This is a genomic window from Salinicola corii (assembly GCF_008298015.1).
In the GTDB taxonomy this organism is placed as follows: domain Bacteria; phylum Pseudomonadota; class Gammaproteobacteria; order Pseudomonadales; family Halomonadaceae; genus Salinicola; species Salinicola corii.
The window spans coordinates 284413-339642 of record NZ_VTPX01000001.1 but is presented as its reverse complement, the minus strand read 5'-3'; the positions used below and the strand labels follow the sequence as shown (position 1 = coordinate 339642).

The window sequence follows — 55230 nt, the reverse complement described above, 5'->3', positions numbered from 1 at the left end:
GGCATCGACGAACGCCTCCCAGGCGCCCGCGAACCCGGTCACGGGTGCCTCGATGGCGTCGTAACACAGGTTCTGGCCAGTCTGCTCGGCGAAGGCGGTGTGAATGCGTGGCGATTTCGAGTGGCCAATGGGATTGCCGAAAACGGCATAGCGGTCGGTCATTTGGGTAACGGTTCCTCGGTGGTATTCAGCCAGTCGCGGGGTTGGAGATAGGCGAGCAGGCGCGCTTCCTCGGAGCCCGGCTGCGGCGCCCACTGGTACTGCCAACGCGCCAGCGGCGGCATCGACATCAGGATCGATTCGGTCCGCCCGCCGCTCTGCAACCCGAACAGAGTGCCCCGGTCCCATACCAGATTGAACTCGACGTAACGGCCCCGACGATAGGACTGGAACTCCCGTTCCCGCTCCCCGAAGGGTGTCTCGCGACGGCGTTCGGCAATGGGCACGAACGCTTCCAGGAAGCTGTCTCCCACTGAACGCTGGAAGGCGAAGCAGGTCTCGAACGGCCACTCGTTGAGGTCATCGAAGAACAGGCCGCCGACCCCCCGGGTCTCGTCGCGATGCTTGAGCGTGAAGTACTCGTCGCACCACGCCTTGAAGCGGGGATACACCGCTTCGCCGAACGGTTCGCAGGCCCTGGCGGCAACCCGGTGCCAATGTTTCGTGTCCTCGAGACTGGGGTAGTAAGGCGTCAGGTCGTAACCGCCGCCGAACCACCATACCGGTTCTTCGCCCGCCTTGTCGGCAATGAAGAACCGCACGTTGCCATGCACGGTCGGCACGTGCGGATTCCGCGGGTGCAGCACCCACGAGACACCCACCGCGTGAAAGCTGCGCCCCGCCAGCTCGGGGCGCGCCGCGGTTGCCGAGGGTGGCAGTTTCTCGCCGTGGACGTGGGAAAAATTGACGCCGCCTTTCTCGAACAGCGCCCCCTCCTCGATCACCCGCGAACGACCGCCTCCCCCTTCGGCGCGCTCCCAGGTCTCCTCGCGAAACCGCCCGCCGCCGTCGAGCGACGTCAGCGAGTCGCAAAGTGAATCCTGCAGCGTGAGCAGATAGTCCTTGACGCTTTCGAGATGGGGATGTGCCACGATCGTCTTTCCTTCGGGTCCGGAGAATATGAGTTCAGGGCGGGAATCGGCACTGCGGCTGCGCACGATCCGGCACCATCAGGCGCGCAGTAGCCGGCCGGTCATCAAGTCACGGATGGTGCTTGGCCGGTCGCGTCCACCGAGCGGTCCATCGACGATCGCACCCAGCGCATCGCCGAATGTCCGGCGCACTTCGTCGGCGCTCATCGCCGGCGCTTCGCCCGCACGATTGGCCGAGGTCGACACCACGGGTCCCCCCCAGGCGGCGCACAGCCCCTGCACCAGCGGATGGTCACTGACACGAACCGCCAGCGTGGGATGACTCCCTCTCAGCAGCGGTCTGGCCCGGCCATTGTCGGGTATCAGCCAGGTGTGAGGTCCCGGCCAGGTCTCGAGGAGGCGTTGCCGGGCTCGTTCGTCGATGCCCTCGAGCCAGTCCGAGAGCTGCCGGATGTCGCCGGCGATCAGGATCAGGCCCTTTTCGCTGGCGCGCCCCTTGAGCGCGATCAGCGACGCCAACGCCCGTTCGTCGTCCGGGTCGCAGCCGAGCCCCCACACCCCTTCGGTCGGATAGGCGATGATCCCTCCCTGCCGCAGGGAAGAGACGGCCGCCGAGAAATCTTGACGCATCTGGGTCTCTCTATCTGGGAAAACCTGGATCTCTCTTCTGGGAAAACCTGGGTCTCTCTTCCACCAACACCTGGGCCTTCCTTCCACGAAAACCTGGGCTTCTAGTTTACGCAGACAGAGCCGCTGAACATGGGCCGAATTCTAACACGCCGACAAGCCGCCGGGCCGTGCTCCAACGTCGCACCCCAGGCGCGCTCGAGGTGGCGAAGGCGCGCGGCGGCGGCCATATTGAGGGATCGGATATTCATCAACCGAACAGGACAATCAAGGAAACGCCCATGCCCCGCTCCTCGCTGCCCCCGATACTCCTCTCGCTGGCGCTGACCGGCGGTCTCGCCGCCTGCGCCCAGCAGCCGGCGCAACCGCCAGCCCCGCGCGCCTCCCTCGCCGACGAACTGGTGATGGCAACGGTCTGGATGCAGTCATCCGGCGAGTACGCCGCGCTCAGCCATCAGGCCTTCAACCTGGCCCGCATGAACCTGGACCGCGCGCTCGCCGCGCCCGACAGTCAGACCCAGCGCCCACCGGCGATCATCGTCGATGTCGACGAGACGGTACTCGACAACAGCCCCTACGAGGCGTGGCTGATCGCCAGCGACGAGAACTACGCCAGCGACAGCTGGCACCAGTGGGTGGAGAAGGCCAGCGCGGCACCGATGCCGGGGGCGAAGCCATTTCTCGATTACGCCGCATCGCGGGGCGTGGAGATCTTCTATGTCACCAACCGCCGCGACAATGAAACGGAGGCGACGCTGCGCAACCTGCGCCAGGTCGGCTTCCCCGATGCCGACGGCGAGCACTTCCTGCCGCGTACCGACTCGAGCGACAAGACGGCCAGGCGCTTGCGCGTCGCGCAGTCGCACTGGATCGTGCTGCTGATGGGCGACAACCTAGGCGATTTCTCCCAGGGATTCGACCGCGAAAGTGCCGCGGCGCGGCGTGCCGCCGTCAACGCCCAGGCCGACGCTTTCGGCAGCCGCTACATCATGCTGCCCAATCCCGCCTACGGCGCGTGGGAGGAGGCGATCTACGGCGGGGACTGGGGTGTGAGCGACGAGGAGAAGTCACGCGCCCGCCGCAATCATCTCGAGGCATGGGGCGGGCCGACACACTGAAACCTGGCCCGGGGCGGCGAGCATGGAGGGCGTCAACGCCCTCTCCTGACCCAGCCGCCCGTGACCTGGACGACCCAGCCATCAAGTTCGAGTTCGAGCAGCCCCAACTGGATGTCGGCGACGGACAGCCCGGTCAGATCGACCAGCAGATCCACCGGCGTCGGTGCGTCGCTGAGAGCAGCCAGTAGCGGCGACTCCGGTCTCTCGATCGCCGCCGCTTCGGTTGACGGCGCCGGGCTGGAGACCTCGCCTCCCATCGGCCCGGGCGCAGCCGAACGTCGTCGCGACGGCCGGCCCGGCGGGTCGGACGGATGCGTGACGGCGGACTCGGGGTTAGATATCGGCACCTGCCAGGGAGAGAGATCGCCCACGATGTCCTCGACATGACGCACCAGCGCGGCCTCGCCCTGCCGGATCAGACGCAGGCAGCCCTCGGACTGGGGATTGTGAATCGACCCCGGTATCGCGAACACCTCCCGGTTCTGCTCCAGCGCCAGGCGCGCGCTCACCAGCGAGCCGCTCTTCTCCGCGGCCTCCACCACCAGTACGCCTTGGGAGAGCCCCGTGATCAGCCGGTTGCGTCGAGGAAAGAAGCGCGGATGGGCCCGCGTCTCCGGCGGATGTTCGGAGATCAGCAGCCCGGTCCCCTCCAATAGCTCCCTGAAGAGCGTGGCATGACGCGGCGGATAGACCACATCCACCCCGCAGCCGAGCACGCCGATGGTCGCGCCGCCAGCCTGCAACGCCGCCCGCTGTGCGGCGCCGTCGATACCCAGCGCCATGCCACTAGCAATGCAAAAGCCTCTATCGACGAGGTCTCTGGCGAAACGCATCGCGTTATCCTGCCCCTCCCGAGTGGGGCGTCGCGTACCGACGATCGCCATGGCGGGCCGTTCGAACACGGCCAGATCCCCCTTGGCCCATAGCACGACAGGCGGGTCCGGCAGTTGCGTCAAGAGTGTCGGCCACGCCGAATGGTCGGGATGAAGAAGGTGGTGCCGCGCGTCGGCACACTCCCATTCGAGCGCCGTGTCGACTGCTGGCGTGATCGGGCTACGCGAGGGGTGTTCCAGCCATAGCCGCAGCGGTTGGGCCAGGCTGGTGGGTAGCGCTGCCAACCAGCCCTGCGGCCACGTCAGATCGCCCCCTTCGCGCCATCGACGCATCAGCGGCGCCAGGCGGACCGGACCCAGGCCGGGAAGCGCGTTCAACGCCAGCCAGTCGCGCAGCGTCGGGCTCATCGCTGACACTCGCCGGCCTGGCGGCACGGCGCCGTCGCCGATGCCACGCTCAAGGCGCCCCTCTCACGGCCACCGCCTCGCGAAGATCGCGGGGCACGACGAGGCGATCTCCCACCGCCAGCGGCTGGGACGCCCGCATGACCAGGGCGTAGCTCAGGTGATCGAAGACGCGGAAAACCATCACGGCACCCGCCTCGGTATCCGGCAGCGTCACCCAGGTATCGCGACTGTCGTCATGCACGCGTTCGCCCTGACGCATGGCCTGCAGCACGTGTCCGGTCTCGAGTCCGTCGGCGCGGCCACGGTCGATCGCCACCACATCGTAGCGACCGATGAAACGCACCCCGGCCGGGACGGAGAGAATCGTTGCGACCACCGGTGTCTCGGGCACCCTCGGCTGGAACCGAATCGCGATGCCGCCTTCGGCCAGCGCCAACAGATAGTCGCCGCCGCGGATCTCCTGGACCGCGTCCTGCACTTCCAGCTCGCCGACATCGTTCACGCTTCGAACCACTTTGACGTGTCCGAGCCGCCGTAGCTCCAGTCCCCGCCCCGTCTGGCCGAGCGCCTCCTGACCAGGCATCGTCCTGGCCTCCGGCTGTTGCGCCGCCTGACGCGAGGTAGCGGTCGGCAAGGGAATCCGATAATCGGTCCCTGGACGATAGACGCCCAGCGTCGTGCCCGCGGGCGGCAGGGCTCCATGCGCGTAGAGTGTGTCGCCGGCCCCGCTCAGCAGGTGCTGCGACTGCCCGGCAACGACCGTCGGCGCGTCATCGAGAATGGCGGGATCGACGATCTGATAGGCGTCGAGGAACACCTTGATGCGATCCAGCGGCAGACCCGGCACGGCATCCCGCGCCGGCGCCCGGCGCACGCCGGGCGAGAGCCGCACCGTCTGGCCGCGCCCACGCTCCAGCGAGAGCCGGGGTGCGCCAGCGTCGAGTCTGAGCAGGTCGCCGGGATAGAGTTTCTGCGGCGAGGATAGCTGCGGGTTCTGCCGCCACAGCGCCTGCCACTGCCACGGCGAATCGAGAAAGCGCGAGGCGATTCCCCACAGCGTGTCGCCCTCGCGCACGGTGTACTGGGCAGGCGCGTCCGCCTTGAGCGACAGCGCCCATGCCGGAGTCGGCAGCGCCGCCATCACGCTCACCCCGCCGGCCAGCAGCCAGCGCCACATCATGGCGCGCCCCCGGCGCGGCCGCGCCCTCTCCAGACTGATCATTGGCGTCGTCCCACCGGTGATTCCCTCGAGGTATTGCTGCATAGATCGGCGCCGCAGCGCCGGACTTGAGGGTCCGGCGCCCCGGGATCTTCGCTCGCGAGCCTCGAACCGGCGCGGCGGTTTCCCCGCCGACGCTGTCGATCTACAATAGTGAGTTAACGCCACTCATGCCGATAGGCACGCAAAACGACTATGGCCATCAGAACCATTCTCCAATACCCCGATCCGCGCCTGCGCACCAAGGCCGCGCCGGTCGATCAGGTCGACGACGGCATCCGCACCCTGGTCGACGACATGCTGGCGACGATGTACGACGCCTCCGGCATCGGCCTGGCAGCGACGCAGGTCGATGTTCATCAGCGCGTGATCGTTATGGACGTCAGTGACAACCGCAACGATCCGCTGGTGCTGATCAACCCGAGCTACGTGCCGCTGGACGACGAGCGCGAGCCGCTGCAGGAAGGCTGTCTGTCGATCCCCGACTACTACGCCGAGGTGCCGCGGGCGCTGCGCGTTCACCTCAAGGCGACCGATCGCGACGGCAACGGCTACGAACTGGACGCCGACGGTCTGCTGGCACACTGCATCCAGCACGAGTGCGATCATCTCGAAGGCGTGCTGTTCGTCGACTATCTTTCGCCGCTCAAGCGCGACCGCATTCTCAAGAAGATGCAGAAGCGCCAGAAGCAGGAAGCCTGATCGCCTGCCTCGTCGCTCCCCGGGCTTTCCAAGGCCGGCCGTCCCCGCGACGCCGGCCTTTCGTCATTCCCGGGCATCGTTCATCTTCAAGCATCAGGAACCTATCGAATGCCTCATCGTGAAGGGCAGTCGCTGCGGATCGTCTTCGCCGGTACGCCCGACTTCGCCGCCGAGAGCCTTAAGGCGCTGCTCGCTTCCCGTCATCGGGTCGTCGGCGTCTATACCCAGCCGGACCGCCCCGCCGGACGGGGGCGCAAGCTCACGCCCAGTCCGGTCAAACGTCTCGCTCAGGAACATGACCTGCCGGTGGAGCAGCCTCTCAGCCTCAAGGATGCGGACGCCCAGCAGCGGCTGGCCGAGTTCGATGCCGACGTCATGATCGTGGTCGCCTATGGCCTGCTGCTGCCGCAGGCGGTACTCGACATTCCCCGGCTGGGCTGCCTCAACGTGCACGCCTCGCTGTTGCCGCGCTGGCGCGGCGCGGCGCCGATCCAGCGTGCCATCGAGGCAGGCGACAGCGAGAGCGGCATCACCCTGATGCAGATGGACGCCGGTCTCGACACCGGCGACATGCTGCTGATCGAACGTACGCCCATCGACGACGCCACCACCGGCGGTGACCTCCATGACCGCCTTGCCGAGCTCGGCGGCCGGACGCTGGTCGAGGGTATCGATGCGCTGGCCGCGAACGGCTTGAGCGCAACGCCACAACCGGACGAGGGCGTCACCTACGCCAGCAAGCTCTCCAAGCCCGAGGCGAAGCTCGATTTTCGCCAGTCGGCGGCGGCGCTCTCACGACGTATTCGCGCTTTCAATCCCTGGCCAGTGGCCTGGACTCACCTTGACAGCGACACGCTGCGGCTGTGGTTCGCGACACCCGAGGTCGATCCGGTCGTCGAACGAGACACACCACCGGGAACACTGCTCGAGCCCGCCAGCGACGCCCTGCGGATCGCCTGTGGCGAGCACGGCCGCGACGTCCTGCGCGTGACGCAGTTGCAGATGCCGGGCGGCAAGCCGCTCGCGGCCCGCGACCTGCTCAACGCCAACCATCCCCGTCTCAGCCCCGGCCAGCGCCTGGGCCAGCCCAAGGAAGCCGACCGATGAATCCTGGCGATACCCGCGCCTTTGCCGCGCGACTGCTGGTACCGGTGCTCGACGGCAAGGGGTCGCTCTCCGGTCTCGATGCCGACCTGGCCGCGAGCGTGATCAAGGAGCGCGATCGCGGCTTCGTCAAGGCGCTCTGCTTCGGCGTCTGCCGCGCGCACCCGCGCCTGGAGGCGCTTGCCGCCCAGTTGCTGCGCGAACCGTTGAAGCAGCGCGATACCGATATTCAGGCTCTGCTGCTGATCGGGCTGTATCAGATTCTTCACATGCGCGTGCCGCCGCATGCCGCCGTCAGCGAGACCGCCGGCGCCGCCCGCGCCTTCGGCAAGGCCTGGGCGACGAAGGTCCTCAACGGCTGTCTGCGCCGCTTTCAGCGTGAGTCGGCGGCCCTGCAGGCCAAGGTGGACAAGGGTGTGCCGGTGGCGCTGTGGCATCCGAACTGGCTGCTGCTCGAGTTTCGCCAGGCCTGGCCGGATGACTGGCGGGCGATCTGCGAGGCCAACAACGAGCCGGGGCCGATGACACTGCGGGTCAACCGCCGTCATGTTTCGAGAGACGACTACCTCCAGCGTCTCGAGACCGCGGGGTTGAGCGCAAGCGCCTGTGATTTCGCCGAGGACGGCATTCAACTGGAAAGCCCCTGCGACGTGGCTCAACTGCCGGGGTTCGCCGAGGGCGACGTCAGCGTGCAGGACGAATCGGCACAGCTCTGCGCCGATCTGCTGGCGCCGACGCTGAGCGACAGCAAAGGCAAGCGCGTGCTCGACGCCTGCAGCGCGCCCGGCGGCAAGACCGCCCACCTGCTGGAGCGTTTCACGCCTGAGATGACCGCGCTGGACGTCGATTCGACGCGGCTGAAACGCGTCGCCACGACCCTGCAACGGCTGGATCTCGACGCCAGGCTTCAGGCCGCCGATGCCAGCGACTCGAAAGCCGACAGCGAATGGTGGGATGGCCAAGCCTTCGATGTCATCCTGCTCGACGCGCCCTGCTCCGGGACCGGCGTCATCCGGCGTCACCCGGACATCAAGCTCGCCCGCCGCCACAGCGACGTCGCCGAGCTGGCCGCGTTGCAGTCACGCCTGCTGGACACGCTCTGGGCCAAGCTCGCGCCGGGCGGCACGCTGCTCTACGCCACCTGTTCGGTACTCCCAGCGGAAAACGCCATCCAGGTTGAGGCGTTCCTCGCTCGCACGCCAGATGCCAACGCCGACATGCCGGACGATCTCGACTGGGGCCGTGCCGCCGGTCATGGTCGGCAGTTGCTGCCCACCCCGGCCGGGCAAGACGGCTTCTTCTATGCAAGACTGACAAAAATGACGCGAGGCCAGCAAAAAACGGCCGTCTAGAACGGCCGCATTTTCACCTCTTCCCCGAGCCCCCTTCCAGACGGCGCAGGACCGATCGGCGACGAGGCGATTCGCGGATACCATCCGCCGGGCGTGTCTTCAGCGCTCTTCGCAGGGCGCCAATCGCCCACCAGCGGTCGCTCCGACACCCCGCTCGCGAGTCGCCAACAGAACACCTGCCAGTGCCAACACGGACATCACCGCGCCGGCCACCGGCACCGCCGGATAGCCCAGCCCAGCCGCAATGACCGCACCGCCCAGTGCCGCGCCCACGGCATTGCCGAGATTGAAGGCGCCGATATTGACCGCCGAAGCCAAATTGGGTGCTTCCCCGGCAGCGGCGATCACCCGCACCTGCAACGGCGGCACGATCGCGAAGCTGGCCACCCCCCACAGAAATACCAGCACGCCCGTCGCCAGACCAAACGGCATCAATAACGCAAAGGCGACCAACACCAGACTCAAGCTCGCCAGCGCCACGACCAGCGTGCGGTCCACCGACCGATCCGCCGCGCGTCCTCCCAGCCAGTTGCCGGCCGTCAACCCCAGGCCATAGACCATCAGCAATGTCGTCACGAAGCCAATCGAGGCACCGGTTTCGACCTGCAGGATCGGCACGATATAGGTGTAGACCGTGAACATCGCGCTGGCTCCGAGCACGGTGAGTGCCAGCGCCACCAGCACCGGCACGCGCCCAAGCACCTTGAGTTCCGCCAGTGCCCCGCCACCGTCCGAAGACGGACGGTCGGGCAGCGTCAGCCGCAGTGCCACCATGGTGACAAGCCCCAGCGCGGTGATGGCCCAAAAGGGCTCGCGCCAGCCCAACTGCTCGCCAGCCCAGGTCGCAAGCGGCACGCCCACCACAGTGGCCACGGTCAATCCGGTGAACATCGCCGCCACCGCGCTCGCCCCGCGCCCGGGCGGCACCAGGCTAGCGGCAACCACTGCCCCAACGCCGAAGAAGGCGCCATGATTGAGCGAAGTGACGAGACGTGCGACGAGCAGCATGCCGTAGTTCGGCGACAGCGCCGCGAGCAGATTGCCCAGGGTGAAAATGGCGGCGAGGCCGATCAGCAATGTGCGCCGCCGCATCCGGCCGGTGGTCAGCGTCATCAGCGGCGCGCCCAGCATCACGCCAATGGCATAGGCGCTAATCAACAACCCCGCGGTTGGAATCGAGACACCAAAGTCGGTGGCGATCAATGGTAGCAGGCCCATCGGCGAGAATTCGGAGACGCCAATGGCAAAGGCGCCCGTGGCCAGCGCCAGCAGGGGCGGATTGAGTTTCATGCCGTGGTCCTCTCGTCCGGTAGACGTGGCATATCGATCGACGAGCGCCCGGGTCCAGCCATGGTGGGCCAGTGCGTCGACGAGACGCGCAAGCGAGAATGTTGCATGGCAGCTTTCCTTGATTGATGTTTGGCGCAAAGATAAAAGCCACTGCCACGCGTGTGTAGCCGTCCACGAGGCCATGGAGTTTTGATATGAATGCAAAGATGCTCTCGCCGAGTGACCGTACCCGGGCACTGGAGGTATTCGTCGCGGTAGCGTCGGCAGGCAGTTTCTCGGCGGCGGGAAGATGCCTCGGCCTGACCCCCTCCGCGGTGAGCCGTACCGTCGACCGGCTCGAAGCACGACTCGGCGTGCGTCTGCTGCTGCGTTCCACCCGGGCGCTCGCCATCACGGCCGAAGGCCACGCCTATCTGCAAGCGGCTCGACGAATCCTCACCGATCTCGATGAGGCCGAGCAGGCGATCGCCGATCTCGGGGCGCCGCGGGGACGACTGCGAGTCAGCGCCTCGCTCTCTCACGGGCGGCTCTGCGTGGTGCCGCTACTGGGCGAGTTCAGCGGGCTCTATCCGGAGATCCTGGTGGACATCAATCTGACCGACACCGTTGTCGACATCGCCGCCGGCGAGGCCGACGTCGGCATCCGCTTCGGCCTGCTGCCGGACAGCTTGCTCAATGCCCGCCGTCTGGGCGAGAACCGCCGCGTGATCGTCGCCTCGCCCGCCTATCTGGCGCGGCACGGCACGCCACGAGTGCCGGGAGACCTGCACGCCCACAACTGTCTCAATTTCAATTTCCGCCGCAACGAGCCCACCTGGCCCTTCCGCGACGCCGAAGGTAACCACGCCATGAGCGTGCACGGCACGATCGAGGCCAACAACGGCGAAACGCTGGGCCAGCTCGCCCGTTCCGGAGCCGGCATCGCCCGAGTCGGCGCCTTCAGCGTGACAGCGGAGATCGCGGCCGGAACATTGGTGCCGCTGCTCGAGGCCTACAATCCGGACGATGTGGAAGAGATCCACGCAGTCTTCGTCGGCGGCGCCCACATGCCTTTGCGGGTACGCGCCTTCGTCGACTTCCTGGTCGCACGCCTGACGTAGCGTCAGCCGCGTCACTTGCACCCGGACGGTGGGGCTTCGATACTGAGGACGAATCCGCCATCCGGGAAGCGCCCGTCGTGCCTGACAACGAGGTCATCGATACTACGCAGACTACCGAGACGCAGACCACCGAGAGGCCGATCACCGAGACGCAGCCCGCCGGGCTGGCGCTCGGTGGCGTCGCCCCGCACAGCGCGCTGATCATCGTCGACGTCCAGCCGGACTTCATGCCCGGTGGCGCGCTGGCCTGTACCGAGGGCGACGAGATCCTGCTGGGACTGGAGTGGCTGCTGGCCCAGCACGCCTTCGAACACGTGGTCGCCACCCAGGACTGGCACCCGACGAGACATGTCTCGTTCGCGTCCAGCCATCCGCCGCACCAACCTTTCGAGGCGATCGACCTCTACGGTCACTCCCAGACCCTGTGGCCGGATCACTGCATCCAGCGCACCGAGGGCGCGGCCCTGCATCCGGCCATCGACTGGTCTTGGTGCGATGCGATCATTCGCAAGGGCACCGATCCCGGCATCGACTCCTACAGCGCGTTTCGCAACAACGTCGGCCCCGACGGTCATCGCCCCGCCACCGGCCTCGCCGGCTGGCTCCGCGACCGGCGCGTCACCGACGTCTACCTCTGCGGCCTGGCACGGGACGTCTGCGTGCTGTGGACCGCCGAGGATGCGATAGCGGCGGGCTTCAACACCCATTTCCTCTGGCCGTTGACACGCCCGGTCACGTTCGAGACGGACGACGATACCCGCCAGCGGCTCGCGGACCTGGGCATCGCTATCGTCGATGCCTGAGTCTTCGGCGCACCCAAACCGTCTATCTTTTCCAAGCCCCAGGGAACCCAGGGGCTTTCAGTCGTCGGCAACGGCCGGCGCTTTCAACCCAGGAGCGTTACCATGAGCGATCATGTCTACAAGCAGATCGAACTGACCGGTTCTTCCCCTACCAGCATCGAGGACGCCGTCCAGAACGCATTGCAGAAAGCCGGCAAGACCCTTCACGGCATGCGCTGGTTCGAGGTCACCGAGACCCGCGGCCATCTCGAGGACGACAAGCTGGCCCACTGGCAGGTGACCATCAAGGTCGGTGTCTCGCTGGATTGACTGGCGCGACCGGCGGTTGCGGGCGGGATGTCGTCCGCGGTCCTGTCATTCGGAGGCCCGGCTCGTTATGCTACGCGCTGATTTCGGTGCCGGGCGGGTTTCGTTCCGATCCTCCGGGGCCGGGTAAACTGGCAGGCGGTACGCTGTATTTCCGTGATGGTTTGGCATGAAAATTATTATTCTGGGTGCCGGTCAGGTCGGCGGTACGTTGGCAGAACATCTGGCCAATGAAGAGAACGACATCACGGTGGTGGATATCAACGAGGAGCGGCTGCGCGAGCTGCAGAATCGTCTCGATATCCGCACGGTGATCGGTACCGCGTCCTACCCCAACATTCTGCGTCAGGCCGGCGGCGAAGACGCTGACATGCTGATCGCGGTGACCAGTTCCGACGAGATCAACATGGTTGCCTGTCAGGTGGCGCACACGCTGTTCCGAACGCCGACCAAGATAGGTCGCGTGCGCTCGACCGCCTATCTGACGCGCAAGAGTCTGTTCTCCAACGACGCCATCCCGGTGGACGTGCTGATCAGCCCCGAGCAGGTGGTCACCGACCACATCCGCCGCCTGATCGAATATCCCGGCGCGCTGCAGGTGCTCGATTTCGCCGGCGGCCTGGCCCAGCTGGTGGCGGTCAAGGCCTACTACGGCGGCCCGCTGGTGGGTCAGGAGCTCGGCTTCCTACGTCGCCACATGCCGAACATCGACACTCGCGTGGCCGCGATCTATCGTCGCGATCGCCCGATCATCCCCACCGGCGACACCGTCATCGAGGCCGACGACGAAGTCTTCTTCATCGCCGCGCGCCGCGACATCCGCACGGTCATGGGCGAGTTGCGCAAGGTCGACCGCGACTTCCGGCGGGTGCTGATCGCCGGCGGCGGCAACATCGGCGAACGCCTGGCGGAGACGCTGGAGCACAAACATCAGGTCAAGATCATCGAGCACGATCTCGGCCGCTGCGGCGCGCTCTCCGAGAAGCTCGACCGCACCGTCGTGCTGCACGGCAGCGCCACCAGCAAGCGCCTGATGCTCGAGGAGAACATCGAGGACTGCGACATCTACTGCGCGCTCACCAACGACGACGAGGTCAACATCATGTCGTCGATGCTGGCCAAGCGTCTCGGCGCCAAGAAGGTGCTGACCCTGATCAACAACGCCGCCTACGTGGACCTGGTCCAGGGCGGCGAGATCGATATCGCCATCTCGCCGCAGCAGACCACCATCGGCAGCCTGCTCACCCACGTGCGCCGGGGCGATATCGTCAACGTCCACTCGCTGCGCCGCGGCGCCGCCGAAGCGATCGAGGCGATCGCCCACGGCGACAAGCGCTCCTCCCGGGTGGTCGGCCGTACCATCGGCGAGGTCGACCTGCCCAGCGGCACCAGCATCGGCGCCATCGTCCGGGGCAAGGAAGTGCTGATCGCCCACGACGACGTCATGATCGAGAGCGGCGATCACCTGATCCTGTTCGTGGTCGACAAGCGACGTATTCGTGACGTCGAGCGGCTGTTCCAGGTCGGCCTGACCTTCTTCTGATGGTCCATTCATCCGACACCGCCTGCCCGTCCCGACCGGTGGGGGACGCCGCGTGAGCCTACTGGTGATTCTCCGCATCGTCGGGCTGCTGCTGATGGTTTTCAGCCTGACCATGGTGCCGCCGATGGTCATCGCGCGGATCTTCCACGACGGCAACTGGCACGCCTTCGGCGCCGGCATGGCAATCTCGATCGTCACCGGCGCGCTGCTCTACTGGCCCAACCGCCGCGCCAAGCGCGAACTGCGTACTCGTGACGGCTTCATCATCACGGTGCTGTTCTGGAGCGTTCTCGGGCTGTTCGGCACGATCCCGTTCATGGTCTCCGATGCCCCCTCGATGTCGTTCACCGACGCCGCCTTCGAATCCTTCTCCGGACTCACGACCACCGGTGCCACGGTACTCAGCGGTATCGATCATCTGCCGGCATCGATCCGCTTCTACCGCCAGCAGCTGCAGTGGCTGGGCGGCATGGGGATCGTGGTGCTCGCGGTGGCGATCCTGCCAACGCTGGGCATCGGCGGCATGCAGCTCTATCGGACCGAGATCCCCGGCCCGCTGAAGGACTCCAAGCTGACGCCGCGGATCACCGAGACGGCCAAGGCGCTGTGGTACATCTACGTGATCCTCACCGTCGTCTGCGCGTTGGCCTACTGGGGAGCGGGCATGAACTGGTTCGACGCCATCGGCCACAGCTTCGCCACCGTGGCCGTCGGTGGGTTCTCCACCTACGACGCCAGCATCGCGCACTTCAACAGTGCCACGATCGAGATGATCTGCGTCTTCTTCATGGTCGTATCTTCGGTCAGTTTCGGCCTGCACTTCGCGGTATGGCGGGAACGGCGCCTACTGCAGTACATCCGCGATCCGGAGTTTCGCTTCTTCGTCACCTTTTTGGGCCTGCTGATCGCGATCACCATAATCACCCTATTCGCCACCGGCACCTATCACGACGCCACCGGCATTCGACATGGGCTGTTCGAAGCGGTCTCGGTGGCGACCACCTCTGGCTTCAGCGTGGCCGACTTCACCCTGTGGCCCGGCGTGCTGCCGACCATGCTGTTCATGGCGGCCTTTGTCGGCGCCTGCTCGGGCTCGGCCGGCGGCGGCATGAAGGTGATCCGCATCCTGCTGATCCTGAAGCAGGGCATCCGCGAGATTCATCGGCTGATCCATCCCAACGCCGTGTTTGCCGTCAAGGTCGGCAAGATGCGTATCTCCGAGGGCGTCGCCGAAGCCGTGTGGGGCTTCTTCTCCGTCTACATGATGCTGTTCGTGGTGATGCTGCTGGCCCTGCTGGCCACCGGCCTCGATCAGGTGACGGCGTGGTCGGCGATCGGCTCGGCACTCAACAACCTGGGTCCGGGACTGGGCGATGTCTCGACCGACTACGGCGACATTCCCAGCGCCGCCAAGTGGATCCTGGTGCTGGCGATGATGCTCGGAAGACTGGAGATCTTCACCATCCTGGTGCTGTTCACGCCGGCGTTCTGGCGGCGCTGAGCGTTCGCGGGCAACCACCCTCGTCTGCCCAAAGTTCATCGTTTTTCACCACCCGCTCCGCCAAACGTCGGTGAATGACACTAAAGATTGAGCCAAAGACAGGCTTTTCGACGAGTTCGGTGGAGACAGCGGTGATAGAATGCCGCCCTTCGCGGCCACGCTGCCGCCTCGGCAACCCGAAGAGAGAGTCATGTCCGCCAGCTCCGACACCCGCACCGCTTCCTCGCTTCTGCCCCGTATCGGGCTCATCCCCCAGATCCTGATCGGGATCGCGGCCGGCCTGCTCCTCGCCACCCTGGCGCCGTCGATCGCGCCATCGGTCGCCATCCTCGGCGATCTCTTCATCGGCGCACTCAAGGCGGTCGCCCCGATTCTGGTCTTCGTGCTGGTGATGGCCGCCATCGCCAGCCACCAGCGTGGCCAACCGACCCAGGTGCGCGGCGTGCTGATGCTCTACCTGATCGGCACGCTGGTGGCCGCGCTGATCGCGGTGGCGGCGAGCTTCCTGTTCCCGACCTCGCTGATCATCGACGCCCCACGGGCCGATGGCACGCCGCCGACCGGCGTCGCCGAGATCCTGCGCAACCTGGCCATGAGCGCGGTGGACAATCCCATTCACGCCCTGACCGATGCCAACTTCATCGGCATCCTGGCCTGGGCCGTGGGGCTCGGCCTGCTGCTGCGCCGCGCCAGCGACATCACGCGCCGCTCGCTGGCCGATCTGTCGGATGCGGTCTCCGGCCTGGTCCGTTGGGTGATTCGCCTGGCCCCGCTGGGCATCTTCGGACTGGTCGCCAACACCTTTGCCTCCACCGGCATGAGCGCCCTGGCCGACTACGCCCAACTGCTCGCGGTACTGCTGGGCTGCATGCTCTTCGTGGCACTGGTGACCAATCCACTGATCGTGTTCCTCTACACGCGCCGCAATCCTTACCCGCTGGTCTTCACCTGCCTTCGCGGCAGCGCCATCACTGCCTTCTTCACCCGCAGCAGCGCGGCCAACATCCCGGTCAACATGGAGTTGTGCAAGCGCCTCGACCTGCATGCCGACACCTACTCCGTCTCGATTCCGCTGGGCGCCACGATCAACATGTCCGGCGCCGCGGTCACCATCACGGTGATGACCCTGGCGGCCGCCAATACGCTGGGGATCGACGTGGATTTCGCCACCGCGCTGCTGCTCTGCATCGTCTCGGCGCTGGCGGCATGCGGGGTTTCCGGCGTGGCCGGCGGCTCTCTGCTGCTGATTCCGATGGCGGCCAGCCTGTTCGGCATCTCGGCGGACGTCGCCATGCAGGTGGTGGCGATCGGGTTCGTCATCAGTGTGATTCAGGATTCCACCGAGACCGCGCTCAACTCCTCCACCGACGTGCTGTTCACCGCTGCCGCCTGCCGTTCGCCGCGCGTCCGGGACCGTCTCTCTAAGGAGTGATCATTGGTCGAACGGGGCCAGCGTCGACGTCGACTGGCGTTTTTCGCTGTCAACGGCTTGGAATCGGCGGCGTGACGTGCAATATGGGGCGACTCTCTTTCTCAGCCTTGGAACGCTCCCTTGATGCCTGACAATGCCGCCGGACCTCGCGAGACCGTGGACCTCGCCGCCCACCACCTGACGCTTCTGGGCACCGCCCACGTTTCCCAGGCCAGCGCCGACGAAGTTCGCGAACTGATCCGCTCCGGCGAGTTCGACGCCGTCGCGATCGAACTCTGCACCTCGCGCCATCAGAGCCTGGTCCAGCCCAACGCCATGGCCAAGCTCGATCTGTTTCAGGTTCTCAAGCAGGGCAAGGCCGGCATGGTCGCCGCCAGCCTCGCGCTCGGCGCCTTCCAGCAACGCGTGGCGGAGCAGTCGGGGATCGAACCCGGTGCGGAGATGCGCACGGCGGTCAAGGAGACCCAGCGGGCCGGCCTGCCGCTCTACCTGATCGATCGCGAGATCGGCGTCACCCTCAAGCGCATCTACCAGAACGTGCCGTGGTACAAGCGCTTCAGCCTGATATCCGGCCTGCTCGGCAGCGTGCTGTCGCGCCAGAAGGTCTCCAGCGAGGAGATCGAGAAGCTCAAGCAGGGGGATGTACTCGAGTCCACCTTCGCCGAATTCGCCGAGCAGTCCCAGGCCCTGTACGAGCCGCTGATCACCGAGCGCGATCGCTACATGGCGCTCAGACTGGTCGAGGAACTGCCGGACGGCGGTACCCAGCGGGTGCTGGTGGTGATCGGTGCCGGCCACCTCAAGGGCATGAAGGCGCACCTCGAAACCTTGGGCCAGCATCCGCCCGAGCTGGACGCCGTGATCCAGGAGCGCGCCAACCTGGAATCGACCGCGCCCCGCGCCCGCTGGTGGAAAGCGATCCCATGGGTGATCGTCGCCCTGGTGCTGACCGGCTTCGCCATCGGCTTCAGCCGCGACACGGCGTTCGGCTGGTCGCTGGTGGGCGAATGGGTGCTGATCAACGGCAGCTTCTCGGCGCTGGGCGCCCTGATCGCGCTGGGTCACCCGTTGACCATCGCCGCCGCCTTCGTCGGCGCCCCGCTCACCTCGCTGAACCCGACCATCGGCGTCGGCTTCGTCACCGCCGGCGTGGAACTCTACCTGCGCCGTCCCACTGTCGGCGACTTCTCGCGCCTACGCAGCGATGTCAGCCACTGGCGCGGCTGGTGGCGCAATCGCGTCGCCCGTACCTTGCTGGTCTTTCTGCTGTCGAGCCTGGGCTCCGCCATCGCGACCTGGGTCGCCGGGCTGAGAATCGCCGGGCAACTGTTCGGCTGAACGCCTTCCCCTCTCGCCGGCACCAAACACTTGAATCCCGCGCCGGCGTCGCCATATAGCGCCCGAGGCCGGCAACCACGCCGGTCTGGGGCGCAGCGAAAAATTTTCAGGGTCCTTCGCATCGATCGCTTGAAAACGTATTCGGCGCCCCTATTTAACATAATGTCGAGAGCGCAACCCGGGACGACACCCCCGATGCGCCGCTTCTCTCGACGGCAGATGCCGCCAAGCGGGTCTGCGACCCGGCACGTCGGGATGGACCCGAATGCCGCTGAAACTTCGCTGTCAATCAGGAGGTTACCCATGAACACACTGTCACTCTCACCGCTGTTCCGTCGCTCCGTCGGCTTCGACCGTCTCAACGACCTGTTCGAATCCGCGATGCAGAACGACATGCCCAGCTATCCGCCCTACAACGTCGAGAAGTATGGCGAGAACGACTACCGCATCGCCGTGGCCACGGCAGGATTCGCCGAGCAGGAACTCGACGTCAATGTCGAGAAACGCGTGCTCACCATCACTGCCGGCAAAGGCGAGCGCCAGGAAGACGACAAGGTGCAATACCTGCACCAGGGCATCGCCCAGCGCGCCTTCAAGCTGTCGTTCCGCCTCGACGAGAACATCGAGGTTCAGGGCGCCCGGCTCGAGAATGGGCTGCTGATCGTCGACCTGCTGCGCGTCGTGCCGGAAGAGCAGCGTCCGCGTCAGATCCCGATCAACGGTAGCCAGGGCCGTCTGGAGACCCAGCCGGCGGATGAAGCCGTGACCGTCTGAGCCGATGACGACGTGAAGATGCCGCGGTTGTCACAGCCATGGCAAAGCACCGCGGTAGAACGGCAACGCCCCCGACGGATGGCTCCGTCGGGGGCGTTGCCGTTGAGGGAGTCGACCTGGATTCAGCACTGCGGCCGAGTCGCTGGCGAGTCGTCCAGCACGCCCTGCGCTCTGGCCATCGCATAGGCCGCCTTGGGCCCGTGCCACAATGTCGGCACCAGCAGCAGTGCCACCGGCACGGCGGGGATCACCAGGAACTGCTGGAGCACGCTGACCTGCCCTTCGCCCATTCCCAGCAGGATCGCCGCCATCAGTGCGAAGACGATACCCCAGAACGCCCGCAGCGCCGATCCGGGATCATCGTTACCGGCACAGACCACGGACACGGCATAGCTCATCGAGTCCCCGGTGGTGGCCACGAACACCGTGGTCAGCACCAGCACGGCCAGCGCCATCCAGACGCCTCCCGGCAACGCCTGGGCCACGGTCAACGTCGCCACGTCGAACTGGAAGTTCTGCAGCGGCTGGCTGAGATCGATCGCGCCCTGGAGCTCATAGAAGATGCCGGAGCCGCCCAGCAAGGTGAACCAGACCGTGGTGACCACCGGCGCCATGACCGCCGTGGCGATGATCATCTCGCGCACCGTGCGCCCGCGGGAGATCCGGGTAACGAAGATCGCCATGGGCGGCGCGAAGCCGACGAACCAGGCGAAGAAGAACACGGTCCACCACTTCATCCAGCTCGGCGACGCCGTCACCGTAGTCATGGTCGACATCTCGAAGAAATGGCCAAGATAGGTGCCGAAGCCCTGGAACCAGCTATCGACCAGAAACTGCGTCGGCCCGAGCAGCAGAATGATACCACCGATCACCATGGCCAGAATGACGTTCAGGCGACTCAGGACCTGGATGCCGCGATCGATGCCGGTCACCGCCGACGTCACGTAGATCGCCCCCAGCGCCACCAGAATCCCCAACTGCACTTCATAGCCGCGCGGAAAGCCGAACAGGTCGTGGAGACCGAAGCTGACCTGGGTCGCCAGAAAACCCAGCGGCCCGACCGTGCCGGCGGTGACGGCGATCGCGCAGATGGCGTCGACCACACCGCCGAGAAAACCGCTCACCAGGCGGTCACCGAGCACCGGTGCCAGCAGCGTTCTCGGTTGCAACGGCATGCCGCGCTGATAATGCTGATGCGAGAGGATCGCGACCGGCAAGGTGCCGAGAATCGCCCACCCGGTGAATCCCCAATGGAAGAAGGCCTGGGCCAAGGCATTCGGCACGGCGCCGGCGGTGCCGGGCTGGGAGTCGAACGCCGGTGGCGTGACCACGAAGTGATAGATCGGCTCGCCGGCGGCGAAGAATACGCCACCGCCTGCCAGCAGCGTGCACAGGATGATCGAGACCCACCGGAAGGTGCTCATGTCGGGCCGGTCCTGGGACCCGATTCGCGCCCGCCCGGCCGGGGACAGCGCCACGCCGATGGCGATGAAGAAGGTCAACAGCATCAGCAACTGGAACAGGCTGCCAAAGGTTCTGGCGGACCAGGTGAAGCCGATATCGATCACCCGTGCGACGGTATCCGGCGCGATCGCCGATGCCGCCAGAAAGATCAGGATGAAACCGATGGTCAGCACAAGCACGACGGGATCGCCAAAACGGCCACCCTGCGTCGATGGCACGTTGGTGTCGGAGGTCATATCAGAGGGAGGGTTCTTTAGGCATGAAGCGCGCCACCCTACCGACCTTGGTCTAATAGCGCAAACTCGATGTCGCAAACTGCTCGCATTGAAGATCCGCGGGAATATCTGCTTTTTCCGGCCTCGCCTGGGCATCTCACCGATCGGTAGCAATGCCCCAGTAGCGGGCCATCCGCTTGCGAACCGGCTTTCCCGGCTCGGCGAACAACCGCCGTCCCAGCGGCAGCGCCTCGGACCGCAGCTTCACCCGGCGACGCTCGATCCAGGTCGCAAGCTGCGCTCGCCGGGACGCATCGACGCTGGACATCTCCCCCGCATTCAGACGCTCGGCCAACATGGCCAGATCATGGTCGTCACCGAGAATGTCCGACAGCCGATGGCCCTCCTCGGCGCGCGTCTCCAAGGCGCGAGGCCATGCTTCACGCAGCAGGCTGCAGTGGTGACGGTGATACTTCACGCGCTTGCGCCAGTCGTGAAGCGCCACCGTCGTCGGTTCGTCACGCACCCGAGCCAGCGCATCGCGCCCCTGTTCATAGCTCTGCTGCCAGCCACCGGCGATAGCGGCGAAGCCGGAACGATCGAGACGCCATAGGGCGATCGCCTCGCGTGCCTCGAGCAGGCGTGCATCGAGGGCGCCCAGATCGGGCGATGTCTCCCGGCCGAAGGAGTGCTGGCGACGCAGATCGAGCTTGCGCCGGATCGCCGCGTAGTGACGACGATCGATGCGCGCGTCGACCTGCATGAGCAGCGCATCGAACGTCGTCACCAGCACCTGATCGTCGCGATCGCCGGCCACTTCGCGAGCCAGGTCGCGAAAGCGACGGTTCTCGAGTGCATAGCGCTTTCCCAGCGCCGGCCTGACCAACCTCAGCAGGGCACGAATCTTTTTGCAGCGCTGTCGCAACTCGTGTATCGCGTCGGCCGGATGCTTGTCGTCCAGCGCCTTCCTGGCACGATCAACCTGTTCCGTGGCAATACGCCGAACGCCGGACCCGATATCTTTTTCACGCGCTTGAAGTCGGTATGGCATGACGCCTCCCCTATGCCCCGAAACCGATGGACTATGAAATCAGTCTAGCCAAATCCGGCGGAAGAGTGTGCCAGGAGGATCTACACCAAAATGCCAATGGTGACAGCCTTCGAATCGGTTCTAATCTCAAGAGAACTTCACCGCCGATAGGGTAAGGTCCATGAAAAGCACACCGTTCATCACCGAGAGTCTGCTGCAGCGCTGTCGCAGGGAACAAGCCAACCAGTTTCAACGTGCGCGACAGAGCTACGACCCCGCCTCGCTTGATGATCGCAAGGAGCTTTCACTACTGGTCGAAGAGGCGATTCGGGAGGGGGAAAACTACACCTCGATCGCTCGAGGTCATCAGCATATCGGCCTGACCGAATCGGACCTGCTGGATCTCATCGGCCCCGAGAACGCCATCCGGGAACGCATCGAGCGCTTTCAGCAGATTTGAATCTGCCGTTCAGTTGCCGCAGTGGCGCCGATACCGCTCGGATTCGGCGCCCAGCGTCACGCGCTCGTTGACCTTGCTGTAGTAGAACGGCGAGAAGGCGTGGTCCGGGCCGGCCACACGATACTCGCCGCACACGCCGTACCCCTTCTGAATCTCTCTCATCGCCTGCAGCTCGATCTCGTCGTCTCCGCCCAGTTGCCGAGCGATCAGGGACTTGATGTCGTCGTCGACCTGGCTATCCGACAAGGCCTGCCCACCAAAGATGACGGCGAACGCCAGCAGGATGGCGGCGACGGGGATGTAGAGATTATGCATGGAGAGAGGCTATCTGGCCGACTGGGAAAACGCGATGATAGCGGATCCCGCCACGGTTCGCACAGGCGTGGCGGGCGATGCGTCCCCATGACGCGGACGATTGCCCCACAAACAAGAAATGTAATAACATTACAAAATCAACCGAACGGAGAATTCCATGAAAGCCGGCATCCACCCCGAATATCGTCAGGTGATCTTCCACGACACCAGCGTCAACCAGTATTTCAAGATTGGCTCGACCATGACCTCCGACGAGACCATCGAGTGGGAGGATGGCAACACCTACCCCCTCGTACACCTCGATATCTCCTCGGCATCCCACCCATTCTACACCGGCAAGCAGCGCGAGGTCGGCACCGAAGGCCGTGCCGCCCAGTTCAAGCGCCGCTTCGGCAGCGTGACATCGCGTCGCCAGAGCTGAATCGGAAAACCGCCCCACCGAGCAGAGCACGTCTCGGCCGCACCAGCGACCGAGACGCCCAGCCGGAGCTGGCTCACGCTCCCTTCAACGCGTCGCGTTATCGACGTGGCGCGTCGTCACGCCTTGGGGCAGCGTTTCCGCCATGCGGAAATTGACCGCCACGATGGGGTCAGGGTCGCCCGCCAGCGTCTGGTAATGCGTCACACAACCGCACGCGGCGCACCGCAGGAACTCGATCTCCCGGTCACCACGCTGATACGACTCCCTGCCCGCCGTCCCAGTGATGATCTCTACCTCACCAGGGCGAAAATAGCCCCAAAGCGCCATGTAACGTCGGCAGATTCCGCAATTGCAGCAAGTCACCTGCGCCGGCTCGGGGGCGGAGAGCCTGACGTTACCGCAGTCGCACTGTAGCTTCATCACTCGGCGAATTCTCTTGGTGGCTGCATCAACTCGACGACGCAACCATCCGGCCCGACGATATACATCACCTTCGTTCCTTTCTTCTCGCCTGCCGGTATGGTCTGAACCTCGCCCTGCGCCTGCCAGCCGTGAAGACTGACACTGCCGAGAGTGGCCTCGATGTCGTCGACATCGAACGCGAGATGAGCGACTCCCTGGCTGTAACCGCCGCCGCGCGGAGCCTCGGCTTCGAGCGCATACTCCAGCAGCTCGACAGGAAAACCATCGATTTCGACGATGGCCATTTTCACGGTTGTATCTGGCGCACCGGTCACATGGGAGAGAAACGGGCCGGACATCTCGCCTTGGCGAACCAGCGTGGCACCGAAACACTCGCACCAGAACCGTATCGTCGATTCCAGGCAACGTACGCTGAAACCAACATGATTGACTCGGGGGCCCGCTGGGTAGCTGGGATTGGGCACGAAGACCTCCTGAGCAGTCCGGAGCAATGGTATCTACGAGACGTTTCGGTCCCACATTCACTTTTCTGCAAACACAAAAACACCAAGGCCCGCGCTAGCGGGCCTTGGTGCTGGAATCTCTATCGCGCTAAGGCGATGGATCTACCGAAAGTCTTAGAGCGGCTTGATGTTAGCAGCCTGAAGACCTTTCTTGCCCTGAGTGACGTCGAAAGAAACTTCCTGACCGTCCTGCAGAGACTTGAAGCCGTCGGCCTGGATCTCGGAGAAGTGTGCGAACAGATCGTCGCCACCGTCTGCCGGAGAAATGAAGCCAAAGCCTTTGGTGTCGTTGAACCACTTAACTGTGCCAGTTGCCATGTTCCGAATTCCTTATGCGCTTAGCGCGTAATTGCGATTGCCGGGTGCTACCCGATGTAGTGGGTAAAACAAGGGGATATAACCAGGCTACCGAATGATTCGAGTGCAACTGACAATATGCGACTTGCTAACCAACTGGACGCAGTCTGCGCCGTCGTCGCCCGATAGTCAACAGGTGCGTTGGTCGTAAGACGAAAATCTTGTCATCTCGGCCTAACGTCCTCATTTTCCTGCGGATCGCGACACACCGCCAGACGTCGGCCATCGCCAGCGATGACGATCTCACGCCGGCATCGGGGGCGTTTCCACCTCCTCGGTTATCGCGCCGACCAGACCGCGAACCGCACTGGAATGACGCTGTCGCCCGGTCCGGAGGAGATAGACGATCGGCGGCGGCTCGGGAAACGGCGCCTGCATCACCTCCATCTCCGGCGTCACATGGCGGCGATTCAATAGCGTCACGCCCAGCCCCGAGAGTACCGCCGACTTCACGCCGGCGACGCTCGCACAGGTCATGACGGTATTCAGGCCCGGGGAGAGCGACTGCCCCGCCTCCATCGCCCACTGACGGTAGAAGCAGTCGTCGTCGAAGGCGACGAACGGTATCGAACGGCTCATGTCCAGATCGAAGTCCCGTGATTTCACCCAATGCAGCGGCTCCCTGGCGACGACGGTATCGGACACTCGCTGACGATGCTCGAACACCTGCATGAAGCCGACGTCGATCTCGCCACGGTCGAGCTGCCCCTCGAGGGAGAGGCTCTGGCCAACGTGGGTCCGCACCGAGACGTCCGGATGCCGACGGGCGAACCGCCCGAGGATACGGGCCACGCCGCCGCTGGTCGTATCCTCGGTCACGCCGAGCCGAATCCTTCCGCGCAGCGGCTCGGTCCCCAGGCAGGAGACCGCCTCGTCGTGAAGATCCAGAATGCGCCGCGCATAGCCCAGTAGTTTCTCGCCCTCCGACGTCAACAACCTCGCCCCGCTGCGCCGGGTCAGCAGCTCACAGCCGAGCGCCGTTTCCAGCCGGCGAATCTTGTGCGAGATCGCCGACTGAGACAGTGCCAATGACTGCGCAGCCCGAGTGATTCCACCAGTCTCCACGATCGCTGCCAGCGCCTGTAGCGCTCCGAGCTCCAGCCTCGCACTCACTCGTTTGCTCCTCGACCTTCGGGCTGCGTCAACGGGGACACGACCCATTTCATGACAAAATTAGATTGAATCCATCATAAACCTCATTTGTGTCATGCGGGAAACTTTCGCAAGCTCATCGACATCCACTCAACGCGGAACCGAACCATGAATCCGATCGCGACCGACAATGTATTGATCGATGGCAAGCGTATCGCCCACGGCGTCTACGGTCAGGGCGAGCCCATCGTGTTGCTGCACGGCACGCCCTCCTCCTCTCTCATCTGGCGCAACGTGGTGCCCAGGCTGGTCGGGGCCGGCTATCGCGTCCATCTCTTCGACCTGCTGGGTTACGGCCACTCCGAGCGGCCTCGGGATCCATCGGTCGACACCTCGATCTCGGCCCAGGTCCCGGTACTGGAAGCCTTGATGGACCACTGGGGGCTGGAGACGGCACACATCGTGGCCCACGATTTCGGCGGGGGCATCGCCCAACGCCTCGGCGTGTTTCACCCACGCCGGTTGCAGTCGCTGACGCTGATCGATGTCGTCAGCTACGACAGCTATCCGTCGCCCAGAACCCGCCAGCAGATGGCCTCGGGGCTGGAGCGACTGATCAAGGTTCCCGACAGCGAACATCGCGCGCATTTCAGGGAATGGCTACTGACGGCGGTCCATGACCCGCAGCGTCTCGAGTCGTCCGCGCTCGAGACCTACCTCGACTTCATCAGCGGGCCCATCGGCCAGGCCAGCTTGTTCCAGCATCAGATACGCCACTACGACCCGAAGCACACCATGGAGGTTGCCGCCCGTCTGCCGGAGCTCGGGCGAATTCCGGTCAAGCTGATCTGGGGCGCGCACGATGCCTGGCAGAGCGTCGATTACGCCCATCGCCTGCACGCCGACATACCGGGGTCGGATCTCAGCGTCCTCGAGGAGTGCGGCCACTTTTCGCCCGAGGATCGGCCGGAGGAGATCGCCCGTCTAGTCATCGAGTTCCTGAAGCGCTGAAGGAACCAGGACGACAAAGGGCCGATGAACCTGGCCAATTTTCAGACCGGGCCTGAAGGCAGGAACGCGCGCCGCGCACCGGAGGCTGACAGTCCGACGCGTGGCGCGCCCGACGACGAGATGAGTCACCGCCCGGCTTCCTGCCCGGGTTGCCCCAGCGGATGAATCTGCGTGGTGAAATCTTCCTGGCCAAAGCTGTCGGCAAGAAAGTCGATCAGCGAACGCACGGCGGGCAACAAGCCACGCCGCGACGGGAACACCGCCTGGACCACGCCGTCGCGGGGTACCCAGTCCGGTAGAACGTCCACCAGACTCCCCTCGGCGATATCCGGCCCCGCCACCAGCATCGGCAGTTGCACGATCCCAAGGCCCGCCAGGGCCGCGCGGCGCAAGGTCACCATGTCGTCGGTCACCAGTCGCGGGCGATGATCGATCAACGAGCTCACCCCTTCCGGCCCTTCAAGGCACCAGGTATGGCCCGTGCCCGGCCGTTCCCAGTCGAGCGACGGCAAGCCGTGGAGATCCCCCGGCACGCTCGGCCGGGCGAAACGCTCGAACAGCGCGGGCGACGCCATCAGACGCTGCGGGCTGCGCGAGAGCAGGCGCTGGCTGAGATCGCTGTCCTCGATGGGCGGAAATCTCACTCGAATGGCCAGATCGAACCCCTCCCGGACCACATCCACACGCCGGCCGCTGGCCTCGAGCTCGACCCTGACCAGCGGATGCCTCGCCATGAACGCGGTGAGCAGATCCCCCACGATAAAGCAGAGCAGGCCCGGCGGGCAGCTCATCCGTACCAGTCCCTGGGGCTCGGCGATCGAGCGGTCGATGGTCTCCTGGGCCGCCTCGGCTTCCACCACCATGGCGGCGCAATGCTCGTAGTACGCCCGCCCGAGGTCGGTGACGGCCAGGCTGCGCGTCGTGCGATGGATCAGGCGCACACCGATACGGGTCTCGAGCTCGGCCACACGCCGGCTCAGCTTGGACTTTGGCACCCCGATCGCCCGGCTCGCCGGCGCGAAGCCGCCGTGTTCGACCACCTGGACGAAGTAGTAGAGATCGTTGAGATCCTGCATGTGATCGTTCCATGAGTGAGACGCTGCGTTGGATTTTACCCCGCTAATCGAGCCGATGTCCTATCCGTACAATCAGCTCATCGACGCATTCCTTCAACACGGGACGCCGAACGACCGGCGAAGGAGATCACAATGAAAGACATCACGGGTATTTATTCCGCGCCTCGGGCCCACTGGGTCGGCAACGGCTTCCCCGTGCGCTCGCTGTTCACCTACGACCGCCTGGGTGCGCATCACGTCACGCCGTTTCTGATGCTCGATTACGCCGGGCCGAAAGAGTTCAAGCCAGCGGTCAAGCCACGCGGCGTCGGCGCACACCCCCATCGCGGCTTCGAGACGGTGACCATCGTCTACGACGGCGAAGTCGAGCACCGGGATTCCACCGGCAACGGCGGCGTCATCGGACCGGGGGACGTGCAATGGATGACGGCCGGCAGCGGCATCGTCCACGAGGAGTTCCACTCCCCTGCCTTCACCGAGCGCGGCGGGCGTTTCGAAGTCGTTCAGCTGTGGGTGAACCTGGCGGCCGCGAACAAATCGGCGCCCCCGGCTTACCAGTCGTTGAAGGCCGCCGAGATCCCCCGTCTCGAACTGGCCGAAGGCGCCGGGCATCTGGCGGTGATCGCCGGGGAATTTACCGGAACGAGCGGCCCGGCACGGACGTTCAGCCCGATCAACGTCTGGGACCTGCGCCTGAACCGGGGCGGCTTCACAACGCTCGGCGTGCCGGAAGGCCACACCACGATGATCGTCGTGCTCAGCGGCACCGTGCAGCTCAATGGCACCAAGATCGCCCGGGACGCCGAGCTCGCCCTGTTCGCGCGGGAAGGCAGCGAGATCGCGGTCGAGGCCAACAACGACGCCAAGCTGCTGGTGCTGACCGGGGAACCGATCGACGAACCCGTCGTCGGCTACGGGCCGTTCGTCATGAACACGCGCGAGGAGATCGAAGACTCGATGCGCCAGTTCCAGGCCGGAGAGTTCGGCACCACGGCGTGAAGGATTCGGGCGTTCTCGGCAACGCCCGACGACCCGCGGGATATCGACGTCGATATCCCGCCTCTTCAACAATAGAAGGAGATGGATGATGGCCTATTCCTACCAGAGACTCGACAAGGACGATGTCACCGTGCTGATGATCGATCATCAGGCCGGACTGCTATCGCTGGTTCGCGACTTCGGCCCCGACGAGTTCAAGAACAACGTGATGGCGCTTGCCGACATCGCCGAGTTCTTCGACCTGCCGACGATCCTGACCACCAGCTTCGAGGACGGCCCCAACGGCCCGCTGGTGCCGGAGCTGAAGGCGAAGTTCCCCGATGCGCCCTATATCGCCCGCCCCGGCCAGATCAACGCCTGGGACAACGAAGAGTTCGTCCAGGCCGTCAAGGAGACCGGCAGGAAACAGCTGTTGATCGCCGGCGTGGTCACCGATGTCTGCGTCGCCTTCCCGGCCCTGGCCGCGCGCGAGGCGGGCTACGAGGTGTTCGTCGTCACCGATGCCTCCGGCACCTTCAACACGACCGTGCGCGACGCTGCGTGGGATCGCATGTCCCAGGCCGGCGTGCAGTTGATGAACTGGTTCTCGGTCGCCGGCGAACTGCATCGCGACTGGCGTAACGACATCGAGGGCTTCGGCGGCATTCTCGCCAATCACCTGCCCCACTACTCGAACCTGATCCAGAGCCGCGATGCGACGCTGAAAAACTAGCCGAGCACCGCAACCACGCTGCCGCCGCCGATACACTCGGCGGCGGCAGCCTTTTTGCGCCGCGGGTTTCACGCCCAGGAGGCCTCGCGAGAGCAGTCCGGTTCGCACCGCCGGGAACGAGACGACAGGCCACGCTGGCGCTCGATCCTGGACATTCGCCCGCCGGACCGCACGGCTCCGACTACGCCAGCGCGGTCTTGCCCACCAGCACCACGCCGAAGACGATCAGCATCATGAGAACCACCTTGCGGAAGGACTCGGCGCCCATCCGCTGGCGCACGGCCCCGCCAAGCCGGGTGCCGAGATAGACCGGCACCAGCCCCGCCAGCGAAATCCAGATCGAATCCGCCGTCATCAGACCAAGCTTCGCCAGCCCCAGCGCCATGATCAGGCTCGACAGCGTAAAGGAGATATTGATCGCCTGAATGAACCGCTTCGGATCGAGCCGCAGCGCCAGCAGGAATGGCAGAATCGGCATCACCTGCGATCCGGTCGTGCCGTTCACCAGTCCCGTCAGGAACCCCGAGACCGGTGCCAGCTTGCGCCCCAACCGATCCGATAGCGGCCGTCCCGGGCCGAAACAGCGTGAACGCCCCGTAGACGATCAGCACGACGCCGAGTATTGCCCCGGCCACGAGACTATCGATGAGATCCAGCACGGCGAGGCCGAGCAGCAGGCCGGGAACGGTCGCGAGGAACATCGGCCAGAAGCGTCGCAGCGTCTCGCCGAAGTGCCCCGCCTGCCGCATCACGATGAGATTGCTGACCAGCGAAGGGATGATCACCAGCGGCATCCCCGACTTCAGACCCAGGCCCAGCGCCAGGATGGGCAGCGCGGAGGTCGAGAAGCCGAGGCCAGTGGCGCCCTTGACGAAGGCCGCAACCAGGTAGGCAAAGGCGATGATAAAAATCGTTTCGAAATTCAAGAGAGTTTCGATATTCACGAGCGTTGCAACATTGACGACGCATCCCTGCAGGCGGAGGACCGAATGGCCGATTGGGCAGAGAGTGTGCGCCGCGCCTCGCGGGCTGACAATTTGACCAATGCCGAATTGCCCGCTTCAGGGGAAGACTTTCTCGAATCGCGCCATGATCCCTGCGCCATCGAAAGCCCGCCCTCTCCATCCGGAAACATCCGCTGCAGGATCGTTCAAGACTCATCGCCTTCAACGCTCTAGCCTGTCGATCCCACCGAAACTTGGTCGTCGATGAGGCAGAGAGATGGAGATCGTTTTGTACGCGTTCACCGTGATGTACACCCCCGGCCCGGTGAACCTGCTGAGCCTGAATGAAGGGCTGAGCGCTCCGCTCAGGGAGACGTGGGGCTTCTTCGCCGGCGTGGCACTGGCGATCTTCTGCTGGTTTGCCGTGGTCGGTTTCGCGGGCCAGATCCTGATCGTCCGGGACCTGATCCCCTACATCGCGCTGGCCGGCAGCGCCTATATTCTCTACCTGGCGTTCAAGGTATTCACATCGACCCCGTCGGCGGCCGGGGATCGGAACGGGCTCCGTTCCGGGCGGCTGAGCTTCGGCAATGGATTCTTCATGCAGTTGCTCAACCCGAAGAACTCACTCGTCGTCATCCCGATCACCACGGTCATGTTCCCGGGCCGGGAAATCACCGGCGCAGCGTTGATCGGCTGTTCGGCGCTCATCGCGCTGGGTGGCGGCGGCGCTCCCGCGCTCTACTTCTGGGCAGGCAAGGTCGTTGGCAAGCAAATCCATCAACCGAGATACTTTCGTCTCTGCAACCGGATCATGGCGATGCTGCTCGTCGTGGTCGCAGCGATGATGTTCTTCGATTACGTTGTCGTACCGCTGCTATGACAGGAACCGCCATGGCCGATAACAGTGCCGACTGGTGCATCGTGGCCTCGCCTTCTCGCATCGAGCGTCTCGAGGCTCGCTTTCAGGGTCATGCCTACGACACCCACCGCCACGACACCTTCGCCATCGGCATCACGCTGGATGGGGTGCAGAGCTTCCACTACCGGCGCGACTATCGGCACAGCCTGCCCGGCACCGTCATGGTGCTCCACCCGGACGAGGCTCACGATGGCCACGCCGGCGACGAGCGCGGGTTTCACTACCGCATGCTCTACATCGCCCCGGCGCTGATCCAGACCGCGCTGGGCGGCAAGGCCCTGCCCCATATTGCCGGCGGCCTGTCGACGGACCCGCGATTGAGAGAGGCCGTCCGCTTTCTCCTGACCTCGGTCGAGGCGCCTCTGGATGCGCTCGAGGAGGAGAACGGCATTGCCGACCTGGCCGACGTACTGGAAGCCAACAGCGATACCCGGATCGCCCGCTCGCGAACGACACCCGACTACCGCGCGGCGAGCCGGGTTCGGGACTATCTCGATACCCACACTCAAGAGGGCGTGACGCTGGACGACCTGGAGTCGATCTCCGGTCAGGAGCGCTGGACGCTCTCCCGCGACTTCCGGGCGCTGTTCGGCACCAGCCCCTATCGCTACCTCACGCTACGCCGGCTGGATGTCGCCAGGCAGTGCATTGCCACCGGCATCAGCCTCAGCGAAGCGGCGCTCTCGGCGGGATTCGCCGACCAGAGCCACATGACCCGCGCCTTCGGTCGCGCCTTCGGCATGACGCCCTCGCGGTGGCGATCGCTGCTGAAGCGGGGTTGAGATTTTCGGCGGCGGTTCGACTGCCGGGCCAACCAGACCGTCGAACTTCCAGAAAATGCGCATGCCTAGCCCAGCAGGTGTCGCAACAAACCCGTCGAGATCACACTGATCATGACCGTGGAAAGCAGCGAAAAGCGGACGGCTGCCAGCACGGTAATCGCCAGTGCCAGCAACTCACCCATGTCCCCGGTGACGAATCGAGGTGCTATTACCGTGATGAGCACGCAGCCGGGAGCAACTTCCATGACGCGAGTCGCTCTGGCATTCAGTACCAGACGACTGACCGCCAGGAAGCCGATCAGGCGAGTGGAATAAGTGGCTAGCCCCATGAGAGCTACCGTCAACGCCGCATCGACCGAGACCATCAGCGTTCGCCCCCCGACAGATATGCCACCAATAATCCGCCAGTCGCCCCAGCCGGGACGTACCATCCCTGGGGTAGCCATAACCACGCCCCTAAAGCGACCAATAGACTGGTCACCCAAGGCAATGCGGAGCTACGCCCTCTCCACATGCCTCTCATCAATACGAGGAATACGGCGGGAAACACCATGTCGAACCCCCAGGCACGGATATCGGTCAAGGCTGGGCCGATCAGCGCACCAACGGAGGTAAAAGCCACCCAGTTGAACCAGAGCAGCAGCGCAACACCCAGGTAATAGTGGAAGCTGAAAGATAGGGGTCGCGACGAACTTCTTGCATCGGTAAGCCCCATCGCCCAGCTCTCATCACACATGAAGAAAAGAGCAGGCACCGTCTTGCGGTAAGGCAGGTGTTTCAGCAGAGGAGCCAGCGTGGCCCCCATCACGATGTGACGACTGTTGATCAAGAATGTCATTGCCACGATCAGAGCGATATCCGGTGACGAGGACCACAGCTCGACCGCCGCGAACTCGGATCCGCCGGCGTAGTTGAGCGCGGTCATCAACGACACCTCGGCGATGCTCATTCCCTTCTGACTCGCTTGCGCGCCCAGTACCAGCGCCAATGGAACCAGGCCGATAATGACGGGAAGCGCATGCTTGCCCCCCCGCTTTAGCTCTCCCCAACGGCGTGTCTCTACTGCAGATCCCGAGTGCATAAGCGTTCTCGTCGATAGTGAATGCATATCCATCCTATCGACCCGAGCACGAAATTTGATTTTTTATGCGCTATAAAACCGGTATATCCTGGCATAGGATTTCAAATAGAGAGGGATAAATTGAATTCAAAACCATACCCACTCGACAAGACGGACAGGCGGATCCTCAATGCACTGCAGCGAGACGGCCGCGTGCAAAACCTGGAGCTCGCCAAGCGTATCGGGCTCTCCCCCTCAACCTGTTTGCGCAGAGTGCGCCTACTGGAGGAAGCCGGCGTCATTCGCGGCTATGCCGCACTGCTGAATAGCGCGAAAGTCGGCATCGGTGTGAGTGTCTTCACGCGTGTGTGGCTGACCGGCCAAGACAAAGAAACGGTCAACCAGTTCATCGAACTGGTGAAGGAGATGCCACAGGTTCTGGAGTGTCACCTGATGGCGGGCGACTGTGACTTTCTACTAAGAGTGGCCGTCGAAGACTTGACCGCCTACCGGGAATTTCAGATGCAGCATCTCACTAACCTGAAAATCGTTCAGAGCGTCAAAACCGAAATCCCGATGGAAGAAATAAAATGCACCTCGAAAATCGAGCTCTAGAGGCTGGACACTCACGACCCAGATGCCAAGCGCCTTGGCAAGGCTATCCACTTTATTTTGAACACACCTAACAGCATTGGCTAAGGACGAACAACGGCAGACTTTGCCTTAGAGCGGCTAAAGGATAGCCGAACGGGCCGAAGCAGGATTATAAAATGCATGTAGGCTATTGATTATGAACACATTGAAAGGTGATAACGCGTAGCGATATGCCATGCGGTATGCCATTGGATGTATTCGGAGGGTCATCCTCCCCACATGACCATTGTCACAGATCGGCCTCAGGTCAGCTTACGACCTTAGGGTTTTATTTTAGATAAAGACAATGTAGTGCTCGTTGCGAGTTGCCAAAATGATGCAGCAGTAGAGCGAACGTCCTTATCTTATTGTCAGAGAGAGCTTTCTGAAATCTCACCATCGAGAAAAAGAACTCTCTCGAGCTGACATGTAAGAAATGTATCCTGCTCATTTGCGAATGTTTAGCTCTGCCCAGCTTCCTTCGTCCCTTGGGTCAAAAGGTTATTCACTAGCTCTATCAGTGTTTCGGATCGTAGCCCAGCATCCCATGCACTTTGCAATGCTCTAGAGACTGCCAGAGGATTTTTCTTTAACCCGCCTGCATTACCGTAATGCGCAGCCGCTTGATCTTCATGCTGCTTCCAGCCTTCACCAATCTCAGGGCTAATGGTGTTGGTTATATTTGTTTTCCACATTCTTAGGTTGTGTTTTTTAATATCTACACCAGGCCAGTTTTCATTCTTATCATGACCTAACAGGTGCAAGATAGCTGCATTGTCCTTTTTATGTTTAGCCACCTCATCCTCTCTGACTCTGTCAGTATCAGCGTCGCATACTACAAAGACCTCAATATTTAAAAGCTTAGTGATAGCCAATGGTTTTATTAATTCATTTTTTCCACCAACTGGGATTATATGAAAACCGAAACGTCTAAAATCGGAAAGCCTACCCATCAATTCAATGTAAGAACTTAAATAGGCAACATCTTCAATACCTTCAACCAAAACCAGCCTTCTGCTAAAAAACATTTCACTGATTTCTGGCCGCAGTGTTGGATATAGCTTTGCTATCATCCCGGTTTCTTTGACTGCCTTTTCACCGGCATCAACCAACTCTTTAGACAAGTCACTATAGGTTAGAGATGTCACTATGGATTGAGAGGGAGTTCCCACCTCTTTAACCATTCGCACATTGTGAAAGTCGTCACTGGGTATAAAGTACGGACTGTGCGAGCATACAAGTATTTGAGAATTATCGTCTGTCAACTCCTGCAACACCTCTGACAAGTATCTTGCTTGCGGCGGGTGCTGGTAAAGTTCAGGTTCCTCAATCGCCATAACAAGAGTTGGTGCGCTTTCATCTTCCACGTCAGCCAACTCTTGCAATAAAGTTAGAAGATACGACCTCTGCATACCATGGCCAAATCTTGCCAACTCGCTTTCGAAACCTTTTTCACCAATTTGAATATGAGCAAAGGGCTCTTCTATTTTAATCGATTTGTCCGCGTCATTTTTCCAGAGCACTCTAGCTGTTGCCCCCGGATTCGCCCACAGCTTTAGCTTGCTTTCAAGTGAACCAGATATGCTTGAAAGAACATTTTGTTCTTCTTGTAGTATTTTCCGATAGCTTTCTCTTACCTCCTCTCGCAAGCTTGTCACTTTGTCTGTGAAATTAACTTTTGCCCTAATAGCTCTTGATAGCAGCTGCCCAAGAGCAGAGTTCTTATTTTCTTCTGCTTCTTCTGAAAAATCCTTTGATGCCGAAACGAAGACCCACTGTATATGCGGTGCCAGCCTATTAGAACCTTTAGAAACGCCATAAAACTGATCTTCACTGGGAATCAAATTACAGATATCTGGATGCGCTGCTTCAAACTCGTTAAGTGCTTTTGCCATATCCGCTTTTGACGTAGCATTCGAAATTTCCGGCCACTTTTCCCTGAACCCTGCGAAAATCTGCCTGAGCTCAGCTACAGGTTGCTTGGATTTTTCGGCATCAAAAAATCTTTTGAACTCGTCCATCCCCAGACGATTACCATATTGTTTAACTTCTGCTCTTTCAGTGCCCTCATCAAATTCAGCCTTCGCTGAAACAACCAGACGTTCCTGTCTGACATAATCGGAAAGATCTTCTTTTGCCTGATTCGAAAGCTCCTTAAATGTAACCGTCACCCAAATTGGTTCACTTATATTTTTGTGGTGAAAATCATCAATTGAAAGTTTGCTTAGGTCGGTCTTAGCGTCTTTGTACTGACGAAAGAATACATTCAGGGCATTCATGACTGTAGATTTTCCGGAACCATTGGGCCCAACAAAACAATTATAATTATCAAAATAAATTGTTTCATTTTTGAATGTGCGGAAATTTTTAATTTGGACTGATCCGATCTTCATCCCCACCCTCCAAACCTTGAGATCTAATGTCAGCAATACAATCCATTATTCTTATTTGCAGAAGGCCAGATAAACACCGATCTAAAAGACAGCTCCATCATCGCCGACTTCGGCCCGGCATCCAGCAACCGGCAAACTAACGGCCAATATTGCCTATCGTCGCACCACAGTTTTTCATACGAATTCTAACTCATCCATTACCATTTTTTCTTTCTTAAAGCATCCTCCTTGGAAACCAACAAGAAAGGAAAAAACTCGTACATATATGGCACTTCATCTTTCTTACCCATTGCCGTATACGACTCATGAAGCTTCTCACACTGATAACACAACAACGCATAAAACGGATGGAGGATTTTAATTATCGACCAAACAATATGAGGATTAGCCTTATCTGTAGCAGCCATCAAATAGCAGAATTCAACCATTGTAATCCAATTGCCATCTATATTTTGCAGCCAACTTCCAGCGCCCCCTGAGCGATCAGAAACTTGAATTGCTTTATTCTGTAACTTTGCACGCACGTCAACACGCAAACTCCATATATGATCATAAATCACTGACACCCATAGCCTCATCGGGTCGTCATCACTGTTGCGATTAGTCAAGACATCTAGGTTGTAATACCGAGAGCTTTTAGCAAAATTTGTAAGTGTGGAGACAATTTTGTCCTGCTTTTCATCTAAATTTAGCTCCATCCGCAAACCATAATCATCTGTCAGATTTGAACACTTTTGGAAAAGCTCTTTGATGTTGTGACCAAAAGATTTTAACTCTTTATTAGTGGGGTTCCTCAAATCATTTTTAAGCTGATGATCAAGAACAAGAACTATTTTCATCAAACGTTCAAAGCCTGTAGCCAACTCGAATAAACCTGAATAAAATAACCCTCTATGCCCATCATCAATATTTGAGCTTCTTATTGAATTCAATCCACCCAAGAGACTGGACATTGTTAAATGCCCCTCTTGAGTCAACAATCTAAAATTCTGAGTATACATAATGATTATTATCCATATTCTTAACAGGCGTTACGTGGCCATACGCCTTACCACTTAACCATATTGCTTGCCTAAAATTTCAACTCAACCCTAATAAAACTAAATCTAATATTCATTTTACTTTATCCCGCTATTTATCATATGCAAATTATATAGATAAAGCTGAAATCACTTCCGCTTTGGTTCGGAACCCATCAAACCTGATAATCTCTCTCAGGAATACCTTTTGTATCAATCTGCCACATTCCGTTTCATTTCTCCACGCAACACTCCCCGCCTTTCGTCGACTCCACTGCAAAATGCGTCATTCCGCATCGTTTTCTAGCACTCCAAATCGCCCCACCGCTCCAGTAATGGCGCGGCTTGGAGCCACCTGCAACGCTGCATCAAAACCGACCCATTTAGCGCGCAGGCGGGGCGGGGAGTCGACAGCGCGCCGGCAGGTTGCGGCGAGATAGGGGCAGGATGGTGGCCACAGGGGCGTGGCCACCCACTCGTCGCTGTCACTGCGAGAGCGACTCGATGATTTTGCAGTCGGCCACCGTGTCCGCCTGGCAGCATTGCTCGAGCCGGTCGAGTTCCCGCTCCAGTTGCTGTAGATCCTTCAGCCTTGACCTGACCCGCTCCAGTTGCTCGTGGATGATCGAATCGACCTGCCCACAGGGTGCGTTCTCGTCATCGGCGAGCCCGAGCAACGATTTCACGTCCTCAAGGCTCAACCCCAGGAGGCGGGCGCGCTTGATGAAGATCAGGCGATCCCGCTCCCGATCCGTGTAGAGGCGATAACCGCCCTCGGTTCTGGTCACCGGCGAGACAAGCCCCGCGCTCTCGTAATAGCGGATGGTCACCGCCTTGGTGTCGGTAGCCTTGGCAAGCTGACCGATGGTTATCCGAGACTCCATGATGCTTGACCCTATAGCGGCTAGAACCTTCATGCTATCAGTCAATCATTCGAGGAGGCACTGGCATGGATTCCTGCTGCGAGAACAAGGTTGGCGAGCTGGCGCAATTGCGGGGCGCGCAAGCGAAGGTGTTGTACTGGGTGCTCGGTATCAACGGCTTGATGTTCGTGATCGAGTTCGTGGCGGGCTGGCTGATCGGGTCCACGGCGCTGCTGGCTGACTCGCTCGATATGTTCGGTGACGCCACCGTCTACCTGCTGACGTTATACGCGCTGAACCGAAGTGACCGAACGCGAGCCGGCGCAGCGCTGGTCAAAAGCTTGTTCATGTTCGTTTTCGGTCTGGCGGTCATCGCCGAAGCAGTCCACAAGAGCGTGGCAGGCAGCGTGCCCGAGGCCGGCGCGATGGGCATCATGGGGATGCTGGCACTGGCGGCCAACGCGGTCTGCTTCATCATGCTGCTGCGCTATCGCTCCGCGGATCTCAATATGCGCTCGACCTGGCTCTGTTCGCGCAACGATCTCATCGCGAATACCAGCGTGGTGCTGGCCGCCATCGCCGTCGGCGTGACCGGCTCGCTCTGGCCGGACGTGATCGTCGGCCTGGCCATTGCTGCACTGTTCCTGCATTCGGCTTGGCAGGTGTCGACCGAAGCAGTGGTGGCATGGAGAGATACGGCCACAGAGAACGCAAGCGCTCCCTTGAGCGATTCGGCTGCACCGAGCAAAGAGGCTTGCTGCAAGGCTAGCTCGTCATGTGGTGCAGGGTCATCCGACGCTAGGGTTTGATGACCCAACGAGGGCGCTCAGGTGGCGGCTACGTTCAGGAGTCTTTGGACTGGTCGCGGGCGGCCGCTGCCTCGACAGCCCAATCCTCCGACGTGATCGCATACCGCTCATGATCTCTCCACTCACCATCGATTTTCAGGTATCGCGGCGAATACCCCTCCAACCGAAAGCCCATGGATTTGGCCAGGCCAACCGACCGCACGTTGCCTGACTGAATGTTGGCCTCCAGCCGATGAAGCTCGTGTTCGCCAAAGGCGCTGGAGATCACGGCGCTCAATGCTTCCTTCATCAGCCCTTTGCCCTGGTTCGGACTGAACGCGTGGTAGCCGAGATACGCCGACTGGAGCGCGCCGCGAACAATTTCGTTCAGGTTGATACAGCCGACCAAGTTGCCGTCTCTCGTCCTGGCCAGGTAGCTGTAGTGGGTATCCGCCGAGTACCGACGCAGATAATCGGCGTATTTCTCCGGTGTATCTGGTGGCGAGACCCACCCGCCCAAGAGGGATTCGCTGCGCTGAACAGCGGCCAGGAACGCCGCCCTGTGCTCTGCACCGGGCTGAAAGATTTCCACCTTCATCATCGTAAGGACCCACGTTTTTCGCGTCGCCTCTCCCCTAGCTCAGGCGCGAAGGAGAGGTGATGGTTTGGACCAATCGCTCATTATGCCGGTCGCCGATTTCATCGGCGACACCACCCGCGTGTACTCTTAAACACACTGCCGACCAGAGGATGCACGATTGAAATTGGAAAACATCGTAAAAGATCAATTGCGCGAGGCGGCGGATGTGTTGGCTCGCTTCAGCCAGGACGAAGCCCAACTGGAAGCCGTCACGCAAGCGGCGGAGCTGTTGGCGGCGCGCTTCAAAGCCGGTGGAAAAGTGCTCGCCTGTGGCAATGGCGGCTCACACTGCGACGCCATGCATTTCGCCGAAGAACTCACCGGGCGCTTTCGGGAGAATCGCCGGGGCTTGCCGGCCATCGCAATCTCCGATCCCAGCCACCTCTCCTGTGTCGCCAATGATTTCGGCTATGAACACGTCTTCTCGCGCTATGTCGAAGCCGTAGGCCGGCAAGGAGATGTACTGTTCGGTCTTTCGACCTCAGGTAACTCCGAGACCATCATCAAGGCGGTCGAGGCAGCCCGAGCCCAGAACATGAACGTCATACTGCTGACAGGCAAGGATGGCGGCAGATTGGCGGGGCTCGCCGACGTGGAAGTCCGGGTTCTTCACTTTGGCTACGCCGACCGTATCCAGGAGATCCATATCAAGGTGATCCACTCAATCATTTTGATGGTCGAGAAACTGGTGGAGTGAGAGGCAAGACCGAACCCATTCGCGCGCCACGACAAGATCGATAACGGCATCAAGTGTCAGCCGCGTGAGACCGTGACGATTCCGGCCAACAACATGGCTCCGCCGACCAAGAAACTGACGGTCAGTGGTTCATCAAGCAGTAGTGCGCCAAACATCACCCCGAAAATGGGCGACAGAAACGAGAATACCCCCAGCTGCGATGCCCAGTACCGGCGCAGTAGCGCGAACCACAGCAACAGCGCCGCGCAGGAAATCACCAGCGTCTGGAAGGCCAGGCTGGTAACGGCGATCCAACTGAATCGTATCGCCGCGAGATCGCCGCTGAACAGCGCCACCGGCAACAACAGCACGCCCGCGGTCAGCAGTTGATAACCTTGGGTCTGCAGCGGCGGCGCCTCCGACAGCGAAGTACGCCGTAGCACCAACGTCGTGGCCGCCCAACTCATGCCCGCCAGCAGACCGAAGACATCCCCCACCAGCATGGCTCCAGCATTCGCGCCCTCGCCGCTGGGCGCCATGGCGAGCACCAGGCCCGCAAAGGCCAGCGCCATGCCCCACCACTGGCGCTTGACCAATTGTTCTCCAGGTACCAGGAAATGCAGCCCAAGGCCCGCGAATACCGGCGCGGTATACAGGAAGACCGACATGTGAGATGCCGTGGTGTAGTGGAGCCCCAACGCCACGAAGACGAACTCGAAGGTAAAGCCCAGGCCAACCAGTATCCCCGGCCCGAGGCCCGCCACGAAATCACGCCATCGGATGCCTCGCAGGGCCGCCAGCCTCCATATGAGAATGGCGGCCAGCATCGAACGCAGCGCAATCTGACTCAGCGGGGCAATGTCCGCCGCGGCCGATTTGATCGCCACCTGCTGCAGGCCCAGCGCCACACAGAACAGCACCATGGCCGCGCCGGCCGGCACATCGATGGCACGACGCGTCGGTAACGCCGTTGCGGCTGTGGATGATGCGGAAGAACAAGACATGGGACCTCCCCCCTCGATGCGGCTCACACAGGTATCGGCGATATCTGCGCCGTGCCTGGAAACTCGATGAATCCGGTCGGGAAGTGGACCATTTGCCGCCTGGGCCGCCAAGCGATTATCTTGCAGGGCCAGGCTCAGGAAAACTCAACACATGAAAATCGAACGCCTGCCTCTCAATGGCCTGCGCGCCTTCGCGGAATCCTCTCGCGAGGGCAGCTTCAAGGTGGCGGCAGACCGACTAGGTGTCACGCCTGGGGCGGTCAGCCGTCAGATCAAGCAACTCGAGGAGCGTCTGGCGGTGACACTGTTCGAGCGTCATGCCAACGGTGTCAGAACCACGGCCGCCGGAAGACGCCTCGCCGAGGATGTCGATGCCGGTCTGGCGCGTATCGCGGCCGGCATGGAGGCGATCGCCAATATCACGCCTGACGTCACTCGCCTGCTGCTCAGCGCACCACCCTCTTTCACCCAGCTGTGGCTGCTGCCACGGTTGGCCGATTTCGAACTCCGCCACCGCCAACTGGAGATCTCGATCGACGCCAGCCAGGCGCTTAGCGAACCCAGTTGGCACGATACGGACGCCCGTCTGGCTCTACGCTACGGCCGGCCTCCCTGGCCCGGCGTGAGTACGCTACCACTGTTCGGGGATGTACTGGTCCCGGTCTGCTCACCGACATTACTCGACCACCGACCCATCGAACAGCCACACGACTTGCTGGCACACACCCTGTTCGATGTCTGCTGGTCGACGTCGGGGAGTGGGAGCTTTCCGAACTGGAGAGACTGGTTTTCCGCGGCGGGCCTGGCCGGGCAACCCCTTCCGACCTTGCGTCACTACTCGCTGTATGGCCTCGCCCTGGATCAGGTCATCGCGGGTCGCGGCCTGATCCTCGCCAGTCTGCCGGTGGTCGCGGATCGCCTGGTCAGCGGCGTCCTGACCTGCCCGTTCGGCGATCGATGGATGCTGCCGTCTCCGTTCCGTTATGAACTGGTCATCCCCGACAACGGCAAGCCACCGGAAGGTATTCGCGAGTTCATCGACTGGCTGCTCGACGAGGCCCGTCATTTCAGCCTGACCACCCCCGGCATGCCGGAGCCGTAAGTCACCACTACGCGCTTGGTGGCCTGCGCCGGCCACGCCTGCCTTGCCCAGGGTTTGAACTTCGGGGTACGGGCTGGGTTTCTCGACCTGGCGGGGGGCCAGGGGCGTCCTGGTATAGCGCTCGAGTTCGAACAGGCGACAGAACACACGCTATACCACGAGGGTACTGCATGGATCGGAAATGACGAGGAACGGCGGGGAAGAGAGTGTCTCGAATACCGCTGCATATCAGCAGTTCGCGAACAAAGTCGTCACTGCGGAAGGTCGTCACTGCGGCCGAGAGGGACTGGCGCCCGAAGCAGGACTCGAACCTGCAACCCACGGCTTCGAAGGCCGGTACTCTATCCAATTGAGCTATTCGGGCGCACGGCGCAGAAGATAACATTGCTCGGGCCTCCGACGCGAGTGCATCGGGGCCCGAAATGAAACCCCCGAACGCCAGCGCTTATCCGACGCTTAGTGCGCCATCATCTCTTCGGTGATTTCCTCACCGCTCAGGTCGGAGGGGTAGTAGGTGGGCCAGTTGGTGACCTCCTCGAGCAGCGCGTCGCGGTCGTCGCCCATGTAGAGGTGGTAGTGGTCCGCGTCGTTGGGCGATATGGCATGGTCGCTGAACTGGAAGTATTTCGGCGCTTCCTCGTCGCCACCTTCCCGCTCGAAGACATAGCGCACGCCGCGATTGCCGGCTTCATAGGTCAGAATTTCATGACCGTCGTAGATGTACTCGCCCGTATGCGCCTCGTCCCCCTCGTAGAAGGTGACATCGTCGCCGTCGATGACGATACGGTTCACATCGGTCTGGTAGCCCTTCTCGTAGTAGGCGTTGTACTCCGCTGCCGTCTTGTCGCCATGCGCCGCCTTGTGGGCGAACACCGGGTCGAGGGTGCCGTCCTGCAGGTAGGGATAGACCGACTGCCAGTCCCCTGCCCAGTCGGAGAGCTTTCGATCCTCGACCTGGTCGTCGTCGAAGTAACCGGCGTAGATGTCCTTGTCCTGACCGTGGTCATGAGCGTGATCGTCATGATCGTGCTCGTGATCCGCCGCCCAGACGGTTGAATGACTCCCCATCGTCAATAGTCCGACGACCACCACACCCGCGCTGTGCGCTGACAACAATTTCATGAATTGGCTCTCTTTTTTGAACGGACGAAGATCGAAACGCGATCAACACAATACGTTATAACATAACGATTTATCAACCACGACAAGCGCCCGGAGGCGGAGCGGCCAGAGAGGATGGGTTACGGATGCAACGCGGCGCTAGACTCGCGTCGGTCAGGATCCCGGGCGCGAGGCGCACTGTTGGGCAGCAGTCACGCGACTGGGTCAGGCGTAGCTGGCGCCGAAGGCCCGTCGGTCGAGCAGCCGCTGCATGGCGGCATTGGGCTTTTCGATCTTGTGGTAGAAACGGCTCGCGGCGTAGCTTTCATTGAAGGCGTCGAAGTAGTCGTCGAGCACGTTGGCGGCGTCGGCGTCGCCGGTCTTGCGCAGCAGTTCGGCGGCGACTTCGGCGGTGCAAAGGTGCGAGGCCGAGGCCGGCTTGCGCAGCCGATAGCGGGTCAGACGATCCGTGTGGAGCGGCAATACCGGCAGATCTTCCAGATACGGGCTCTTGCGGAAGATGCGCCGCGCCTGGCGCCAGGTCCCGTCGATCAGGATGAACACGGGAATGAAGCCGTCCTGCTTGGCGCCGATCACCGCCCGCTCGTCGACCACGCGATGCTGGTAGTCCGGCTGGTCGTCGGGAAAGACCACGAACGGCACGTAGCGCCGGTCCGCCAGCAAGGCAAGCAGGCGCGCTTCCGGCGCGGTGCGGTACCAGGTGAAGGTCTGGGTCTGCGGCAATACATCGGCGATCAGGCGGCCGGTATTGGTGGGCTTGTTGTGCTCGTAGGGGTGCGTCAGCAGCCAGACCTGGGCGTCGCTGGTCGCCATCACCCGGTATGGGCAGAGGCAGTTGAGCACCGGCAGACGACAGCCGTCGCAGCGTTCGACGAAGCTGCCCCGCGCCTTGAACTCACGGCGCGGCGGGTCCGACTCTCCGGCCGCCGGTTGATACCCAGTGTCGGCGTTCGGGGTATCGTTCTCGCTCGGCGACCGATGGTCGGTCGTCAGATCGGCATCGTTGCGCATGGATCGGCAGTCTCTGGGGCAAAAAAGCGGGGCGCGCATTCTAGCACTTCGCCTCGCTGTCTCGGATCTGCAATCGAGGAAAGATCTGTATCAATCCCTCAGAGGGTGTCTACAAAATGCCTGCGCTCGGCAATACGGCGTTGAAATCGACCTCGTACGCGAGCCCGGTCAAAATACTCATTTACTACATGTAAACTGGAACGCCAGCCCGGTCCTTTTTTCGACCGATTTCGCCTTGTCTTGCCTTCGCTCGTCGAATTTGTAAACACCCTCTCAGCGGCCGAGGCTCTCGCTCGCTTTCGACGTTTCGCCGTGGGAGGGAACGCCGCGCTGTTTCCAGTAGCCCGCCAGCACGGAGCCGGAGACATTGTGCCAGACAGAGAACAGCGCTCCCGGCAGCGCGGCGCCGGCGGTGAAGAACTGGTTGGCGAGGGTGACCGCCAGCCCGGAATTCTGCAGGCCCACCTCGAAGGCGATGGTGCGCGCGGTGCGAATATCGAAGCCCAGCGCGCGGCTCAGCCAGTAGCCGCCGGCAAGCCCGATGCTGTTGTGAGCGATGACGGCAATCGCCACGATGGGCCCCAGGGTCGCCAGGTTGCCGGCGTTGAGCGCGACCACGATGGCGATGATCAGCACGATGGCGGCCATGGCCAGCGTCGCCAGGGCCGATTCGATCTTCTGGATCCGCGCCCCCAGCAGATGGTGGACGATGACTCCCAGTGCAATCGGCGCGATCACCAGTTGCGCGATGCTCATCAGCATGCCCAGCACCGGCACGTCGATGGTCTGGCCGACCAGCAGCCAGGTGATAAACGGCGTCGCCACCACGGAAATCACCGTGGAAACCATGGTCATCGAGACCGACAGCGCCACGTGACCGCCAGCTAGCCAAGTCATCACGTTGGAAGACGTTCCCCCCGCCGTCGCGCCGACCAGAATCATCCCGGTGGTGAGCTCCGGGCTCAGGCCCAGCACGCGCGACACCAGCAGCGCGGCAACCGGCATGATCAGGAACTGCAGGACGACGCCGACGGCGATCGGCTTGGGCGCCTTGATCACGCGGGCGAAGTCCTCGCGGGTCAGGGTCAGCCCCATGGCGAACATGATCACCACGAGCAGCGTCTTGATATCCGCTTTCAGCCCGACGAACAGCTGCGGCTCGAAGGCAGCGATGACGGCCAGCAAGACGGCCCAGACCGGGAACAACCGGTTGATGCGTTCAAACATGATGATGTGTCCTAGCGATGGTATGGCTCGCCGATGGGGCAAGCCGGGGCCGCTCGTGCGGCTCTGTTGGGGTCGATGCGAAGGCGGATGCGGCTCCGATACCGACAGGGCGAGCCATTTTGCCGTACCGCGAGCCGCGACTAAATAGGCAAAAGGCGGCAGACGCCGGGGATACCCGCCCCGGGCGCAAGCCCGAGGGGCCTTCAGCCGTCGAAACCGCCCTGCTCGCGCCACCGCGCCACCAGCGCCGGCACGCCCCGGCTGGCCGGTTCCGCGACGGGACTCACGCCGGGTGGCACCAAGTCGCGGGCGTGGGGGTCGACCAGCCAGCACGGCGCCTCCAGCGGCGCCTGTTCCAGCAGCAGTGCCGCCGGCATCACCGCCAGTGACGTGCCGACGACCAGCAGCGCGTCGGCCTCCTGGACGATGTCACAGGCTTCCGCGTAGCGCGGCACGGCCTCTCCGAACCAGACCACGTCGGGCCGTAGCTGGCTGCCCTTGTCGCACAGATCGCCGATCGCGATGGTACCTCGGGCCGAGACCTCTTCCACCGGGTAACGCAGGTTGGCATCGACGGACGATCGCGCCAGCCGGATCTCGCCGTGCAGGTGCAGCACATGGCGTGAACCGGCGCGCTCGTGCAGGTCGTCGATATTCTGGGTGACCACGCTGACCCGAAACCCCGCCGCCTCGAGCTCGGCCAGCGCCAGGTGCGCAGCGTTCGGGCGTGCCCGGCGGGTCTGCTCGCGACGCTCGTCGTAGAAGCGCAGCACGGTCTCCGGATCGCGCGCCCAGGCTTCGGGGGTCGCCACGTCCTCGACACGATGGTTTTCCCACAGGCCGTCGCCGTCGCGAAAGGTCCTGAGGCCGCTTTCGGCGCTGATGCCGGCGCCGGTCAGCACCACCAGATGAGGTTGGGTGTCATCACTCATGACGCAATACGCATCCCTTCAAGTCAGGCCTTCAAGTCAGACATTGGACCGGGCACGGCCGCAGATCCCTGGATGATTTCACTTGTCGCCCCAGAGGCTAGCATGCACCGCTCGCCGCCGACATCCGCCCTTCGGGAGGCGGGCGCAACGCCCCCTGCTTTGGCCAGGCGGGCGACAGGCCCTTGAGATACCCCGCCCCAGCCCCGACAATAGCGACCCATTTCGCTTTCCGAGCCCGTTCCATGACCGCGACGCTTGCCACGACCGCGCGCCCTGCGCCGCTGGCGGTGATCTACCGCGATGCGCGGCTGATCGCCGTGGCCAAACCGCCGGGGATGCTGGTACATCGCACGGCGCTGGCTCGTGGCGAGACCCGCTTCGTGATGCAGACCCTGCGCGACCAGATCGGTCAGCACGTCTACCCGGTTCATCGACTGGACCGCCCCACCGGCGGCGTGCTGCTGTTCGCGCTGGACAGCGAAGCGGCCGCGGCGCTGACGCGCACCTTCACCGAGCAGCGCGTGACCAAGCGCTATCTGGCCGTGGTTCGCGGCTGGGGGCCGGAAGCGATCAGCATTGACGCCCCGCTGCGCGAGGAGGACGGCATTCGGCCCAAGGCGGAAATGCCGGCGCAGGCGGCGCTGACCCATTTTCGGCGGCTGGCGACGGCGGAGATCCCGGTGGCGATCGATCGCTACCCGCAGGCACGCTACTCGCTGATGGAAGCGCGGCCGGAAACGGGGCGTCGCCACCAGATTCGGCGCCACCTGGCCCACTGCGGTCACCCGATCATCAATGACGCCAAGCACGGCAAGGGCATTCACAACCGCTACTTTCGCGATCATCTGGATTGCCCGCACCTGCTGCTATCCGCCGTACAATTGACGCTGACGCACCCGTTCGAGGGCCGTAAGCTGATGCTGGAAGCGGCACCCGACGCCCCGTTTTCCGCCCTGCTCACCCGGTTCGGCTGGCAGGCGCACCTGACACGACACGGCGCCCGATGGCAGGCGCCCAGCGCGAGCACGATGCCAGCCGAACCGAGCGATGCCTTTTCATGATCGAGACCCCATGAGCGACGACGCCAAGACTTTCAACGACGCCCCCGAATCCGGCAACGACGGCGAGCGTGACGACTACGATTTCCGTTTCGGCGGCATTCGGCGTCTCTACGGTACCCGTGCGGCCAACGCCTTTCGTCGCGCCCACGTGGTGGTGATCGGCGTGGGCGGTGTCGGCAGCTGGAGCGCGGAAGCGCTGGCGCGTTCCGGCATCGGCAAGCTCACGCTGATCGATCTCGACGATGTCTGCGTCTCCAACGTCAACCGCCAGCTTCACGCCCTGGACGGCCAGATCGGCAGGCCCAAGGTGGAGGTGCTGGCCGAGCGCTGCCGCGCGATCTGGCCCGGCATCGAGATTCATGCCGACGCGGCCTTCGTCACGCCGACCAACCTGGTCGAGCGGATTCCGGCCGACGCCGATCACGTGATCGATGCCATCGATCACGTCGGCGCCAAGGCGGCGCTGATCCACTACTGCCACCGCCGCAAGCTGCCGATCACCGTGACCGGCGGCGCCGGCGGCCAGAGCGACCCGACCCGCGTGCAGGTGGCGGATCTCACCCGCACCGAACACGACCCGCTGCTGGCCAAGGTGCGCTCGAAGCTGCGCCGGGACTTCGGCTTTTCGCGCAATCCCAAGCGCCGTTTCGGCGTCGAGTGCGTCTATTCCGACGAGCAACTGGTCTACCCCGGCGAGGATGGCGAAGTCTGCCTGCAGAAGCCGGCCCCGGGCCAGGCCACGCGCCTCGACTGCGCCGCCGGCTTCGGCGCGGTCAGCGTGGTCACCGGCACCTTCGGCTTCGTGGCGGCCGGGCGCGTGCTGACCCGGCTTGCCGCCAAGGCCGCGCGCTCGGACGAACCCTCGCAGACGCCAGCGGCGATGGAGACACCCCGACTATCGGCAGAACCGTCAGTCGACACCCAGGAGATTTCCCATGAGTGAACATCGCAAGCCGGTACCGGGCATCTATCGTCACTACAAGGGCCAGCTCTACGAGGTACTCGATGTCGCCCAGCACAGCGAGACCGAGGAGTGGCTGGTGGTCTACCGGGCGCTCTACGGCGACTATGGGCTGTGGGTGCGCCCGCTCGCCATGTTCTGCGAGCAGGTCAGCGTCAGCGACGAACCGGTGTCACGGTTCGCGCTGGAGAAAGCGTTCCGCTGACCCGGCCACGGGGCCTGCGGAGCCCGAGTGGCCATCGCCGTCCGACGACAGGACGGGTATAATGCGCCGCTTTCCAAGCGACGGCCCGACAATCCACGCGGTGGTATCCACAACAAGGGCCGGCGAATCATTTCCCACGGGAGGAAGCATGAGCGTACGCGTCGGCGTGATCATGGGTTCGAAGTCGGACTGGTCGACTCTCTGCCATACCGTCGAGACCCTGGAAAAGCTGGGTATCGAGCATGAAACCAAGGTGGTCTCCGCCCACCGCACGCCGGACCTGCTGTTCGAATACGCCGAGACCGCTGCCGACCGGGGCCTGGAAGTGATCATCGCCGGTGCCGGTGGCGCGGCCCACCTGCCGGGCATGTGCGCCGCCAAGACACGCTTGCCGGTACTCGGCGTGCCAGTGAAGTCGAGCACGCTCTCCGGGGTCGATTCGCTGCTCTCCATCGTCCAGATGCCGGCCGGCATTCCCACCGCGACGCTGGCGATCGGCCGTGCCGGGGCGATCAACGCCGCCCTGCTCGCCGCCGCCATGCTGGCCAACCACGACGAGCGCATCCGCGAGGCGCTGGAAGCCTTCCGCGCCGAACAGACGCAGCAGGTGCTCGACAACCCCGATCCTCGACCCGCAGATCAGGAGCCATCATGAGAATCGGTATCGTCGGTGGCGGCCAGCTCGGCCGCATGCTCGCCCAAGCGGGCGCGCCACTGGATATTCGCTTCACCTTCCTCGATCCCGGCAGCGAGCCGTGTGCCGCTGTCCACGGCCAGCACCTGCAGGCCGACTGGCAGGACCCGGAGGCGCTGAACACGCTGACCGCCACCTGTGACGCCATCACCTTCGAATTCGAGAACGTGCCGGCCGAGGCCGTCGAGCGGCTGGCCGAACGCCGCCCGGCCTATCCGCCCGCCTCGGCGCTGGCCACAGCGAGGGATCGCTGGCTCGAGAAGTCGCTGTTCCGCTCGCTGGATATCGACGTGCCGCCCATTGCCCGGATCGACAGCCAGGCCGACCTCGATACCGCGGTGGCCGAGATCGGCCTGCCGGTGGTGATCAAGACCCGGACCATGGGCTACGACGGCAAGGGCCAGAAGGTGCTGCGCGAATCGGAAGACGTCGCCGGCACCTTCGAGGAGCTGGGCGGCGTGCCGTTGATCCTCGAGGGCTTCATCGATTTCGACCACGAGATCTCGGTGATTGCCGTGCGCGGCCGCGACGGCGAGATCCGCCACTGGCCGGTGGTGCGCAACGAGCATCGCCAGGGCATCCTGCACCGTTCGGTGCCTCAGGTCGCGCACCCGCTGCAGGCGCAAGCGGAGGATTACGCCAGCCGGGTCATGAACGAACTCGATTATGTCGGCGTGATGGCGTTCGAGTTCTTCGTCACCGCCGCCGGGCTGCTCGCCAACGAGATCGCTCCCCGGGTCCACAACTCCGGCCACTGGAGCATCGAGGGCGCGGTGACCAGCCAGTTCGAGAATCACGTTCGCGCCGTCGCCGGCCTGCCGCTGGGCGAGACCGCCCGCCTGGCGCCGTGTGCGATGCTCAACGTGATCGGCGCCTTCCCCGAGCGCGACGCCGTGCTCGCCCTGCCCGGCACCCGCTGGCACGACTACGGCAAGGCGCCCCGGCCGGGCCGCAAGATCGGTCATGTCACGGTGCTGGCCGCGGACGACGAGACACTGGAGACGCGCGTCGAGGCGGTCGAGACGCTACTGGTCAACGATCTCGGCTGATCGTCGCCCGGACCTCACGAAAAAAGCCCCGGTGTCAGCTCGAGCTGACATCGGGGCTTTTGGTTGAAGCGTGCGCCTGGTCAGGCGCCGCGCCTCACTCCTTGTCGGTCGTGAACATGTGCTTCTGCAGATAGTTCTGGATGCCGACCTTGTCGATCAGGCCCAGCTCCGCCTCGAGCTTGTCGATGTGCTCTTCTTCGTCGTCGAGAATCTTGATGAACAGGTCGCGGCTGACGTAATCGCGAACGGATTCGCAGTAGGGAATCGCTTCCTGCAGGTCGGCGCGGGCCTTGTGCTCGATCTTGAGATCGCTCTCGAGCATCTCCTGGCAGTTCTCGCCGATATTGAGCTTGCCCAGGTCCTGCAGGTTAGGAATGCCTTCCAGGAACAGGATGCGCTCGATCAGCTTGTCGGCATGCTGCATCTCTTCGATGGACTCTTCGTACTCCCACTTCGCCAGCACGCTGAGCCCCCAGTCCTTGTACATCTTGCTGTGCAGGAAGTACTGGTTGATCGCGACCAGCTCGTTGCCGAGCACGGTGTTGAGATAGGTGATGACCTTGGCGTCGCCTTTCATTGTCGTGTTCTCCTCATGGTGTCTCTGGTGATGGGGAGGCACGTTGTGGCCACGCACTCCCATCGGATCGACACCACCCGGCCGGGCAGCATCGATCCAGTGACCGCAGTATCACCCATACGATCCAGAAATTACAACCATTACAGTAGGTTACGACAATATCTCATCTGCAAGCCGTTGGCAGATGGAAACGCGGCTGATAACGACTCGCGCTATCGCAAGGCCGTCGCCGTCACGACGCGAAGGTGGAAATCGGTTCGAAATCAAGTAGAAGCCGTGGCCGCGGGAGGGTGCAAGCGCGGTCAGACCGCGTAGGCGAGGTCTGGATCCATCGCCATTTCCTGGCTGATCGCCTCGCGCATGACGCTCTTGCCGGTGCAGGCGCACTTGCCGCACTGGCCGGCACAACCGGTGGCCTCGCGAACTTCACGCCAGCTGCGGGCGCCACTCGAGACGGCATTTTCGATATCGCGGTCAGTGACCCCTACACAGAGACAGACGTACACGGCCAAACCTCACTGGTAACGTGATGGCAAATGTAAATGATTCGCATAGGCAATTTCAACCCGTAATCGAAATCATCTCGCCTGACATTAGTGGAGGCCGGCTTAACGCAAGAACGCCGCGCCCTTTCGGGTCGCGGCATCTCGATGATCCACTTTTATGATGTCTGTCGGAACCTGTCTACGATCTGATTCTCAGCCGGTGCGTCGCAACAGCCAGAATCCCAGCAGATAGCAGGCCGCCGTCGGCACCACCACCGCCAGCGAGGGCGAGAAGCCGAACAGCACCGACGCCGGCGCCAGCAGGTCCTGCAGGTACTTGAAGGTCAGGCCGACGATCACACCATAGAAGATACGTGTCCCCGCGGCCACGCTACGCAGCGGGCCGAACACGAACGAGGCCGCCAGCAGCACCAGTCCGGCCAGCGTCACCGGCAGCAGGCTCTTCTGCCAGAAGTAGAGCAGTGGCTGCGTGGCCTCCTGCCCCTGCGCTCGCAGATAGTCGGCATAGCGCCAGAGGCTGGTAATGGGCTGGCTGTCCAGCGGGCGCAGCAGTCGGGTCAACTGCGCCGGAGTCAGCGCCGTGTCCCAGCTCTCGCTGGGCAGCGTCTCGGCGCGAGTCGCGCCCTCTTCGAAATGGGTGATCCTGACATCTTCCAGCGTCCAGGCGTCGCCATCCCACACCGCTCGCGCAGCCTGGGTGGCATCGACCAGCCGTTGCCCATCGAAGTGGTACCGGGTGAAGTTGATCAGGGTATCGTCGGCACGAATGGTGCCGAACCGATAGAAGTCGTCCCCTTCCCGCTGCCAGCCGCCACGGTGCGACAGCACGGCTTCCGAGCCTTCCGACTGCTCCAGCCGCCACGCCTCGGCGTGCTGCTCCGTCGCCGGGCTGACGAACTCGCCTATCGCCATGGTGATCAGGATCACCAGTACCAGGGGCTTGAGCACGCCCAGCAGAATGCGGCCCAGCGAACGGCCCGAGGCACGCATCACCGTCAGTTCGTTGTTGGAAGCCATACCGCCGAGGCCGACCAGCGCGCCGATCAGCACCGCGACGGGGGCGTATTCATAGAAGCGCCAGGGCAGCCGCATGATCAGATAGAGCAGCACGTCCAGGGCGGTGTAGCCACCCGAGACGTCTCCCAGGTCGTTGATGTAGGAGATCACCAGGTCCAGGCCCAGCACCATGACCTGAACCACCAGCATCGCGCCGAGCACGTTGCGGGCGATGTAACGGTCGAGACGATCGATCAACATCAGCGGCCTCCCCGCGTCTGGTCGCGACGGATCAGGAACAACCCCAGCGCCAAGTAGACCAAGTGGATCGGCCACATGCCGATGCCGGGCGGCAGACTGCCCCGCGCGATCGCGTCCTGGGCCGCCAGCAGCAGGCTGAGATAGCTGATGTGCAGGAAGATCGCCGGCAGCAGCTTGGCGAAGCGCCCCTGGCGCGGATTGACCCGCGACAGCGGCAGTGCCAGCAGGGTCAGGATGGGAATCATCAACGGCATCGAGAGGCGCCACTGCAGTTGCGCCATCGACTCGTCGTCGCCGTCGGCGACCAGTTCCGGCGTGCTCATCAGTTCGCTGTCGACATCGACCTCTCCCGTGTCGTCGGTCGCCAATCGAACGCCGTAGCTACCAAACTCCAGCTTTTCCGCAACCGGGCTGCCGGGCTCGACGCTGTAGCGTTGACCATTTTCGAGTACCAGGTAGCGGCTGCCGGTATCTGGATCGGTGGTCTGATAGCCACTCTGGGCCCGCGTCACCACCTGCTGCGGCGACCCGTTGCCACCGGTCTGGCGCTCGCTGATGAAGACGTTCTGCATGCGCGACCGGTCATCGCTGAGGGACTGGGTGTAGGCGGTGCGGTCATTGCCGAAATCCTGGAATCGACCGGGTGTCAGCAGCGAGAAATCGAGCTGACTCTGCTGCTCGTCGATCAGACGCTCGTTGTGGGCGGCACCCGCCGGTGTCAGCCACAGGCTGCAAAGCCCGACCAGCACCGCGATCAGCACGGCCGGCAGCAGCGTGACCTGCAACAGCCGGTTTGGGCTGATGCCGCAGGCGACCAGCACGGTGATCTCGCTGTTCAGGTAGAGCTGGCCGTAGGCGAGCAGAATCGCGAGGAAGAACGACAGCGGCAGCACCAGCTCGAGAAAGCTGGGCATGTGGAAAAGCATCAGCGTGCCCAGCGCACTGAGTGGCAGTTCGCCCTGGGCCGCGTCGGTGAAGTAGCGAATGAAGCGACTGCCCATGATCACCAGCAACAGCACGCCGGCCACCGCCGACATGGTCAGCAGAATCTCGCGTGTCAAATAACGGGATACAATCAACATCGACTCCTGATTTGGCTTCCTGCCGCAGCCCGACCCTGCGCTCGGGCCGGACGATCCCGGCCATCGGACTTGCTGCCGGGAAGTTTACCGCTGCTAGCCGTCACGTCCCGAGGATACGAACCGCCGACACGGCTTGTGCAACGCGCTTCGGCTTTGCGTAAACTGGCCAATCGATGGGACATTCATCGGCGGCGATGGGTTCGGGCCGCTCGAAAACGTTCGCGGTGTCGATCCCGGCGCTCACCGCCATTGCCGCGCACCTCCACTCGGCGCCATTATCCTGAATCACCGCTCGCTTGTCTCGTTACCGACAGGCTTGTTCGCTCAATCGTTCATTGGAGACGACATGGAATTTTCCGTACTGACCGTCAATCCGGCCAAGGTCGAGACAGCCTGCCTCGTGGTACCGCTGTTTCAGGATGGCGATCTGCTGTCCGCCGCTGCCAAGCTGGATGACGCCAGCGAGCGCTTGATCGCACAACTCGTCGAGCGCGGCGACTTCACCCCCGAACTGGCCAATGTCCAGTTGATCCCGTTCGCGCCGGGCCTGGCCGCCGAGCGATTGCTGCTGGTCGGCCTGGGCAAGCGCGAGACCTTCAATGAAGGCGCCCTGCGCAAGGCGCTGGATGGTGCCTTCACCGCACTGGCCAAACTGCCGGTGGACAGCGCCGCGGTGGCGTTCGCCGATGCAGAAGTCGAAGACCGCGATACCGCCTGGAACGCGCAGATGACGCTGGAAGCCGCCACCCGCGCCGTCTACCGCTTCACCGAATGCAAATCCACGCAGCCGACACTGCCGCAGTTACGCACGATCGAGCTGCTGGTCTCCGAGGCCAGCCAGGCTGACAGCGCCGAGACCGGCGCCCGTATCGGCGCGGCGCTGGGCGATGGCGTCAACCTCGCCCGCACGCTGGGCAATCTGCCCGGCAACATCTGCACGCCGACCTACCTGGCCAAGCAGGCCGAGACGCTGGCCGGGGAATCCGCCGGTTCGCTGACGGTGGAGATCCTCGATGAAGCCGAGCTGGAAGCGCTGGGAGCCCACTCGCTGCTGGCTGTGGGGCGCGGCAGCGCGGAACCCTCGAAGCTTATCGTGATGAAGTATCAGGGCGCGGAGGATCCCGAGGAGTCGCCCCACGTTCTCGTCGGCAAGGGCATCACCTTCGATACCGGTGGCATCTCGCTGAAACCCGGCGCCGGCATGGACGAGATGAAGTTCGACATGTGTGGTGCCGCCAGCGTGTTCGGCGCCATGAAAAGCGTGATCGCGCTGAAGCCGAAGCTCAATGTGGTGGCGATCGTCGCCAGCGCCGAGAACATGCCGGACGGCCGCGCGATCAAGCCCGGCGATATCGTCACCACGCTCAAGGGGCTGACCGTCGAGATTCTCAATACCGATGCCGAAGGCCGTCTGGTGCTGTGCGACGCCCTGACCTATGCCGAGCGTTTCGAGCCGGCCAGCGTGGTCGACATCGCCACCCTGACCGGGGCCTGCGTCATCGCGCTGGGCGATCACGCCAGCGGCCTGTTCTCCAACGACGACGATCTCGCGCTGGACCTGCTCGAAGCCGGCGAGGCCTCCTGGGATCGCGCCTGGCACATGCCGCTGTGGGACGACTACCAGCAGCAGCTGGACTCCAACTTCGCCGATCTCGCCAATATCGGCGGCCGGCCGGCTGGCGCCGTCACGGCGGCGTGCTTCCTGTCACGCTTCGCCGACAAGTATCCATGGGCACACCTCGATATCGCCGGCACCGGCTGGGACAGCGGCAAGCAGAAAGGCGCCAGTGGCCGCCCGGTGGGACTGCTGACCCGTTACCTGCTGGATCGCGAGAGCGAGCTGGTGGTAACGCCGGAGGCGTGATGTCGAATCGCTAGCCGGGCCGCTCGGGCCCGGTTCGTCGTCCGGCACATCGCTGACACGCTCCCCTCAACAGGAAGGCCCGACATGTTTATCGTTTCACTCTCCTACAAGGTGTCGATCGATCAGGTCGAAGCGCATCTCGAAGGCCACATCGCCTGGCTGAAGAGCGCCTATCAGCGCGAGATACTGCTGGCATCGGGGCGCAAGGTGCCACGTACCGGTGGCGTTCTACTCGCG

At 62.9% G+C, this 55230-nt stretch carries 60 protein-coding genes, 1 tRNA gene and 1 pseudogene (2 of these 62 cut by a window edge); 30 read left to right on the top strand and 32 right to left on the bottom strand.

What is annotated here, in order from left to right:
* The 3 genes from aroE to tsaC form a co-directional block, all read right to left on the bottom strand.
* Positions 1 to 162 carry the 5' end (the start) of a shikimate dehydrogenase gene (aroE, locus tag F0A16_RS01600; RefSeq protein WP_149433640.1) on the bottom strand. 651 nt of this gene lie to the left of the window's left edge, so 162 of the gene's 813 nt are visible here — the first part of the coding sequence; its start codon is at positions 160 to 162; its stop codon lies off the left edge, out of view.
* Positions 159 to 1091 (bottom strand): oxygen-dependent coproporphyrinogen oxidase, encoded by a 933-nt coding sequence (gene hemF, locus F0A16_RS01595; RefSeq protein ID WP_149433639.1) that lies wholly within the window; start codon positions 1089 to 1091, stop codon positions 159 to 161. The genes aroE and hemF overlap by 4 nt, the downstream gene beginning before the upstream one ends.
* A 78-nt stretch (positions 1092 to 1169) precedes the next feature.
* On the bottom strand, positions 1170 to 1721 hold the full coding sequence (tsaC, locus tag F0A16_RS01590; protein WP_149433638.1) for an L-threonylcarbamoyladenylate synthase type 1 TsaC: 552 nt from the start codon (positions 1719 to 1721) through the stop codon (positions 1170 to 1172).
* A gap of 278 nt (positions 1722 to 1999) precedes the next feature.
* On the opposite strand from tsaC, the gene F0A16_RS01585 reads away from it, so the two are divergent.
* Positions 2000 to 2836, top strand: a complete 837-nt coding sequence (locus F0A16_RS01585) for a 5'-nucleotidase, lipoprotein e(P4) family (RefSeq protein WP_149433637.1) — start codon at positions 2000 to 2002, stop codon at positions 2834 to 2836.
* 32 nt (positions 2837 to 2868) lie between these two features.
* On the opposite strand, the gene dprA is transcribed toward F0A16_RS01585, so the two are convergent.
* Both dprA and F0A16_RS01575 read right to left on the bottom strand, forming a co-directional pair.
* Positions 2869 to 4077, bottom strand: a complete 1209-nt coding sequence (gene dprA, locus F0A16_RS01580; RefSeq protein WP_149433636.1) for a DNA-processing protein DprA — start codon at positions 4075 to 4077, stop codon at positions 2869 to 2871.
* A gap of 49 nt (positions 4078 to 4126) precedes the next feature.
* The gene (locus tag F0A16_RS01575; protein ID WP_149433635.1) at positions 4127 to 5341 is read right to left on the bottom strand and encodes a LysM peptidoglycan-binding domain-containing protein; all 1215 of its coding nucleotides are present in this window, start codon (positions 5339 to 5341) and stop codon (positions 4127 to 4129) included.
* Positions 5342 to 5491: 150 nt separating this feature from the next.
* Here F0A16_RS01575 and def point away from each other — a divergent pair, with 150 nt between their 5' ends.
* The 3 genes from def to rsmB all read left to right on the top strand — a co-directional run bounded on the left by def (position 5492) and on the right by rsmB (position 8454).
* A complete protein-coding gene (gene def, locus F0A16_RS01570) occupies positions 5492 to 5998 on the top strand; it encodes a peptide deformylase (RefSeq protein ID WP_149433634.1) in 507 nt (168 codons plus the stop codon).
* A 108-nt stretch (positions 5999 to 6106) separates the two neighbouring features.
* The gene (gene fmt, locus F0A16_RS01565; protein WP_149433633.1) at positions 6107 to 7105 is read left to right on the top strand and encodes a methionyl-tRNA formyltransferase; all 999 of its coding nucleotides are present in this window, start codon (positions 6107 to 6109) and stop codon (positions 7103 to 7105) included.
* On the top strand, positions 7102 to 8454 hold the full coding sequence (gene rsmB / locus F0A16_RS01560) for a 16S rRNA (cytosine(967)-C(5))-methyltransferase RsmB (protein WP_149433632.1): 1353 nt from the start codon (positions 7102 to 7104) through the stop codon (positions 8452 to 8454). The genes fmt and rsmB overlap by 4 nt, the downstream gene beginning before the upstream one ends.
* A 99-nt stretch (positions 8455 to 8553) precedes the next feature.
* Here the strand turns inward: rsmB and F0A16_RS01555 are convergent, their stop codons facing one another.
* Entirely contained in the window at positions 8554 to 9744 is a 1191-nt protein-coding gene (locus tag F0A16_RS01555; RefSeq protein WP_149433631.1) for an MFS transporter, read from the bottom strand.
* Between the two features lie 194 nt (positions 9745 to 9938).
* Between F0A16_RS01555 and F0A16_RS01550 the strand changes: the two genes are divergently transcribed.
* From F0A16_RS01550 to F0A16_RS01515, 8 genes are all read left to right on the top strand, one after another.
* On the top strand, positions 9939 to 10844 hold the full coding sequence (locus tag F0A16_RS01550; protein WP_149433630.1) for a LysR substrate-binding domain-containing protein: 906 nt from the start codon (positions 9939 to 9941) through the stop codon (positions 10842 to 10844).
* Positions 10845 to 10921: 77 nt separating this feature from the next.
* Complete coding sequence (gene pncA, locus F0A16_RS01545) at positions 10922 to 11647, top strand: bifunctional nicotinamidase/pyrazinamidase (RefSeq protein ID WP_239023672.1); 726 nt, start codon at positions 10922 to 10924, stop codon at positions 11645 to 11647.
* 102 nt (positions 11648 to 11749) lie between these two features.
* Positions 11750 to 11956: a dodecin gene (locus F0A16_RS01540; protein ID WP_149433629.1), complete on the top strand. Its 207-nt coding sequence runs from the start codon at positions 11750 to 11752 to the stop codon at positions 11954 to 11956.
* A 166-nt stretch (positions 11957 to 12122) separates the two neighbouring features.
* The gene (trkA, locus tag F0A16_RS01535; RefSeq protein WP_149433628.1) at positions 12123 to 13496 is read left to right on the top strand and encodes a Trk system potassium transporter TrkA; all 1374 of its coding nucleotides are present in this window, start codon (positions 12123 to 12125) and stop codon (positions 13494 to 13496) included.
* A gap of 52 nt (positions 13497 to 13548) precedes the next feature.
* Entirely contained in the window at positions 13549 to 14997 is a 1449-nt protein-coding gene (locus tag F0A16_RS01530; protein WP_149433627.1) for a TrkH family potassium uptake protein, read from the top strand.
* A 190-nt stretch (positions 14998 to 15187) separates the two neighbouring features.
* The gene (sstT, locus tag F0A16_RS01525) at positions 15188 to 16429 is read left to right on the top strand and encodes a serine/threonine transporter SstT (RefSeq protein ID WP_149433626.1); all 1242 of its coding nucleotides are present in this window, start codon (positions 15188 to 15190) and stop codon (positions 16427 to 16429) included.
* Positions 16430 to 16552: 123 nt separating this feature from the next.
* Positions 16553 to 17767, top strand: a complete 1215-nt coding sequence (locus F0A16_RS01520; protein WP_149433625.1) for a TraB/GumN family protein — start codon at positions 16553 to 16555, stop codon at positions 17765 to 17767.
* Positions 17768 to 18070: 303 nt separating this feature from the next.
* Positions 18071 to 18541 (top strand): Hsp20 family protein, encoded by a 471-nt coding sequence (locus tag F0A16_RS01515; RefSeq protein WP_149433624.1) that lies wholly within the window; start codon positions 18071 to 18073, stop codon positions 18539 to 18541.
* A 122-nt stretch (positions 18542 to 18663) separates the two neighbouring features.
* Here the strand turns inward: F0A16_RS01515 and F0A16_RS01510 are convergent, their stop codons facing one another.
* Positions 18664 to 20241: a BCCT family transporter gene (locus F0A16_RS01510; RefSeq protein ID WP_149433623.1), complete on the bottom strand. Its 1578-nt coding sequence runs from the start codon at positions 20239 to 20241 to the stop codon at positions 18664 to 18666.
* A 136-nt stretch (positions 20242 to 20377) separates the two neighbouring features.
* The gene (locus F0A16_RS01505; RefSeq protein WP_149433622.1) at positions 20378 to 21271 is read right to left on the bottom strand and encodes a CHAD domain-containing protein; all 894 of its coding nucleotides are present in this window, start codon (positions 21269 to 21271) and stop codon (positions 20378 to 20380) included.
* 160 nt (positions 21272 to 21431) lie between these two features.
* On the opposite strand from F0A16_RS01505, the gene F0A16_RS01500 reads away from it, so the two are divergent.
* Entirely contained in the window at positions 21432 to 21710 is a 279-nt protein-coding gene (locus F0A16_RS01500; RefSeq protein ID WP_110598502.1) for a hypothetical protein, read from the top strand.
* A gap of 9 nt (positions 21711 to 21719) precedes the next feature.
* Here the strand turns inward: F0A16_RS01500 and F0A16_RS01495 are convergent, their stop codons facing one another.
* Complete coding sequence (locus tag F0A16_RS01495; protein ID WP_149433621.1) at positions 21720 to 22025, bottom strand: hypothetical protein; 306 nt, start codon at positions 22023 to 22025, stop codon at positions 21720 to 21722.
* Between the two features lie 157 nt (positions 22026 to 22182).
* Here F0A16_RS01495 and F0A16_RS01490 point away from each other — a divergent pair, with 157 nt between their 5' ends.
* Positions 22183 to 22446, top strand: coding sequence for a type B 50S ribosomal protein L31 (locus tag F0A16_RS01490; RefSeq protein WP_110598504.1), 264 nt, complete (start codon positions 22183 to 22185; stop codon positions 22444 to 22446).
* Between the two features lie 84 nt (positions 22447 to 22530).
* Here F0A16_RS01490 and F0A16_RS01485 read toward each other — a convergent pair whose 3' ends face one another.
* From F0A16_RS01485 to F0A16_RS01470, 4 genes are all read right to left on the bottom strand, one after another.
* On the bottom strand, positions 22531 to 22866 hold the full coding sequence (locus F0A16_RS01485; RefSeq protein ID WP_149434079.1) for a GFA family protein: 336 nt from the start codon (positions 22864 to 22866) through the stop codon (positions 22531 to 22533).
* A complete protein-coding gene (locus tag F0A16_RS01480; RefSeq protein ID WP_149433620.1) occupies positions 22866 to 23333 on the bottom strand; it encodes a VOC family protein in 468 nt (155 codons plus the stop codon). The genes F0A16_RS01485 and F0A16_RS01480 overlap by 1 nt, the downstream gene beginning before the upstream one ends.
* Positions 23334 to 23486: 153 nt before the next feature.
* Complete coding sequence (locus F0A16_RS01475; RefSeq protein WP_071229947.1) at positions 23487 to 23690, bottom strand: cold-shock protein; 204 nt, start codon at positions 23688 to 23690, stop codon at positions 23487 to 23489.
* 282 nt (positions 23691 to 23972) lie between these two features.
* Positions 23973 to 24842, bottom strand: a complete 870-nt coding sequence (locus tag F0A16_RS01470; RefSeq protein WP_223119684.1) for a LysR family transcriptional regulator — start codon at positions 24840 to 24842, stop codon at positions 23973 to 23975.
* Positions 24843 to 24989: 147 nt separating this feature from the next.
* Between F0A16_RS01470 and F0A16_RS01465 the strand changes: the two genes are divergently transcribed.
* Positions 24990 to 25832, top strand: coding sequence for an alpha/beta fold hydrolase (locus tag F0A16_RS01465; RefSeq protein ID WP_149433618.1), 843 nt, complete (start codon positions 24990 to 24992; stop codon positions 25830 to 25832).
* A 125-nt stretch (positions 25833 to 25957) separates the two neighbouring features.
* Here the strand turns inward: F0A16_RS01465 and F0A16_RS01460 are convergent, their stop codons facing one another.
* Complete coding sequence (locus F0A16_RS01460; protein WP_149433617.1) at positions 25958 to 26908, bottom strand: LysR substrate-binding domain-containing protein; 951 nt, start codon at positions 26906 to 26908, stop codon at positions 25958 to 25960.
* Between the two features lie 132 nt (positions 26909 to 27040).
* Here F0A16_RS01460 and F0A16_RS01455 point away from each other — a divergent pair, with 132 nt between their 5' ends.
* Both F0A16_RS01455 and ycaC read left to right on the top strand, forming a co-directional pair.
* Positions 27041 to 27907, top strand: a complete 867-nt coding sequence (locus F0A16_RS01455; protein WP_149433616.1) for a pirin family protein — start codon at positions 27041 to 27043, stop codon at positions 27905 to 27907.
* An 88-nt stretch (positions 27908 to 27995) separates the two neighbouring features.
* Entirely contained in the window at positions 27996 to 28619 is a 624-nt protein-coding gene (gene ycaC, locus F0A16_RS01450) for an isochorismate family cysteine hydrolase YcaC (RefSeq protein WP_149433615.1), read from the top strand.
* A 181-nt stretch (positions 28620 to 28800) separates the two neighbouring features.
* Here ycaC and F0A16_RS22080 read toward each other — a convergent pair whose 3' ends face one another.
* Positions 28801 to 29097 carry a TSUP family transporter gene (locus F0A16_RS22080; protein ID WP_338100581.1) on the bottom strand — a complete coding sequence of 99 codons (297 nt, stop codon included), beginning with the start codon at positions 29095 to 29097 and terminating at the stop codon, positions 28801 to 28803.
* Positions 29098 to 29245: 148 nt separating this feature from the next.
* Positions 29246 to 29563, bottom strand: a pseudogene (locus tag F0A16_RS22075) (sulfite exporter TauE/SafE family protein); the annotation flags it as partial.
* A gap of 277 nt (positions 29564 to 29840) precedes the next feature.
* On the opposite strand from F0A16_RS22075, the gene F0A16_RS01440 reads away from it, so the two are divergent.
* Both F0A16_RS01440 and F0A16_RS01435 read left to right on the top strand, forming a co-directional pair.
* Positions 29841 to 30446: a LysE family translocator gene (locus F0A16_RS01440; protein WP_149433614.1), complete on the top strand. Its 606-nt coding sequence runs from the start codon at positions 29841 to 29843 to the stop codon at positions 30444 to 30446.
* Positions 30447 to 30457: 11 nt separating this feature from the next.
* Positions 30458 to 31267: an AraC family transcriptional regulator gene (locus F0A16_RS01435; RefSeq protein WP_149433613.1), complete on the top strand. Its 810-nt coding sequence runs from the start codon at positions 30458 to 30460 to the stop codon at positions 31265 to 31267.
* 65 nt (positions 31268 to 31332) lie between these two features.
* Here F0A16_RS01435 and F0A16_RS01430 read toward each other — a convergent pair whose 3' ends face one another.
* The gene (locus F0A16_RS01430; protein WP_149433612.1) at positions 31333 to 31632 is read right to left on the bottom strand and encodes an AzlD family protein; all 300 of its coding nucleotides are present in this window, start codon (positions 31630 to 31632) and stop codon (positions 31333 to 31335) included.
* Positions 31632 to 32348 carry an AzlC family ABC transporter permease gene (locus F0A16_RS01425; RefSeq protein ID WP_223119682.1) on the bottom strand — a complete coding sequence of 239 codons (717 nt, stop codon included), beginning with the start codon at positions 32346 to 32348 and terminating at the stop codon, positions 31632 to 31634. The genes F0A16_RS01430 and F0A16_RS01425 overlap by 1 nt, the downstream gene beginning before the upstream one ends.
* Before the next feature lie 21 nt (positions 32349 to 32369).
* On the opposite strand from F0A16_RS01425, the gene F0A16_RS01420 reads away from it, so the two are divergent.
* On the top strand, positions 32370 to 32942 hold the full coding sequence (locus F0A16_RS01420; RefSeq protein ID WP_149433610.1) for an Lrp/AsnC family transcriptional regulator: 573 nt from the start codon (positions 32370 to 32372) through the stop codon (positions 32940 to 32942).
* A gap of 479 nt (positions 32943 to 33421) precedes the next feature.
* Here F0A16_RS01420 and F0A16_RS01415 read toward each other — a convergent pair whose 3' ends face one another.
* From F0A16_RS01415 to F0A16_RS01405, 3 genes are all read right to left on the bottom strand, one after another.
* Positions 33422 to 35353: an AAA family ATPase gene (locus F0A16_RS01415; RefSeq protein ID WP_149433609.1), complete on the bottom strand. Its 1932-nt coding sequence runs from the start codon at positions 35351 to 35353 to the stop codon at positions 33422 to 33424.
* A 197-nt stretch (positions 35354 to 35550) separates the two neighbouring features.
* On the bottom strand, positions 35551 to 36306 hold the full coding sequence (locus F0A16_RS01410) for a hypothetical protein (RefSeq protein WP_223119681.1): 756 nt from the start codon (positions 36304 to 36306) through the stop codon (positions 35551 to 35553).
* Between the two features lie 551 nt (positions 36307 to 36857).
* Positions 36858 to 37256, bottom strand: a complete 399-nt coding sequence (locus tag F0A16_RS01405; RefSeq protein WP_149433607.1) for a MerR family transcriptional regulator — start codon at positions 37254 to 37256, stop codon at positions 36858 to 36860.
* 65 nt (positions 37257 to 37321) lie between these two features.
* Between F0A16_RS01405 and F0A16_RS01400 the strand changes: the two genes are divergently transcribed.
* Complete coding sequence (locus F0A16_RS01400) at positions 37322 to 38044, top strand: cation efflux transmembrane domain-containing protein (RefSeq protein ID WP_149433606.1); 723 nt, start codon at positions 37322 to 37324, stop codon at positions 38042 to 38044.
* 34 nt (positions 38045 to 38078) lie between these two features.
* Here the strand turns inward: F0A16_RS01400 and F0A16_RS01395 are convergent, their stop codons facing one another.
* Positions 38079 to 38624 (bottom strand): GNAT family N-acetyltransferase, encoded by a 546-nt coding sequence (locus F0A16_RS01395; protein WP_149433605.1) that lies wholly within the window; start codon positions 38622 to 38624, stop codon positions 38079 to 38081.
* A gap of 157 nt (positions 38625 to 38781) precedes the next feature.
* Between F0A16_RS01395 and lpcA the strand changes: the two genes are divergently transcribed.
* Positions 38782 to 39360 (top strand): D-sedoheptulose 7-phosphate isomerase, encoded by a 579-nt coding sequence (gene lpcA, locus F0A16_RS01390; protein WP_149433604.1) that lies wholly within the window; start codon positions 38782 to 38784, stop codon positions 39358 to 39360.
* 56 nt (positions 39361 to 39416) lie between these two features.
* Here the strand turns inward: lpcA and F0A16_RS01385 are convergent, their stop codons facing one another.
* Positions 39417 to 40343 (bottom strand): DMT family transporter, encoded by a 927-nt coding sequence (locus F0A16_RS01385; RefSeq protein WP_149433603.1) that lies wholly within the window; start codon positions 40341 to 40343, stop codon positions 39417 to 39419.
* Between the two features lie 151 nt (positions 40344 to 40494).
* Between F0A16_RS01385 and F0A16_RS01380 the strand changes: the two genes are divergently transcribed.
* The gene (locus F0A16_RS01380; protein WP_149433602.1) at positions 40495 to 41445 is read left to right on the top strand and encodes a LysR substrate-binding domain-containing protein; all 951 of its coding nucleotides are present in this window, start codon (positions 40495 to 40497) and stop codon (positions 41443 to 41445) included.
* Between the two features lie 287 nt (positions 41446 to 41732).
* Here F0A16_RS01380 and F0A16_RS01375 read toward each other — a convergent pair.
* From F0A16_RS01375 to F0A16_RS01355, 5 genes are all read right to left on the bottom strand, one after another.
* A tRNA-Arg gene (locus tag F0A16_RS01375) sits at positions 41733 to 41809 on the bottom strand.
* 92 nt (positions 41810 to 41901) lie between these two features.
* Entirely contained in the window at positions 41902 to 42513 is a 612-nt protein-coding gene (locus tag F0A16_RS01370; RefSeq protein ID WP_420853059.1) for a metal-binding protein ZinT, read from the bottom strand.
* Positions 42514 to 42771: 258 nt separating this feature from the next.
* Positions 42772 to 43578, bottom strand: coding sequence for a tRNA-uridine aminocarboxypropyltransferase (locus F0A16_RS01365; RefSeq protein WP_149433600.1), 807 nt, complete (start codon positions 43576 to 43578; stop codon positions 42772 to 42774).
* A 273-nt stretch (positions 43579 to 43851) separates the two neighbouring features.
* On the bottom strand, positions 43852 to 44811 hold the full coding sequence (locus F0A16_RS01360; RefSeq protein ID WP_149434078.1) for a bile acid:sodium symporter family protein: 960 nt from the start codon (positions 44809 to 44811) through the stop codon (positions 43852 to 43854).
* 197 nt (positions 44812 to 45008) lie between these two features.
* Positions 45009 to 45737, bottom strand: a complete 729-nt coding sequence (locus F0A16_RS01355) for an SIR2 family NAD-dependent protein deacylase (protein ID WP_149433599.1) — start codon at positions 45735 to 45737, stop codon at positions 45009 to 45011.
* A gap of 242 nt (positions 45738 to 45979) precedes the next feature.
* Between F0A16_RS01355 and F0A16_RS01350 the strand changes: the two genes are divergently transcribed.
* The 5 genes from F0A16_RS01350 (at position 45980) to F0A16_RS01330 (ending at position 49707) form a co-directional block, all read left to right on the top strand.
* Positions 45980 to 46798, top strand: coding sequence for a pseudouridine synthase (locus F0A16_RS01350; protein ID WP_149433598.1), 819 nt, complete (start codon positions 45980 to 45982; stop codon positions 46796 to 46798).
* A gap of 10 nt (positions 46799 to 46808) precedes the next feature.
* A complete protein-coding gene (tcdA, locus tag F0A16_RS01345; protein WP_149433597.1) occupies positions 46809 to 47741 on the top strand; it encodes a tRNA cyclic N6-threonylcarbamoyladenosine(37) synthase TcdA in 933 nt (310 codons plus the stop codon).
* Complete coding sequence (locus F0A16_RS01340) at positions 47734 to 47964, top strand: DUF1653 domain-containing protein (protein ID WP_149433596.1); 231 nt, start codon at positions 47734 to 47736, stop codon at positions 47962 to 47964. The genes tcdA and F0A16_RS01340 overlap by 8 nt, the downstream gene beginning before the upstream one ends.
* A 148-nt stretch (positions 47965 to 48112) precedes the next feature.
* Positions 48113 to 48619 carry a 5-(carboxyamino)imidazole ribonucleotide mutase gene (gene purE / locus F0A16_RS01335; RefSeq protein ID WP_110598534.1) on the top strand — a complete coding sequence of 169 codons (507 nt, stop codon included), beginning with the start codon at positions 48113 to 48115 and terminating at the stop codon, positions 48617 to 48619.
* The gene (locus F0A16_RS01330) at positions 48616 to 49707 is read left to right on the top strand and encodes a 5-(carboxyamino)imidazole ribonucleotide synthase (RefSeq protein ID WP_149433595.1); all 1092 of its coding nucleotides are present in this window, start codon (positions 48616 to 48618) and stop codon (positions 49705 to 49707) included. Before purE ends, F0A16_RS01330 begins: the two co-directional genes overlap by 4 nt.
* Before the next feature lie 94 nt (positions 49708 to 49801).
* Here F0A16_RS01330 and bfr read toward each other — a convergent pair whose 3' ends face one another.
* The 4 genes from bfr to lptF form a co-directional block, all read right to left on the bottom strand.
* The gene (gene bfr / locus F0A16_RS01325; RefSeq protein ID WP_110598536.1) at positions 49802 to 50284 is read right to left on the bottom strand and encodes a bacterioferritin; all 483 of its coding nucleotides are present in this window, start codon (positions 50282 to 50284) and stop codon (positions 49802 to 49804) included.
* A 302-nt stretch (positions 50285 to 50586) separates the two neighbouring features.
* A complete protein-coding gene (locus tag F0A16_RS01320; protein ID WP_149433594.1) occupies positions 50587 to 50790 on the bottom strand; it encodes a (2Fe-2S)-binding protein in 204 nt (67 codons plus the stop codon).
* Between the two features lie 192 nt (positions 50791 to 50982).
* Positions 50983 to 52047, bottom strand: coding sequence for an LPS export ABC transporter permease LptG (gene lptG / locus F0A16_RS01315; protein ID WP_149433593.1), 1065 nt, complete (start codon positions 52045 to 52047; stop codon positions 50983 to 50985).
* Positions 52047 to 53126, bottom strand: a complete 1080-nt coding sequence (gene lptF / locus F0A16_RS01310) for an LPS export ABC transporter permease LptF (RefSeq protein ID WP_187775893.1) — start codon at positions 53124 to 53126, stop codon at positions 52047 to 52049. Before lptF ends, lptG begins: the two co-directional genes overlap by 1 nt.
* A 349-nt stretch (positions 53127 to 53475) precedes the next feature.
* Here lptF and F0A16_RS01305 point away from each other — a divergent pair, with 349 nt between their 5' ends.
* Positions 53476 to 54993: a leucyl aminopeptidase gene (locus F0A16_RS01305; protein ID WP_149433591.1), complete on the top strand. Its 1518-nt coding sequence runs from the start codon at positions 53476 to 53478 to the stop codon at positions 54991 to 54993.
* 84 nt (positions 54994 to 55077) lie between these two features.
* Positions 55078 to 55230: the 5' portion of a YciI family protein gene (locus F0A16_RS01300; RefSeq protein ID WP_149433590.1), read on the top strand. 132 nt of this gene lie beyond the right edge of the window; the window shows 153 of its 285 coding nt (coding positions 1-153); the start codon lies at positions 55078 to 55080; its stop codon lies beyond the right edge, outside the window.

Coding starts and splice junctions, on each gene's coding strand:
- tsaC (WP_149433638.1), bottom strand. CDS start 1,721: ATGCGTCAAGATTTCTCGGCGGCCGTCTCTTCCCTGCGGCAGGGAGGG.
- F0A16_RS01585 (WP_149433637.1), top strand. CDS start 2,000: ATGCCCCGCTCCTCGCTGCCCCCGATACTCCTCTCGCTGGCGCTGACC.
- dprA (WP_149433636.1), bottom strand. CDS start 4,077: ATGAGCCCGACGCTGCGCGACTGGCTGGCGTTGAACGCGCTTCCCGGC.
- F0A16_RS01575 (WP_149433635.1), bottom strand. CDS start 5,341: ATGCAGCAATACCTCGAGGGAATCACCGGTGGGACGACGCCAATGATC.
- def (WP_149433634.1), top strand. CDS start 5,492: ATGGCCATCAGAACCATTCTCCAATACCCCGATCCGCGCCTGCGCACC.
- fmt (WP_149433633.1), top strand. CDS start 6,107: ATGCCTCATCGTGAAGGGCAGTCGCTGCGGATCGTCTTCGCCGGTACG.
- rsmB (WP_149433632.1), top strand. CDS start 7,102: ATGAATCCTGGCGATACCCGCGCCTTTGCCGCGCGACTGCTGGTACCG.
- F0A16_RS01555 (WP_149433631.1), bottom strand. CDS start 9,744: ATGAAACTCAATCCGCCCCTGCTGGCGCTGGCCACGGGCGCCTTTGCC.
- F0A16_RS01550 (WP_149433630.1), top strand. CDS start 9,939: ATGAATGCAAAGATGCTCTCGCCGAGTGACCGTACCCGGGCACTGGAG.
- F0A16_RS01540 (WP_149433629.1), top strand. CDS start 11,750: ATGAGCGATCATGTCTACAAGCAGATCGAACTGACCGGTTCTTCCCCT.
- trkA (WP_149433628.1), top strand. CDS start 12,123: ATGAAAATTATTATTCTGGGTGCCGGTCAGGTCGGCGGTACGTTGGCA.
- sstT (WP_149433626.1), top strand. CDS start 15,188: ATGTCCGCCAGCTCCGACACCCGCACCGCTTCCTCGCTTCTGCCCCGT.
- F0A16_RS01520 (WP_149433625.1), top strand. CDS start 16,553: ATGCCTGACAATGCCGCCGGACCTCGCGAGACCGTGGACCTCGCCGCC.
- F0A16_RS01515 (WP_149433624.1), top strand. CDS start 18,071: ATGAACACACTGTCACTCTCACCGCTGTTCCGTCGCTCCGTCGGCTTC.
- F0A16_RS01510 (WP_149433623.1), bottom strand. CDS start 20,241: ATGACCTCCGACACCAACGTGCCATCGACGCAGGGTGGCCGTTTTGGC.
- F0A16_RS01505 (WP_149433622.1), bottom strand. CDS start 21,271: ATGCCATACCGACTTCAAGCGCGTGAAAAAGATATCGGGTCCGGCGTT.
- F0A16_RS01500 (WP_110598502.1), top strand. CDS start 21,432: ATGAAAAGCACACCGTTCATCACCGAGAGTCTGCTGCAGCGCTGTCGC.
- F0A16_RS01495 (WP_149433621.1), bottom strand. CDS start 22,025: ATGCATAATCTCTACATCCCCGTCGCCGCCATCCTGCTGGCGTTCGCC.
- F0A16_RS01490 (WP_110598504.1), top strand. CDS start 22,183: ATGAAAGCCGGCATCCACCCCGAATATCGTCAGGTGATCTTCCACGAC.
- F0A16_RS01485 (WP_149434079.1), bottom strand. CDS start 22,866: ATGAAGCTACAGTGCGACTGCGGTAACGTCAGGCTCTCCGCCCCCGAG.
- F0A16_RS01475 (WP_071229947.1), bottom strand. CDS start 23,690: ATGGCAACTGGCACAGTTAAGTGGTTCAACGACACCAAAGGCTTTGGC.
- F0A16_RS01465 (WP_149433618.1), top strand. CDS start 24,990: ATGAATCCGATCGCGACCGACAATGTATTGATCGATGGCAAGCGTATC.
- F0A16_RS01460 (WP_149433617.1), bottom strand. CDS start 26,908: ATGCAGGATCTCAACGATCTCTACTACTTCGTCCAGGTGGTCGAACAC.
- F0A16_RS01455 (WP_149433616.1), top strand. CDS start 27,041: ATGAAAGACATCACGGGTATTTATTCCGCGCCTCGGGCCCACTGGGTC.
- ycaC (WP_149433615.1), top strand. CDS start 27,996: ATGGCCTATTCCTACCAGAGACTCGACAAGGACGATGTCACCGTGCTG.
- F0A16_RS22080 (WP_338100581.1), bottom strand. CDS start 29,097: ATGCCGATTCTGCCATTCCTGCTGGCGCTGCGGCTCGATCCGAAGCGG.
- F0A16_RS01440 (WP_149433614.1), top strand. CDS start 29,841: ATGGAGATCGTTTTGTACGCGTTCACCGTGATGTACACCCCCGGCCCG.
- F0A16_RS01435 (WP_149433613.1), top strand. CDS start 30,458: ATGGCCGATAACAGTGCCGACTGGTGCATCGTGGCCTCGCCTTCTCGC.
- F0A16_RS01430 (WP_149433612.1), bottom strand. CDS start 31,632: ATGGTCTCGGTCGATGCGGCGTTGACGGTAGCTCTCATGGGGCTAGCC.
- F0A16_RS01425 (WP_223119682.1), bottom strand. CDS start 32,348: ATGCACTCGGGATCTGCAGTAGAGACACGCCGTTGGGGAGAGCTAAAG.
- F0A16_RS01420 (WP_149433610.1), top strand. CDS start 32,370: ATGCATATCCATCCTATCGACCCGAGCACGAAATTTGATTTTTTATGC.
- F0A16_RS01415 (WP_149433609.1), bottom strand. CDS start 35,353: ATGAAGATCGGATCAGTCCAAATTAAAAATTTCCGCACATTCAAAAAT.
- F0A16_RS01410 (WP_223119681.1), bottom strand. CDS start 36,306: ATGTCCAGTCTCTTGGGTGGATTGAATTCAATAAGAAGCTCAAATATT.
- F0A16_RS01405 (WP_149433607.1), bottom strand. CDS start 37,256: ATGGAGTCTCGGATAACCATCGGTCAGCTTGCCAAGGCTACCGACACC.
- F0A16_RS01400 (WP_149433606.1), top strand. CDS start 37,322: ATGGATTCCTGCTGCGAGAACAAGGTTGGCGAGCTGGCGCAATTGCGG.
- F0A16_RS01395 (WP_149433605.1), bottom strand. CDS start 38,624: ATGATGAAGGTGGAAATCTTTCAGCCCGGTGCAGAGCACAGGGCGGCG.
- F0A16_RS01385 (WP_149433603.1), bottom strand. CDS start 40,343: ATGTCTTGTTCTTCCGCATCATCCACAGCCGCAACGGCGTTACCGACG.
- F0A16_RS01380 (WP_149433602.1), top strand. CDS start 40,495: ATGAAAATCGAACGCCTGCCTCTCAATGGCCTGCGCGCCTTCGCGGAA.
- F0A16_RS01370 (WP_420853059.1), bottom strand. CDS start 42,513: ATGGGGAGTCATTCAACCGTCTGGGCGGCGGATCACGAGCACGATCAT.
- F0A16_RS01365 (WP_149433600.1), bottom strand. CDS start 43,578: ATGCGCAACGATGCCGATCTGACGACCGACCATCGGTCGCCGAGCGAG.
- F0A16_RS01355 (WP_149433599.1), bottom strand. CDS start 45,737: ATGAGTGATGACACCCAACCTCATCTGGTGGTGCTGACCGGCGCCGGC.
- F0A16_RS01350 (WP_149433598.1), top strand. CDS start 45,980: ATGACCGCGACGCTTGCCACGACCGCGCGCCCTGCGCCGCTGGCGGTG.
- tcdA (WP_149433597.1), top strand. CDS start 46,809: ATGAGCGACGACGCCAAGACTTTCAACGACGCCCCCGAATCCGGCAAC.
- F0A16_RS01340 (WP_149433596.1), top strand. CDS start 47,734: ATGAGTGAACATCGCAAGCCGGTACCGGGCATCTATCGTCACTACAAG.
- purE (WP_110598534.1), top strand. CDS start 48,113: ATGAGCGTACGCGTCGGCGTGATCATGGGTTCGAAGTCGGACTGGTCG.
- F0A16_RS01330 (WP_149433595.1), top strand. CDS start 48,616: ATGAGAATCGGTATCGTCGGTGGCGGCCAGCTCGGCCGCATGCTCGCC.
- bfr (WP_110598536.1), bottom strand. CDS start 50,284: ATGAAAGGCGACGCCAAGGTCATCACCTATCTCAACACCGTGCTCGGC.
- lptG (WP_149433593.1), bottom strand. CDS start 52,047: ATGTTGATCGATCGTCTCGACCGTTACATCGCCCGCAACGTGCTCGGC.
- F0A16_RS01305 (WP_149433591.1), top strand. CDS start 53,476: ATGGAATTTTCCGTACTGACCGTCAATCCGGCCAAGGTCGAGACAGCC.